Source organism: Streptomyces sp. NPDC051217 (assembly GCF_044455465.1).
Taxonomy (GTDB): domain Bacteria; phylum Actinomycetota; class Actinomycetes; order Streptomycetales; family Streptomycetaceae; genus Streptomyces.
Window position 1 is genome coordinate 203306 of sequence record NZ_JBITEV010000005.1, and the last position, 55213, is coordinate 258518.

A 55213-nucleotide genomic window follows, 5' to 3' on the forward strand; every position below is an offset into this window, starting at 1 on the left:
GTGCCCCGGCGGGCAACACCCGGCCGGGGCACAACATCAGGCTCTTTCCCGAGTCTTGGCTGTCAGCCGCAGCTGTCAGTCCTTGTTGAAGTCGGCGGCGGCCAGCAGACCCGTGTCGGGGTTGTCGGTGAAGATGCCGTCGATGCCCTGCTCGAAGTAGACCTTGAAGGCCCCGAAGGCGTCGCCGTACGCGTTCGGGTCCGTACCGACCCGGAAGTCGGCCGGCAGGAAGCTGTTCTCGTTGCGCATCGTGTACGGGTGCAGGATCAGGTCCTTGGCGTGCGCGTCACGCACCAGGGTGGTCGGCTCGCCCAGCTTGCCGTCCTTGTCCCTCGGGATGATCAGGTCCAGCCACGGGCCGATGCCCTGCGCGAACGACGCGATCCACTTCAGGCCCACCGGCGTGATGAGGTCGGCCACGAAGCGCGGGTCGCCCGCCTGCTTGAGATCCCACGGCTGGGTGTCCGCGGCGTCGAAGAGCACCACGCGCGGGGTCGAGACCAGCTTGGCCATGCGCTGCATGCTGGTGGGCTCGAAGGACTGGAGGAAGAGCGGGGAGTCGTGGCGGTCCCTGCCGTACCGGCGAAGCAGCTTCGCGAGCCGCTCCTCCAGTCCGAGGCCGATGCCCCGGAAGTAGGTGGGGTGCTTCGTCTCGACGTACAGCCACACCGGCTCGCCCCGGCGCCGGCCCTCCTCGTCGGCCCACCGCAGCACCTCTTCGAAGGTGGGGATCTCCCAGCGGCCGTTGTAGAGCGTGCCGTTCCGACGCGTCTGCGGGATGCGCTCCTCGGCGCGCAGCGTCTTCAGCTCGGCCAGCGTGAAGTCCTCGGTGAACCAGCCGGTGAGGCTGACCCCGTCGACGCTCTTGGTCGTCTTGCGCCCGGCGAACTCCGGGTGGTCGGCGACGTCCGTGGTCCCCGTGATGTCGTTCTCGTGACGGCAGACCAGGTGACCGTCCTTGGTGGGCACGAGGTCCTGCTCGATCACGTGCGCGCCGAGGTCGAGCGCGAGCTGGTACGAACCGAGGGTGTGCTCGGGCCGGTAGCCACTGGCGCCGCGGTGCCCGACGATCGTCGGCACGGGCAGTCTCTTCTGCGGCGGACGGTGCCCGCCGTGTCCGCCGGCCTCCGCGGCCTGCGCCGAGCCGGCCGTACCGGGGAGAAGACCGAGTGCGGCCGAGCCGAGCACCGCCGCTCCGAGCACGGTCCTACGACCCGGGATGTTCTGCGCACCCTGTGTCATGAACGCTCCTTCATGTGATGTCCATGTGCTGTCCCGCACCTGTCAAGCAAGGGCTTGATCGTAGGGAGTCGGCCCCTACGGCGGGCAGACCGTGCGCGAACACACCGGAAACTCGTGTCAACACCGCGCGTCCGGTCGACAAGCCCGATGTGCGCGGGGGGCCGACCCGCGAGTATCGTCCTCACCTGCGACGAGTTAGTCGGCTCGATACGACCGCTCACCAACCGGAGGACCCCGTTGTCCCGCTTTGCGCTCGTCAAGGCAGTGCTCGGACCGATCTTGCGTCTGATGTTCCGGCCACGGGTGGAGGGCGCCGAGAACATCCCGGGGACCGGTGCGGTGATCCTCGCCGGCAATCACCTGACCTTCATCGACTCGATGATCCTGCCGCTCGTCTGCGGCAGCCGTCAGGTCTTCTTCATCGGCAAGGACGAGTACGTCACCGGCAAGGGGATCAAGGGCCGGCTGATGGCCTGGTTCTTCACCGGCTGCGGCATGATCCCGGTGGACCGTGACGGCGGGCACGGCGGGGTCGCGGCGCTGATGACCGGCCGCCGGGTGCTGGAGGACGGTCATATGTTCGGCATCTATCCGGAGGGCACGCGCTCCCCCGACGGCCGGCTGTACCGGGGCCGTACGGGCATCGCGCGGCTCACCCTGATGACCGGCGCGCCCGTGGTTCCCTTCGCGATGATCGGCACGGACAAGATCCAGCCGAACGGGGCGGGCATGCCGAGGCCGAGCCGGGTGACGGTCCGCTTCGGCGCGCCGATGGAGTTCTCGCGGTACGACGGGATGGACCGCGACCGCTATGTGCTGCGGGCGGTGACCGACTCCGTGATGACGGAGGTCATGCGGCTCGGCGGGCAGGAGTACGTGGACATGTACGCCACCAAGGCGAAGGCCGCCTGACCCGCGGACTGAGCCGTTCAGCCGGACGGCCGTTCGTCGGGCGGGCCGTCGTCGGGCGGTGAGCCGCCCGGCTCCGTCTGCTCCCCACCCGTCCGCCCCGCGGCCGGCAGCCACAGCACGAAGGTGCTGCCCACTCCCTTGCGGGAAGTCAGCCTGACCTGTCCGGCGTGCGATTCGACTATCTGCCGGACGATCGCGAGGCCGAGGCCCGCGTGTCTGTCGCGGTCCGCGCCACCGCCGTTCCCCGCGCGCCAGAAGCGGTCGAAGACCCGGCCTTGGTCGTCGTCGTCGATGCCGGGTCCGGAGTCCTGTACCGAGACCCACAGCCAGCTGTCGCGCCGCCCGGTCGAGACCACGACGCGGGTGCCGGCCGGGGAGAGCCGTACCGCGTTGGAGAGCAGGTTGCCGACGGCCCTGCGCAGTGCGTCGTGGTCCCCGATCGTGGTGTCGCCCCGGGCCAGCCTGCGGTCGAACACGAGTCCCCGTCCGGCGGCCAGGACCGCGAACTCCTCGCAGGCCTCGTCGGCGACCACCGCGAGGTCGACGTCCGTGTCGGCGAGCGCCGGTGCGCTGCGGCGGGCGGTGGCCAGCAGGTCCTCGACGAGGCGGGTCATCCGGGTCGTCGCGCGGTCGACGATCCTGACCGCCTCGCGCCGTTCCCGCTCGTCGGACTCCTCGGCGGTCAGTACGGCGTCGAGATTGGCCCGGATGATGGTGAGCGGGCTGCGCAGTTCGTGCGAGGCGTCGTCGATGAGCTGGCGCTGGGCGCGGAAGCCGTCGTCCAGCCGGTCGAGCATGGAGTCCACGGTGTCGCCGAGCTCGCGCAGTTCGTCGCGCGGCCCGGTGAGCCGGATGCGCTGGGAGAGGTCGGTGGCCTGGATCTCGGCCGCCGTACGGGAGATGGCCCGGACGGGGCGCAGGGCGCGGCCGGAGAGCACCCAGCCGATGCCGAAGCTGGCGACGGCGATGCCGCCGAGCAGGAAGAAGGAGAAGCGGCGCAGGTTGTGCAGCGTCTGGTAGTTGACCGCGGCTTCCACGTCGCGGACCTTCACGACGTCGAAGTCGCCCACGTACTGGCCGCCGACGTACTTCTCCGCCGTGTACTCGTTGGTGACCGGGTGCGCGTCTCCGCCCTTCTCCACGACGACGTAGACGCCGCCGAGCACGAGAGCCGTGAGCACGAAGAGCAGCGCGGAGTACATGACGGTGAGCCGGAAGCGGACGGTGTGGACGAAGGCGGGCAGCGGGACACGGCCCAGCGCGCCGCCGGCCCTTCTGACGTACCCGAAGCCCCGGGTCATGGGGCGTCCATGAGCCGGTAGCCCTGGCGTATGACGGTCTCGATGAGCGGCGTGTCCTCGCCGGTGACCTTTCGGCGCAGCGAGCCGACGGTGACACGCACGGTGTTGGTGAACGGGTCGGCGTGTTCGTCCCAGACGTGTTCCAGCAGCTCCTCGGCGGGGACCACCCGGCCGGGACGGGTCATCAGATAGTGCAGGACGCTGAACTCCTTGGACGTCAGCCGGAGCGGGCGCTCGCCCCGGAAGGCCTCGAACCGGGCGGTGTCCAGGCGCAGTTCGCCGACCGTGACGACCGAGGTGCCGCTGTCCTCACGGCGCAGCAGGGCCCTGATGCGGGCCAGCAGCTCGGGCAGGGCGAAGGGTTTGACCAGGTAGTCGTCCGCGCCCTCGTCCAGGCCGCGTACCCGGTCGGCGAGCCGGTCGCGTGCGGTGAGCATCAGGATGCGGGGCCCGCCGGGTACGGCCCTGATGGCGCGGCAGACGGAGAAGCCGTCGCCGTCGGGGAGCATCAGGTCGAGCAGGACGAGGTCGTACTCGTTGACAGACAGCTTCTCCAGTGCGGAGTCGACGTCGCCGGCCCAGTCGACCGCGTAACCGGCGCGGACGAGACCGACCCGGAGCGCGGCGACCAGGTCGGCCTCGTCCTCGACCGCGAGGATTCTCATGGTGCGAACCTAACCTCCGTACGGCGGTGGCCGGGAGTGCCACCGGGGGCCGCCGAGCCGCATCCAGGCCCTGTCCGGGGGCAGGGTCTAGTCGCCGTCGATGATGGACTCGGCCGCCTGGAGTGCCTCGTCCACGGGGATCGCGAAGCCGATGCCGATGGAGCCGCCCCCGCCGCCGCGGTCGAGGGTCGCGATGGCGGTGTTGATGCCGATCACCCGGCCCCGGTCGTCCACCAGCGGGCCGCCGGAGTTGCCCGGGTTGATCGAGGCGTCGGTCTGGAGGGCGGTCCGGCCGCCGCCTCCGCTGCCGAGGCTGACCTCGCGGTCGAGCGCGCTGACGATCCCGGCGGTGACGGTGCCCGACAGGCCGAGCGGGGAGCCGATGGCCAGGACCGCGTCCCCCACGGCCGGTCCGGTGCCGGTGGCGACCTGGGCGGGCCGCAGGCCGCCGGTCGTTTCGGTCTGGAGGACGGCGATGTCGTGCGCGGGGTCCCGGCCGAGCACGTCGGCGGAGAGTCTGCGGCCGTTGTCGAGGACCACGGAGACCTCCGAACTGCCCGCGACCACATGGGCGTTGGTGAGAATGCGGCCCTGCCTGTCCAGTACGAAGCCGGACCCGCCGGAGCCGCCCGCGCCGACCGACACGACGCTGGGCAGGACGCGGGCGGCGACCCCTTCGAGCCCCGCGGGCGCGCCGCCCGCGGCTTCGGCGGCGGGCGGCGGGCCGTTGTCGTCGCCGGACGTGCCGCTCGCGTAACCCGCGACGGCCCCGGCGGCGGTTCCGGTGAGGAGCGCGGCCAGGACGGCGGCGAGGACAGGGCGGGGGCGGGCGGGGACTCGCGAGGCCGGCGGGGTGCCCCGGGTGGCGTACGGCGCTGGCGTGTTGGCGTACGGGAGCGGATCCCCGCCCGGCCGCGGGAGCGGCGGACGCCCGGGGACGAAGGACGGGCCGCGTGGTTCCCCCAGCCCGTGAACTCGGTTGTCGGACATGGTCGTTCCCTTCCTAAGGAAGCCGGGAGAACCAGAGCAGTGAGGTGGCGGCGGTCGCGAGGGCGGTGAGCAGTCCCGCGGCGACGAACCACTGCCAGATCTCGCGCTCCTCGGTGCGGTGTCCGACGGAGCTGCCGATGTCCTCGTAGACTTGCTGGAGTTCCTCTCCGGACGCGGCCTCGTGGTAGTCGCCCCCGGTGTCGGCGGCGAGCCCTTCCAGGGCGGGGCCGTCCGCGGGAACCTCCAGCGTGGTGCCGTTCGGGAGTTCGACGACGCCCTCCTCCGTGCCGTACGCGATGGTCGATACGGGGATGGCGTCACCGGCCACCTCCCGCGCGGCCTCGGCGACCGAGCGGCCCGCGGTGTTGGTGCCGTCGGAGAGGAGCACGATGTGGGCCGGCGGCGGGTCCTGCTCCGCCCGCTCGTCCAGGTCCCTGACCGCGTCGCGTGCCGCGACGACGGCCTCCCCGATCGCCGTGCCCTCGCCCGTGGTCAGTCTGTTGATGGCGGAGCGCAGCACTTCGCGGTCGGTGGTCGGCGGTACGGCCACGGTGGCGGAGCCGCTGAAGGGGACGAGGCCGGCGTTGAAGCGTGCGGGCAGCCGGTCGACGAAGTCGAGCGCGGCGCGCTGCGCGGCGGTGAAGCGGCTGGGGCTGACGTCGGTGGCTTCCATGGAGGCCGAGATGTCGAACGCGACGACGACGGTGGCCCGTTCGCGCGGCACCTGTACGTCGGTGGTGGGCCGGGCGAAGCCGACGACGAGCAGGGCCAGGGTGGCGCAGAAGGCGGCGGCGGGGATGTGCCTGCGACGTCCCGGCTGGTTGGGCGCGACCTTGTCCAGCAGGTCGAGGTTGGTGAAGCGCACGGCGTAGCGTCCGCGTCGGCGCTGTACGACGGCGTAGAGGACGGCCAGCCCCGCGAGCGGGACGAGCAGGAGCAGCCAGGCGGGCGAGAGCAGCGTCATGTGCCGGACCTCCCGCCCGGGTCTCCCGCCGCGCCGCCGCCCGCACCGCCGCCACCCCTCGCGCCGCCGGTCGCGCGGCGCCCCGCCTCGACATGCCGTGCGACGTCCTTGACCCAGTCGCGGTCGGTGCGCAGCCGCAGATGCGCGGCGCCGGAGCGGCGGATGGACCGGCTGATCAGGGTGCGCTGTTCCTGGGCGGCCTCGGCGTACCGCGCGCGCAACTTCCTTGAGTGGGTGGGCACTTCGCGGCTTCTCCCGGTCTCGGGATCGACGAGTGTCAGCATGCCGACGTCGGGCAGCTCCAGCTCGCGCGGGTCGACGATCTCCACGGCGAGCACCTGGTGGCGGTGGGCGAGCACGCGAAGCGGACGTTCCCAGCCGGTCTCCAGGAAGTCGGAGACGACCGCGACCAGGCCGCGCGGCGGCTGGAGGGTGTGCAGGGCGCGCAGCGCCGTGTCGAGGGTGTGCCCGTGGAGTTGTTCCGGCACGGCGGGCTCGCGCGGGCGCTCCAGGACGGCCCGCAGGAGGACGAGCATCTGGTGGCGTCCGCCGCGTGGCGGGATGCGCCGGATGCCGCCGGGGCCGGTGATCTGGGCGCCGATGCGGTTGCCTGTCCGTTCGGTGAGGAAGGCGACGGCCGCGGCGGCGCCGACGGCGAGGTCGCGCTTCTCCATCCGCGCGGTGCCGAAGTCCATGCTGGCGGTCGCGTCGAGCACGATCCAGGTGGTGAGTTCGCGGTCGGCGAGGGTGAGGCGGACATGGGGACGGGTCGTACGGGCGGTGGCGTTCCAGTCCATCCGGCGGACGTCGTCGACGCCCGGCTCGTACAGGCGGGTCTCGGCGGGTTCGCTGCCGGGGCCGCCGTGCCGGCCGGGGTGGTCGCCCTGGAGGAGTCCGTCGGGGCGCCGGGTGAAGAGGAGTTCGAGATGGCGCAGGGCCTGTTCGGGGGTGAGCTCGCGGAGTGTGGGTCCGGTCATGCCGCGTCCTCGCGGTGCTCGGTCCAGGGCTGCCCGGCCGGGCCGAGGTCGTCTGCGGCCGGCTCTCCCGCCCCCGGGTCCTGGCGCGGGGTGATCCGGGGCTGGTCGACGGCCGCGAGGACCTCGTCGACGATCTCGGCGGCGGTGACACCGTCGGCGAGCGCGTCGAAGGAGAGCACCAGGCGGTGGGCGACGACCTCGTGGGCCAGGTCCCGGACGTCCTGCGGCAGGACGTAGCGCCGGCCGCGCAGCAGGGCGATGGCGCGGGCCGCCGCGACGAGACCGAGCGTGGCGCGCGGGCCGGCGCCGTGCGCCAGCCGGCCGTCGGCGTGGGCGCGTTCGCGGGTGGCGCAGACGAGCCGTACCGCGTACTCGGCCACCGCGTGGTGGACGAAGACGTTGTCCGCGGCCCGCTGGAGGCCGATGACCAGGTCGGGGGTGAGGACGGGCCGGGGTTTCGGCGGGTCGACGCTCATCCGGTAGAGGATCGCCAGTTCCTCGGACTCGGAGGGGGTGGCGATGTCGACCTTGAGCAGGAACCGGTCGCGCTGGGCCTCGGGGAGTTGGTACACGCCCTCGGACTCGATGGGGTTCTGGGTGGCGAGTACGAGGAAGGGCCGGGGCACCTCGATGGTCGTGCCGCCGATGGAGACCTGGTGTTCGGCCATGACTTCGAGGAGGGCGGACTGGACCTTGGCGGGGGCGCGGTTGATCTCGTCGGCGAGGACGAAGTTGGCGACGACGGGGCCCGGTTCGACCGTGAACGTCTCGGTCGACTGCCGGTAGATCCGGGTGCCGGTGATGTCGGACGGCACCAGGTCGGGCGTGAACTGCAGCCGGGTGAACTCCCCTCCCACCACATGGGCCAGGGTCTTGGCCGCGAGCGTCTTGGCGACGCCGGGCACGCCCTGGAGCAGGCAGTGCCCCCGGGCAAGTACGGCGGTGAACATCCGCTCCACCATGCGGTCCTGGCCGACGATGACCCGCTTGACCTCGAACAGCGCCTCTTCGAGCAGCTTCTCCTCGACGGTGTGGGCGTCGGTCACAGCGCGTCCGCCGGATTCGCCGTGTCCTCCGCCTCGGCGGGCGCCGGCGGAGCCTGCTTCTCGGGGCAGTCCTCCTTGTCCGCGACGGCGGCGCCGGGAGCTTCCTCGTCGACGACGAGGCGCACCTCTTCGGGCGGTGTGCCGCCGCCGTCGGCGAGGGCGGCGCCGCCGGCGGCGGTGATCCCCGCCGCGGCCAGAACAGTGATCGCGGCGAGGGCGGTGCTACGCATACGACGTGTCATGGTCTGTCGCTCCTTCGGGCTGGGATAAGCCTGTGTCGGGGCACAGACCATCAGGCGAAGGCGAAAACGGACCTAAAGCGAGGGATGCTTGCTGGTCAGGGGCTCGGCGTCGGCCGGGGGCTCGACATGGTCCGCCAGCTTCTGGCCCCGCAGCAGGAACCACGCCGCCACCGATGTCGCGAGCAGGACCGCCGCACCCGCGCCCGCCGCGATGCTCAGGCCCTCGACGAACGCCTCCCGGGCCGCCGCGACCAGTTCGGCCGCCTGGTGGGCGGGGACACCGCCCGCCGCCCCGACCGCGCCGCCCAGGGACTCGTGCGCGGCGGCAGCCGTCCCGGCCGGTACGCCCTCCGGGGTGAGGAAGCCCCGGTAGACGCCCGTGACGATCGAGCCGAGGAGCGCGATGCCGAGCGCGGCGCCCAGTTCGTACGCGGTCTCCGACACCGCCGACGCCGCGCCCGCCTGCTCCTTGAGGACACTGGAGAGGATCACGTCGGCCGTCACCGTGAAAGAGAATCCCGCGCCGACGCCGACCACGAGCAGCACGGCGCCGAGCATCGGGTAGCCGGTGTTCTCGGTCAGTCCGACAAGTGCGGCGGTCGCGAGGCCCACACCTGCGAGACCGCCGGCCACCACGAACCGTACGGAGAACCGGCGGGCGGCCCGCCCCGCGAGCAGACCCGCCGTCACGGCACCGACGGCGGCGGGCAGTTCGGCCAAACCCGCCTCCAACGGCCCCCGTCCCTGGACGAGTTGCAGATACTGCGAGAGGAAGAAGACCAGCCCCGACAGACCGAAGATGGTCAGCAGGTCGGCCAGTACGGCTCCGGAGAAGCCGCGGTTCCTGAAAAGCCTCATGTCGAGGAGCGGGTGACGGATCCTCAGCTGTCTGCGGACGAAGCTGACGAGCGCCACGACGCCGATCACCGCCGCTGCGGCGACGTCCCGGCGGAGCCCGTACGCCGCCGCTTCCTTGATGGCGTACACGACACCGACGATCCCGACGAGGGACAGCACCACGCTCGCCAGGTCCCAGGGGCCGGGCGCGGGATTCTTCGACTCCGGGAGCAGTTTCACGCCGACGACGACGAGGACCGCCATGACGGGCAGGTTGATCAGAAAGACCGAGCCCCACCAGAAGTGCTCCAGCAGGAATCCGCCGACGACCGGACCCACGGCCGTGCCCGCCGACGCCGCGGCACCCCAGATGCCGATGGCGACGCTGCGTTCCCTCGGGTCGTGGAAGATGTTGCGGATCAGGGCGAGCGTGGCGGGCATCAGCGTCGCACCGGCGATGCCCAGCAGCGCCCGCGCGACGATCATCATCTCCGGGCTGCTCGCGTAGGCGTTGAGTACGGAGACGGCGCCGAAGGCCACCGCGCCCGTCAGCAGCAGCTTTTTCCGCCCGATCCGGTCGCCCAGGCCGCCCATGGAGACGAGCAGGCCGGCGATGACGAACGAGTAGACGTCGCCGATCCAGAGCAGTTGGGTGCCGGACGGCTTGAGGTCCTCGCTCAGGAACGGTGTGGCGAGGCCCAGCACCGTGGCGTCGACCGCCACCAGCAGCACGGCCAGGACGAGTACGGACAGGGCGAGCCAGCGCCCCGGGCGGTGCGTCGCGTCCGTCGCAGTCGCAGTCGCCGTCTCCGCCGCCTGGTCGGTGCCGGTCATCACTCCACGCTCCGTCGTGCTCCGCCGAGCAGCAGCTCGGCGATCATGTACTGGAAGTCCTTCGCGGCGACCCGCCCGTCCTGGACGGCCCACGCGGCGGTGCCGATGAGTCCGTAGAACGCCTCGGTGAGCCAGGCGGGAGGCAGGTCGATCCGGAACTCGCCCCCTTCCTGTCCGCGCCGGAAGAGCGCGGAGACCCGGGCGTCGAGCCGGTCCCAGCCCTCGTTCACTTCGCCCTCGAAGAGCTGGTTCTCGGTGACGAGGAAGGCCAGGAGCCCGGCGGCCGGCTCGACCTCGGCGATGAGCCTGCGGAGCGCGTCGCTCGCGGGTCCCTCGTCCGTCCGTGCCGCGTCGAGCGCCGCTTCGACCTCCCGGATGCCCAGCTCCTCCAGCGCCTTGACCAGGGCGTCACGCCCCGCGAAGTGCCGGTGCAGGGTGGCCCGGCCGATGCCGGAGGCCCGCGCGACCTCGTCCATGGTGGCGGTGGCCCTGCGGGTGAGGAGGGCGGCGGCGGTGCGCAGCACCTGGTCACGATCGACTGTCATGAGACAACCATAACCCAAATGAGACGTTGACGTCTCACTCCTCGCGGGCCACTGTCGAGCGGGACCCGGCCACGGGATATCTTGATGTCGAGCAATGTTGCAGACGTGGAGCGGAGCACCCGGTGACAGACTCGACCATCATTTACACGCACACCGACGAGGCCCCGGCCTTGGCCACCTACTCATTCCTGCCTGTGGTCGAGGCCTATGCCTCGACGGCCGGGGTCACGGTGGAGCGCCGTGACATCTCCCTGGCGGGGCGGATCATCGCCGGTTTCGCCGACCGTCTCGAACCGGGACAGCGGATCGATGACGCCCTCGCCGAGCTCGGCGCCCTGGCCAAGACCCCCGCGGCCAACATCATCAAGCTGCCGAACATCTCGGCCTCGATCCCGCAGCTGAAGGCGGCGATCGCCGAGCTCCAGCAGCAGGGCTACGCGCTCCCCGACTACCCGGACGACCCGAAGTCCGACGAGGACAAGGACGTACGGGCGCGCTACGACAAGGTCAAGGGCAGCGCCGTGAACCCGGTGCTGCGCGAGGGCAACTCGGACCGCCGCGCCCCCGCTTCGGTGAAGAACTACGCCAGGGCGCACCCGCACCGGATGGGCGCCTGGACGGCCGAGTCGAAGACGAACGTCGCGCACATGGACGCCGACGACTTCCGCTCCACCGAGAAGTCCGCCGTGATGACCGAGGACGGCTCACTGCGGATCGAGCTGGTGGGCGACGACGGGAACACCACCGTCCTGCGTGAGTCGGTGCCCGTACTGGCCGGCGAGGTCGTGGACGTGTCCGCGATGCGCGTCGCCGCGCTGCGTGAGTTCCTGACGGCGCAGATCGCCCGCGCCAAGGCCGAGGACGTGCTCTTCTCGGTGCACCTCAAGGCCACGATGATGAAGGTCTCCGACCCGATCATCTTCGGTCACACGGTGCGTGCCTTCTTCCCCAAGACGTTCGCCGAGCACGGTCACGCGCTCGCCGAGGCCGGTCTGAGCCCGAACGACGGTCTCGGCGGCATCCTCAAGGGTCTTGAGTCGCTGCCCGGCGGCTCGAAGATCGCCGAGTCCTTCGCCACCGAGCTGGCCGAGGGCCCGGCGCTCGCGATGGTCGACTCCGACAAGGGCATCACCAACCTGCACGTGCCGAGCGATGTCATCGTCGACGCCTCGATGCCGGCCATGATCCGCACCTCGGGCCATATGTGGGGCCCGGACGGCGCCGAGGCCGACACCCTCGCCGTCATCCCGGACAGCAGCTACGCGGGCATCTACCAGGTCGTCATCGACGACTGCCGCGCCAACGGCGCCTACGACCCGTCGACCATGGGCTCGGTGCCCAACGTCGGTCTGATGGCGCAGGCGGCCGAGGAGTACGGCAGCCACGACAAGACCTTCGAGATCCCGGCCACCGGCACGGTGCGCGTCGTGGACACCGCGGGCAACGCCGTACTGGAGCAGACCGTCAGCGCCGGCGACGTCTTCCGCATGTGCCAGACCAAGGACGTGCCGATCCAGGACTGGGTCAAGCTCGCCGTCAGCCGCGCCCGCGCCACCGGCGACCCGGCCGTGTTCTGGCTGGACGAGGGACGCGCGCACGACGCCAACCTGATCGCCAAGGTGAACACGTACCTGCCCGAGCACGACACCGAGGGCCTGCGCATCGAGATCATGAAGCCCGTCGAGGCGATCGCGTTCTCCCTGGAGCGCATCCGGCGCGGCGAGGACACCATCTCGGTCACCGGCAACGTCCTGCGTGACTACCTGACCGACCTCTTCCCGATCCTGGAGCTCGGTACGAGCGCCAAGATGCTCTCGGTCGTACCGCTCATCAACGGCGGCGGGCTCTTCGAGACGGGCGCGGGCGGCTCGGCGCCGAAGCACGTGCAGCAGCTCGTCAAGGAGAACTATCTGCGCTGGGACAGCCTGGGCGAGTTCCTCGCGCTGGCCGTCAGCTTCGAGCACCTCGCGACGACCACCGGCAACGCGCGCGCCCAGGTGCTGGCCGACACGCTCGACCGCGCCACCGGCACGTTCCTGAGCGAGAACAAGTCGCCCAGCCGCAAGGTCGGCGGGATCGACAACCGCGGCAGCCACTTCTTCCTCGCCCTCTACTGGGCGCAGGAGCTGGCCAGGCAGACCGAGGACGCGCAGCTCGCTACCGCGTTCGCGGCGCTCGCCAAGACGCTGGCCGAGCAGGAGCAGACGATCGTGGACGAACTGCTCGCCGTGCAGGGTTCGCCCGCCGACATCGGCGGCTACTACCAGCCGGACCCGGCCAAGGCCGAGGCCGTGATGCGGCCGTCGAAGACGTTCAACCAGGCGATCTCGACACTCGGCTGACCGGATCGGCGTACCGGGTCCGCCCGGTGGCCGGTACGTCCTCAATCGCCGGACGGGTTCGATTCGAGCCCGTCCGGCGTTGTCGTTCCGGCTACTTCTTGGCCGTCGCCCACGCGTGCTGGAGCGCCAGGTCGGTCTTCACCTCGGCGAGCTGGACCGCGACCGCCGAAGGCGCCGTACCGCCGCGCCCGTCCCGCGACGCCAGCGCGCCGGAGACGTCGAGGACCGTACGGACCTCCGGTGTCAGATGCTCCGAGATCCCGGCGAACTGCTCGTCGGTCAGCTCGTCCAGTTCGATCCCCTGCCGCTCGCACACCTTGACGCATTCACCCGCGACCTCGTGCGCGACCCGGAACGGCACGCCCTGCCGGACCAGCCACTCGGCGATGTCGGTGGCGAGCGAGAAACCGGCCGGGGCCAGCTCCGCCATCCGCTCCCGGTTGACCGTGAGCGTCGCCATCATCCCGGTGAACGCGGGGAGCAGGACCTCCAGTTGGTCGCAGGAGTCGAAGACCGGCTCCTTGTCCTCCTGAAGATCGCGGTTGTACGCGAGCGGCAGCGCCTTCAGTGTGGCCATCAGCCCGGTCAGATTGCCGATGAGCCGGCCCGACTTCCCGCGCGCCAACTCGGCGATGTCCGGGTTCTTCTTCTGCGGCATGATCGACGAGCCCGTGGAGAACGCGTCGTGCAGCGTGAGATAGGAGAACTCCTTCGTGTTCCAGATGATGACCTCTTCGGCGATCCGCGAGAGATTCACACCGATCATCGCCGTGATGAAGGCGAACTCCGCGACGAAGTCCCGCGAGGCCGTCCCGTCGATCGAGTTGGCGGCCGAGCCGTGCTCGAAGCCGAGATCCGCCGCGACCGCCTCGGGGTCGAGCCCCAGCGACGACCCGGCGAGCGCGCCGGAGCCGTACGGGGAGACAGCCGTCCGCTCGTCCCACTGCCGCAGCCGCTCCGCGTCCCGCGACAGGGACTGCACATGCGCCAGCACATGGTGGGCGAAGAGGACCGGCTGGGCGTGCTGGAGATGCGTACGGCCCGGCATGGCCACGTCCGGGTGCGCCTCGGCGAGGCCGACGAGCGCGTCCTGGAGCTCGGCGATCAGTCCCCCGATGATCCGGGCGTGGTCGCGCAGATACATCTTGAAGAGGGTGGCGACCTGGTCGTTGCGGGACCGGCCGGCGCGCAGCTTGCCGCCGAGGTCCGGGCCGAGCTGTTCGAGGAGCCCGCGTTCGAGGGCCGTGTGGACGTCCTCGTCGGCGATGGTCCCGGTGAAGGAGCCGTCGGCGACGGCCGCCTCCAGCCGGTCGAGCCCGGCGAGCATCCGGTCCAGTTCCTCCTCCGTAAGGAGGCCGGCCTTGCTGAGCACGCGCGCGTGGGCGCGGGAGCCCGCGATGTCGTACGGCGCGAGGCGCCAGTCGAAGTGCACGGACGCCGACAGCTTGGCCAGGGCCTCGGCGGGACCGTCGGCGAAACGGCCGCCCCAGAGCCGGACGTCACCGCTGTTGCTGCTCACTTCTGGGTTGCTCCTTGCGTGCGGTCACACTGATGGGCGGGGTGAGGGATTCTCCCCCTACCCCGCCCCTTCCCGAAACCGGACTCCGCCCCGGAGCCCGGTCCTCGATCGCCGGACGGGCTCAACGGGGGACTCGGACTACGCGAGGTCGCGCTTGGCCGCGATCTTCGCCGAGAGGCCGAACAGCTCGATGAAGCCCTGCGCCTTGGACTGGTCGAAGGTGTCGCCCGAGTCGTAGGTCGCCAGGTTGAAGTCGTACAGCGACTCCTCGGAGCGCCGGCCGGTGACGACGGCCCGGCCGCCGTGCAGGGTCATCCGGATATCGCCGGTGACGTGCTGGTTGGCCTCGTTGATGAACCCGTCCAGGGCCCGCTTCAGCGGGGAGAACCACAGGCCGTCGTAGACCATCTCGCCCCACCGCTGCTCGACCTGCCGCTTGTACCGGGCCAGTTCGCGCTCGACGGTGACGTTCTCCAGCTCCTGGTGGGCGGTGATCAGCGCGATCGCGCCCGGCGCCTCGTACACCTCACGGGACTTGATGCCCACGAGCCGGTCCTCGACCATGTCGATCCGGCCGATGCCCTGGCCGCCCGCCCGCTCGTTGAGCTGCTGGATCGCCTGGAGGACGGAGACGGGCTTGCCGTCGATGGCGACCGGGACGCCCTCCTTGAAGGAGATGACGACCTCGTCGGCCTCGCGGGGCTCCGCCGGGTTGGAGGTGTACTCGTAGATGTCCTCGATCGGACCGTTCCAGATGTCCTCCAGGAAGCCCGTCTCGACGGCCCGTCCGAAGACGTTCTGGTCGATGGAGTACGGGGACTTCTTGGTGGTCGCGATCGGGAGGTTCTTCTCCTCGCAGAAGGCGATCGCCTTGTCACGGGTCATCGCGTAGTCGCGGACCGGGGCGATGCACTTCAGCTCGGGGGCGAGGGCGACGATGCCGGCCTCGAAACGGACCTGGTCGTTGCCCTTGCCGGTGCAGCCGTGGGCGACGGTGTCGGCGCCGTGCTTCTTGGCGGCGGCCACGAGGTGCTTGACGATCGTCGGCCGGGAGAGCGCCGAGACCAGCGGGTACCGGTCCATGTACAGCGCGTTGGCCTTGATCGCCGGGAGGCAGTACTCCTCGGCGAACTCGTCCTTGGCGTCCGCGACCTCGGCCTCGACCGCACCGCAGGCGAGCGCGCGCTTGCGGATGACGTCCAGGTCCTCGCCGCCCTGACCGACGTCCACGGCGACGGCGATGACCTCGGCGCCCGTCTCCTCGGCGATCCAGCCGATGGCGACGGAGGTGTCCAGGCCGCCCGAGTAGGCGAGTACGACGCGCTCGGTCACGGGTTTCTCCTTACGGTGCATACGCTGATGGGTATAACTATGCAGTCCTCCGTATGTTTTGTCAATGCGGGCCCTGAGTGGTCCCCCCGGCGCTCTCCGTGACCTCCGCCGCCAGTACCAGGGGGTGGCTGTGTTCCAGATCCTTGGTGGCGGTGAGCAGGGTGAGGGTCCCGCCGGCCGCCACTTCCCGGAGCCGTTCCAGGGCGTCGGCGGCGGTCGATCCGGCTGCCGCCAGCTCCGCGCGGTAGCGGTCGGCGAACTCCTCGTACTTCCCGGGGTCGTGCCCGTACCACTTCCGCAGCTCGGCGGAGGGGGCCGCGTCCTTCAGCCAGTCGTCGAACGCGGCCCCGGTCCTGGCCAGCCCGCGCGGCCAGAGCCGGTCGACGAGCACCCGAGTCCCGTCGTCCGGCCCGGGAGCCTCGTAGACCCGCCGGACACGTACCGCGTGCGTGGTTTTCTTCTTCGTCATGCGTCCCGGCCCATCCCGTTCCTCGACAAACGTCTCGACGCGCGCGATCGCCGGCGCCGACAATAGATGCCATGGGAAAGCACTACGAACGAATCGACGGCCGGATACGCACGTTCATCGAGGAACAGCCCCTCTTCTTCACCGCAACGGCCCCGCGCGCCGATGACGGTCACGTCAACCTCTCCCCCAAGGGCCGCGCCGGCAGCCTCGTCGTACTGGACGAGTCGACGCTCGCCTACCTCGACTTCGGCGGCAGCGGCGCCGAGACCATCGCCCATCTGCGCGAGAACGGCCGCATCACCCTGATGTGGTGCGCGTTCGACGGGCCGCCGAAGATCCTTCGGGTGCACGGGCGCGGGGAACCGGTCTTCCGGGACGATCCGCGCTGGGCGCAGTACATCGGGCGGTTCGCGGACGCGGACGGGCCGAGCGCGCGGGCGATCATCCTGGTCGGCGCGGTACGGATCAGCGACTCGTGCGGATTCGCCGTCCCCTTCCTGGACTACCGGGAGGAGCGCACCCAGCACGCGGAGCACTTCGCCAGGAAGACGGACGAGGAGTTCGCGGCGTACTGCGAGAAGAAGGAGTACGTGGGCGTGAGCCTGGACGGGCTGCCCGCCCTGCCGCTGCCGCTGCCCGCGCGCACGGACGGGCCGGTCGAGGACGCGACGCGCCGTTCGGCGTAACGCGGCGGAGATCCTGAGAGGCCGTCACCCGGCCACCGGCGTACGGTCCGAGCATGCGCACCCTTCTCACGCTCGGGTCGGTCCTGCTCGCCGTCGTCGCCACGGTCGCGGCCGGCCCTGCCGCGCCCAGCCCTGTCGCACCCGCTCCTCTCGCGCCCGTCGGCACCTCCGTGCCGCTCCCCGAGCGGATGGCCGACACCGGGGGCGGCAGCCAGCTGATCACCGCCGAGGCCGCGAACACCGGCGCCACCACGGGCCGTGTCACCTGGTGGGACCGGCGCGGGGGCCGCTGGGTGGCGGCGGGATCGGCGGACGCGCGGTTCGGGGCCGGCGGGCTGGTCGGGGGCACCGAGCGCGTACAGGGCACCTCGACCACGCCGACGGGGCTGTACGACCTGCCGTACGCCTTCGGTATCCAGCCGGCTCCGGCGGGGACCCGTTTCGTGTACCGCCCGGTGACCGAAAGGTCCTGGTGGTGCCAGGACAACGACTCGCGCGCGTACAACCGCTGGGTCGAGGGGCTGCCGGCCGACTGCCGTGCGGCGGAGGCCGAGCGTCTGACCGCGTACGGCACCCAGTACGCCCATGCCCTGGTCATCGGCTTCAACTACGACCGGCCCGTGCGCGGCCGGGGCGCCGCGATCTTCCTGCATGTCAACGGCAAGGGCGCCACGGCCGGTTGTGTCTCCGTACCGGCCGGCGCGATGAGCCGCATCCTGGCATGGGCCGACCCCGCGCGCTCACCTCACATCGCGGTGGGCACGGCGTCGGGTCGTACGGCGATCACGAACTACTGATCCGGCGGCACCACTGCCGGCGCGCCCTCAGCCGTCCTTCTGGGCCAACCGCAGCAGATGGTCCGCGAGGGCCTGCCCGCCCGCCGGGTCGCGGCTGATCAGCAGCAGCGTGTCGTCGCCGGCGATGGTGCCGAGGATGGGCCGGAGCTCGGCCTGGTCGATGGCCGAGGCGAGGAACTGGGCGGCGCCCGGCGGCGTACGGAGCACCACGAGGTTGGCGGAGGCTTCGGCGGAGATGAGCAGTTCGCCGGAGAGCCGCCGCATCCGCTCCTCCTTCGCCGACTCGCCGAGCGGGGCGTGCGGGGTGCGGTAGCCGCCCTCGCTGGGAACCGCGTAGATCAGCTCACCACCGGTGTTGCGGATCTTCACGGCGCCCAGCTCGTCCAGGTCGCGCGAGAGCGTCGCCTGGGTGACGCTCAGACCGTCGTCGGCGAGGAGTTTGGCGAGCTGGCTCTGGCTGCGAACCGGCTGCCGGTTGAGGATGTCCACGATCCGGCGGTGGCGCGCCGTGCGGGTCTGCGGGACGGACGGGCCGATGTGCTGATCCGCCGCCTCGGCGCCGCCGTTGGTGCCGTCCGCTCCGCCCGCGCCGCCCGTGCCGATCCCGTTGTGCTCTGGTGGTGCCTGCGCCTCGGTCATCGTCGTCTCATTCCCCGGATCGTCCGTCCCCGTTGGTCCCGTGGGTGGTGTCGAGGATGCCGGGCAGGGCCCGGAGAAACGTTTCCACCTCGTCGTCGCCGATGATCAGCGGTGGCATGAGCCGTACGACATCGGGAGCTGGCGCGTTCACCAGAAGACCGGCATCCTGAGCCGCCTGCTGCACCTGTGGCGCGAGCGGCTCGGTGAGCACGATACCCAGCAGCAGCCCCGCGCCACGGACATGCGAGACCAGCGGGTGTCCGAGCGCCTCGATTCCGTCCCGCAGCTTCTCCCCCAGCCGCTTCACCGTGTCGAGCGCCCCGTCGGCGCCGAGCGTGTCCAGTACGGCGAGTCCGGCGGCGCAGGCGACGGGGTTGCCGCCGAAGGTCGTACCGTGCTGACCGGGCTTGAGCAGATCCGCCGCCGGGCCGAACGCGAGCGTCGCGCCGAGCGGCAGGCCGCCGCCGAGGCCCTTGGCGAGCGTGACGACATCGGGCTCGACACTCTGATGGGCCTGGTACTCGAACCAGTGCCCGGTCCGCCCCACACCCGTCTGGACCTCGTCGAGCACGAGCAGGGTGCCGGTGGCGCGGGTGATCTCCCTCGCCGCTTCGAGATAGCCCCGGGGCGGGACGATCACGCCGTTCTCCCCCTGGATCGGCTCGATGATCAGCAGCGCGGTCGTCTCGGTGACGGCCGCCCTGAGCGCGTCGACGTCTCCGTACGGGACATGCGTGACATCGCCGGGCAGCGGCAGGAACGGCTCCCGTTTGGGCGGCTGCCCGGTGAGCGCGAGCGCGCCCATCGTGCGGCCGTGGAAGCCGCCGTCGGTGGCGACCATGTGGCGGCGGCCGGTGAGCCGGCCGATCTTGAACGCGGCTTCGTTCGCCTCGGCGCCGGAGTTGCAGAAGTAGACACGGCCGGGGCGGTCGGCGAGATCGACGAGCCGTTCGGCGAGGGCGACGGGCGGGGCGGCGATGTACAGGTTCGACACATGGCCGAGGGACGAGATCTGCCGGGTGACCGCGTCGACGACGGCGGGGTGGGCGTGGCCGAGGGCGTTCACGGCGATGCCGCCGACGAAGTCGGTGTAGGCGTTGCCGTCGGCGTCCCAGACGGTGGCGCCCGCGCCGCGTACGAGGGAGAGCTTCGGGGTGCCGTAGTTGTCGGCCATCACATGCTGCCAGCGGCGCGTGAGTTCCTGGTTGCTGTCGTCGGTCATGACGCTCCCCCTGCCGTGGTCTCCGTTGTCGCCGTGCTCGTTTGCTCCTGGCCGTCGGGGACGACCATCGTGCCGATGCCCTCGTCGGTGAAGATCTCCAGCAGGATCGAGTGCTGTACGCGGCCGTCGAGCACGCGAGCGGTGTTGACCCCGTTGCGTACGGCGAACAGACAGCCCTCCATCTTCGGCACCATGCCGCTGGACAGCTCGGGCAGCAGCTTCTCCAGCTCGGTCGCCGTGAGCCTGCTGATCACGTCGTCGTTGTTCGGCCAGTCCTCGTACAGACCCTCGACGTCGGTGAGGACCATCAGCGTCTCGGCGCCGAGGGCGGCTGCGAGCGCGGCGGCGGCGGTGTCGGCGTTGACGTTGTAGACGTGGCCGTCGTCGGCGCTGCGCGCGATGGAGGAGATGACCGGGATACGGCCGTCGGCGAGCAGCGCCTCGATGGCGCCCGGGTCGATCTCGGTGATCTCGCCGACCCGGCCGATGTCGACCAGTTCGCCGTCGATACGGGGCCGGTGCCGGGTCGCCGAGATGGTGTGCGCGTCCTCGCCGGTCATCCCGACGGCGAGCGGGCCGTGCTGGTTGAGCAGCCCGACGAGCTCGCGCTGGACCTGGCCGGCGAGCACCATCCGTACGACGTCCATCGCTTCGGGGGTGGTGACCCGCAGCCCGGCCTTGAACTCGCTGACCAGCCCGTGCCGGTCGAGCTGCGCGCTGATCTGGGGGCCGCCGCCGTGCACGACGACCGGCTTGAGACCGGCCTGGCGCAGAAAGACGACGTCCTGGGCGAAGGCGGCCTTGAGGTCTTCGTCGACCATGGCGTTGCCGCCGAACTTGATGACGACGATCTTGCCGTTGTGACGGGTCAGCCAGGGCAGCGCCTCGATGAGGATCTGCGCCTTGGGCAGAGCGGTGTGCTTGCGCGCGGTCATGAGCTGTACGCGCTGTTCTCGTGGACGTAGTCGGCGGTGAGGTCGTTGGTCCAGATGACGGCCGACTCGGTACCGGCGGCGAGGTCGGCGGTGATCCGTACCTCCCGGAAGCGCATGTCGACGAGGTCGCGGTCCTCGCCGACGGAGCCGTTCTCGCAGACCCGGACGCCGTTGATGGCGACGCCCAGCCGGTCGGGGTCGAAGGCGGCTGAGGTGGTGCCGATCGCGGACAGCACCCGGCCCCAGTTGGGGTCCTCACCGTGCAGGGCGCACTTGAGGAGGTTGTTACGGGCGACGGAGCGGCCCACCTCTACGGCGTCGTCCTCGGTCGCCGCGTTGATCACCTCGATGCGGATGTCCTTGCTGGCGCCTTCGGCGTCGCCGATGAGCTGACGGCCGAGGTCGTCGCAGACCGTACGGACGGCCTCCGCGAACTCCTCGTATCCGGGCGTCACTTGGGAAGCGCCGGAGGCGAGCAGCAGCACCGTGTCGTTGGTGGACATGCAGCCGTCGGAGTCGACCCGGTCGAAGGTGGTACGGGTGGCGGCGCGCAGGGCCGAGTCGAGGGCGGGGCTGTCGACGTCGGCGTCGGTGGTGAGCACGACGAGCATGGTGGCGAGGCCGGGGGCGAGCATGCCGGCACCCTTGGCCATACCGCCGACGGTCCAGCCGTCGCCGCCCGCGACGGCCGTCTTGTGCACGCTGTCCGTGGTCTTGATGGCGATGGCGGCCTTCTCGCCGCCGTGCGGGGAGAGTTCGGCCGCCGCCTTCTCGATGCCGGGCAGGAGCTTGTCCATCGGGAGGTTGATACCGATGAGCCCGGTGGAGGCGACGGCGATCTCGCCGGAGCTGTGGGTGCCGGGGTCTGCCTCGTTCAGTACCTCGGCGACCTTCTCGGCGGTGGCGTGGGTGTCCTGGAACCCCTTGGGACCGGTACAGGCGTTGGCGCCACCGGAGTTGAGGACGACGGCGGAGATCCGGCCGCCCTTGACGACCTGCTCCGACCAGAGGACGGGGGCGGCCTTGACGCGGTTGGAGGTGAAGACGCCCGCGGCGGCGCGGCGCGGCCCGGTGTTGACCACGAGGGCCAGGTCCGGGGCGCCGCTGTCCTTGATCCCGGCGGTGATGCCCGCCGCTGTGAATCCGCCTGCTGCCGTGACGCTCACTGCATCTCCTTCTTCGGCCGGGTGGTGGTGTGGTGCCTGTACGGAGCCGGGCTCACGGCGCGACGCCGGTTGCGGGGAGCCCGGTCTCCTCGGGCAGCCCGAGGGCGATGTTCATGCTCTGGACCGCGCCGCCGGCCGTGCCCTTGGTGAGGTTGTCGATGGCGCTGATCGCGATGAGGCGCCGGGCGTTCTCGTCGAGGACGACCTGGACCTGTACGGCGTTGGAGCCGTACACGGACGCGGTCGCCGGCCACTGGCCCTCGGGCAGGAGCTGGAGATACGGCTCGTCGGCGAAGGCCTTCTCGTACGCGCCGCGTATGTCGGCCGCGGTGACGTCCGGCCGGGCTTTCGCGGAGCAGGTGGCGAGGATGCCGCGGGGCATGGGGGCGAGGGTGGGGGTGAAGGAGACGCCGACCCGCTCCCCCGCCACGGCGCTGAGGTTCTGGATCATCTCGGGGGTGTGCCGGTGGCCGCCGCCGACGCCGTACGGGCTCATCGAGCCCATGACCTCGGAGCCGAGCAGATGGGGCTTGACGGCCTTGCCCGCGCCGGAGGTGCCGGTGGCGGCGGTGATGACGGCCTCGGGCTCGACGAGGCCCGCGCCGTACGCGGGGAAGAGCGCGAGCGTGACGGCCGTCGGATAACAGCCGGGCACCGCGACGCGCCTGGACCCCTCCAACGCGGCGCGGCTGCCCGGCAGTTCGGGGAGGCCGTAGGGCCAGGTACCGGCATGGGCGGAGCCGTAGAACGTCTCCCAGTCGGCGGCGTCCTTCAGCCGGAAGTCCGCGCCCATGTCGACGATGAGCACGTCGTCGCCGAGCTGCTGGGCGACGGCGCCGGACTGCCCGTGCGGCAGGGCGAGAAAGACGACGTCGTGCCCGGCGAGCACGTCTGCCGTGGTCGGCTCCAGGACCCGCTCGGCCAGCGGCCCGAGGTGGGGCTGGAGCGCACCGAGGCGCTGACCGGCGTTAGAGTTCCCGGTGAGAGCGCCGATCTCGACGCCGGGGTGCCCCAGGAGCAGCCGGAGCACTTCCCCCCCGGCGTATCCACTGGCTCCCGCCACCGCTGCACGTACTGCCATCGAAGCCCTCCTCGTCGATGGCATGACTATACGTAACTACGCAGCTTTATGCAATGGTGCGCCGGGGGCCGGCCTGTCGGGGTGCGCGGCCCGCGGCCGCTTCCGCCGTCAGCTCCTTCGCGGGCGATGGGACTTTTGTCCCGTCACGTAGGATGCGCCCATGGGCCGATGGGAACCAGGCGCGCGCGAACGCCTCGTCGTGGCAGCGGTCGATCTCTTCACCGAGCAGGGGTACGACGCCACGACGGTCACGCAGATCGCCGAGCGTGCCGGAGTCACCAAAAGCACCTTCTTCCGGCACTTCCCCGACAAGCGCGAGCTGCTGGTGGCCGGTCAGGAGACGCTGAGCCGGCTGCTGGCCGAGGGGATCGCCGAGGCACCCGGTGACGCCGGCCCACTCCAGGCGGTCGCCGCCGGCCTTGAGCGCGCCTCCAGCGCGATGGGCCCCATGAACCGGGAACTCGCCCCTCGCCTGAAGGCGGCCGTCGCCGCCAGCGCCGAACTTCAGGAGCGTGACGCCCTCAAGAGCGTCAGCCTCGCGGCAGCGATGACATCCGCCCTGGTCGCCCGGGGCGTACCGGATCCGACCGCGGCTCTCGCGGGCGAGCTGGGCGTCCTCGCCTTCAAACGGGGGTACGCCGAATGGTCGGAGGGCGACCGTGGCGCGGAGGACGAACTCGCCGGGTACGTGCTGACGGCCTTGGAGGAGCTGCGTGCGGCGAGCGCGTCGCTGGGATAGGGCCTGTCAGTCACTCCAGCTCGGCAGAGAGCCGCGCCGACGCGCTACGCACGGTCGTTGAGGCGGCCCGCGTGGGCCAGGGCGCCGGGGGTGCGGCAGCCGACTATCGCCGGGGCTTCCCGGATCAGGGTGTCGTCGGTGAGTGCCACCACCATGAACAGGGCGTAGTCCACGCGGTGGGTCAGGTTGCCGGCCAGGATCGGGTCGCCCACGTGGCGGCTCCAGACGGGCAGGCCCTCGCTCTCGCCCTCCTTGAGGGTGCTGCCGCGCACCACGGTCCACGCCGTGTCGCTGGCGAACACGCGGCGGCACGCCTCCACCTGGTCGTCGATCTCCGCGAAGCGGACCAGTTTGCCCAGCACGGCGGCGGCACCGAGGGCCGCCCGGAACATCCGTGAGTACGTGTCCTTGCCGTCGCGGGTGATGTGCCAGCCGCACGAGAAGATCAGGCGTGCGCCCGGCCGTGCGTGGTCGAGCACCGCCTGCGCCGTACCGGACGCGTACTGCCGCACACCCCAGGGCACCAGCACCGTCAGCACTCCGTCGCATCCGGCGACCGCCCGCCGGATCACATCGGGGTCGTTCGTGGATCCGGGGACGATGGTCATCCGGCCTTCGAACGCGGCCAGTTTCGGCACGCTGCGCTCGCGGCAGACGCCGACCACCTCGTAGCCGCGTTCCAGCGCGTGGCGAACCATGTACTGCCCGAGCTTCCCCGAAGCCCCGACGATGCAGATCTTCTTCGCGTGGTCCGTGCCCATGACGCAGCCCCTCAGCCGGAATGGCGACCTTATGTTGTAAGGCAAGTTAGCCTTATGCCGTAAGGCAGTCAAGAGGAGTGAGAAGGAGGGCGGATGCCCGAGGGAACCAGGGGCGCGGGCAGGGGTACAGGCAGGCGCGGGCGCAAAGCGTCGGCGCGTGTGCCGCTCAGTCGCGAGCGCGTGATCCGCACGGCGGTGGCGGTGGCGGACGAGAAGGGATCGGCGGCGCTCACCATGCGGGCCATCGCCGAGCCGCTGGGCGTCGAGGCGATGTCGCTTTATCACCATGTCGCGGGCAGGGAGGACATCCTCGACGGCATGGTGGACACGGTGTTCGGCGAGATCGAGCTGCCGCCGCGCGACACGGACTGGAAGAGCGCCATGCGCCGCCGCGCGGACTCCGCCCGCGCGGTGCTCCGCCGCCATCCGTGGGCCGTGGGCCTGATGGACTCACGCACCCGGCCGGGCCCCGCGACGCTGGGCCACCACGACGCGGTCATCGGCGCGTTGCGGGCGGGAGGGTTCTCCGTCCCGATGGCCGCGCACGCCGTGTCGCTGATCGACAGCTACCTGTACGGCTTCGTGATCCAGGAACTGAGCCTGCCGTTCAGCAGTTCGGCCGAGCTGGACGAGGTCGCGGAGACCATCCTGAGCGACATGCCCGCCGACGCCTACCCCCACCTCACCGAACTCGCCGTGGAGCACGCCCTCAAGCCCGGCTACTCCTACGGCGACGAGTTCGCCTTCGGCCTCAGCCTCATCCTCGACGCCCTGCACCCGGACGAGGGCGCGACCGGCGGCGGGGGCGGGAGCGCCCTGCGCCGGTGATCTCGACGTGACCGAGTACGCCACTCACTCGTCCGGCTCGGACGAGATCTGCCGCATGAGGCTCATCATGTCCGGAGCGACCCACTCCTCGGCGATCCTGTCGCCCTCCATGCGGTAGATCTCGATGCTGCGGAAGCTCACAGGCCGCCGCGTCGCCTCGATCCCTTGGAAGGTGCCCTGGTGGGTGCCCCGGAACTGGACGCGCACCGTCACCTTGTCGTCGACGCCGAACATGTCCTCGACCTGGATCCGCAGGTCGGGGAAGCCCTCGAACATGGCCTGTGCCCCGAGCTTCCAGATCTCCCGCCCGTGCAACGGGTCCGGGAGTCCGGGGAGGTTGGCGATGAAGTTCTCGGTCACCAGCTCCGCGCAGGCGTCGAGGTCGCCGCTCTGGAGCGTTCTGTAGGCGGTGTGCATCAGGGCGAGGTTCTTCTCAGGGGTCACGGTCATCGTTCTCCTCCTCGGGCTTGGTTTCAGTAGAAACCCTGCCGTCGCGACAAGGTCAACAGCGGCAGCGGAGTACGCGGTGCCGTCGGCCCCCGCTCCCCGGTTGCACCACGAGCGTCTGTGTGCCGATCACCATGAGCAGCGCGAGGCGTTCGGCGTCCTCCGTGCCGGGCTCGCCCGTGCGGCTCACGATGCGCGGGTGGCTCCCGGCGACGGTGAGTACGTCGCAGTCCAGCCGGAGACGGTACGGATGGCTCAGATGTGCCCCGGCGGCCCGGCGGGCGGCTACTTCGACGTGACAGGTCCGCTGCCCTGGTAGGGGCCCGTGATCGCGGTGCGAACGGCGTCGTCCTTCGCGGGTGTCGTCGTGCGGAAGCGCGCCCGGTAGGCGGTGGGCGCGATGCCCAGCGTCTGCTGGAACACCCGCCGCATCGTCTCGGACGAGCCGAACCCGGCCGCCCCGGCGACCGTCTCCACGGAGTCGGCGCCCGATTCGAGGAGGCCCCGCGCGGCTTCCAGCCGTACGGATTCCAGGTACTGGCCGGGCGTCGTGCCCGTCTCGCCGCGGAAGAGCCTGCTGAGGTGGCGGGCGCTGATGCCGACGGTCTCCGCCAGGGACTCCAGACTGTGCGGGGCGGCCGGGTCGGCGCCGACCGCGTCCATCGCGCGCCGTACCGCCGGGTGCTTGGCCTCGCGCGGCGCCAGGCGCGCGCTGAACTGCGACTGTCCGCCGGGGCGGGCCATGAAGACCACCAGCTCGCGGGCGACATCGCGCGCCACCCCGGCGCCATGGTCGTCCTCGACCAGGGAGAGCGCGAGGTCGATTCCGGCGGTGACACCGGCGGACGTGACGATGTCGCCGTCCCGCACGAACACCGGGTCCGGCTCGACGCGCACCCGTGGGTACGCGGTGGCGAGCTGCGGCGCCAGTCTCCAGTGCGTCGCGGCGCGCCGCCCGTCCAGGGCGCCCGTCTCCGCAAGGACGAACGCGCCGGCGCACACCGAGGCGGTCCGGCGTGAGCGCCGGACCAGTTCCTCGACGAGGGCGATGAGCGGCCGGTCGGTGACGGCCCGCCGCCAGTCGCCCCGGCCGGGCACCACGAGGGTGTGCGGCCGGGCGGGCAGCGCCGCCGGTCCGCCGTCGACGCCGATGCGTACGCCCGCCGACGTACGTACGTCGGCCCCGTCCGGGGAGACGATCCGTACGTCGTAGTCGGCGCCGAACAGGTTGGCCGTGGTGAACACCTCGGCCGGGCCGGTGACGTCGAGGAGCTGCACCCCGTCGAACGCCACGACGGCCACGGTCACTCGGGCCACGGCGAGTCCAGGATCGTACGCACGAAGTCGCCGCGCTCGAAGCCGGGCACGTAGTGGGCGAGGACGTCGGCCTTGACGTTGCCGAAGGTGGTCTCCGGCTTGTGCCGGACGCCGTCGGTGAACGCGCCGAGGATGCGCTGTTTGAAGCCGGGACGCGGGTGCAGCGCGACGACGGCGGCCCGGTCGTCCTCGCCGATGTCGTGGTAGCCGATGCCGAGGACGTCGTACTCGACGCCCGCGGTCACCAGCGCCACCTCCGGCTCCATGAACTCGGGGACGCCCGGCGTCGTGTGCAGGGCGATCGCCGTCCATACGCGCCGGATGCTGTCCTCGGGCACCTGGTTGGCCTGGAGGAAGCGGCGTGCCTCGTCGGCGCTGTCGACCTCGAAGCGCCGCCCGCTTCCGTGGAAGGGCTCGCCGAGGCCCAGGTCGTGGAACAGGGCCCCTATGTAGAGGAGTTCGGGGTCGAAGCTGAGATCGCGGTTGCGCCCCTGGAGGCTGCCGAAGAAGTAGACGCGGCGTGAGTGGTCGTAGATCAGTTCGCTCACGGTGTCGCGTACGAGCTCGGTCGCCGCCCGTGCGAGCTTCGTGTCCGGTACGCTCACGCCCGCCGGTACGGAGGGGTTGTCGGCCATCGTCATCACCTGGTCCTTCTGCTCGCTGGTCCGTGCGTGGCCGGTGTCCCCCGGCCCACTCCTCCAGTCTCCTGAGCCGCCGACCGGTGTGCCATGACCACAGGGCCGTATGACCCACAGATACGGACATGACGCGCCGCCGTACTGTGTGACGGGAGCACGGGACGGGGGCGGGAGCCGGCGTGGGGAACACCCGGCACCGCTGGGACGAACTGGACTACGAGGCGCCGTACACCGAGAGCTGTCTGCGGCGGTTCAGGGCGATGGTCGAGGCGTACGACCCCGAACCGGCGGCAGGGCGCTCGCCCGACGGGCGCTTCCCGGGCCCGGACGAAGCGGCGGTGGCGTCCTGCGTACGGCATCGGATCCTCGGCGCGCTGCCGCACTGGGAAGGCTGTGTCCGCTGCTCGGCGGAGTGGGGCTGAGCGGGGTCCGGCCCCTACCCACCCGGGGCGGCGCACCCGCTCAGACGCGGGCGTCCAGGCGCAGGCTCCAGCGGCCGGGCGCGCCCATGAGGGTGATGGTGGAGAGCGGGCGGACATCCACGTTCCAGAAGGTCGGTGCGGGGGCGTGCAGGGCGTAGACGAGTGCTGCCCTGATGACCGCCGGTTCGGCGACGGCCACGATGGCGCCGATGTTGTCGGCGGGGCGCGTGTCCAGCCAGCCGCCTATGCGGGAGATGAACGCCAGCAGCGGTTCGCCGCCGTGCGGGGCCGAGCGGGGGTCGGCGAGCCAGGCGTCCACCGCGGCGGGTTCGCGCGCGGCGACGTCCGCGAAGGTGCAGCCGCGCCAGCGGCCCATGTCGCAGTCCCGCAGTGCCGGCTGGACCAGGGGCGCGTAACCGAGGGCTTCCCCGGTGGCGCGGCTGCGCGCGGTGGGCGAGCAGTAGCGCAGCTCGGCGGCGGCCAGCGGCACGAGCGAGTGCGCGACGAGCTGCACCTCGTGCCAACCGGCCTGGTCGAGGGGACGGTCGTCGTCGAAACGTTCGGCAAGTGGGGCTGAGCTGCGCGCGGCGGCGACCAACGTGACCCGAACACTCATGTCGGGATCGTGATCCCGAAAACGGCACAGGTCAAGAGGGAACCTGAAGGTCCAGAGTCATCCACATCAGGGGGTTTTCGAGCGACTTGAACCCCACCTTCTCGTAGACGCCGTGGGCGTCCTCCGTGGCCAGCATCACGCGGCGCGGCCCCAGCGGGGCGAGGTGGTCGCGCACGGCGGCGACGAGTTCGGTGCCGAGTCCCTTGCCGCGGGCGACGGGGTCGACGTACACGTCGCAGAGCCAGGCGAAGGTGGCGTGGTCGGTGACGACGCGGGCGTACGCGATCTGTTCACCCGAAGCGGTGTCGTAGACGCCGAAGTTGAGCGATCCGGCGATCGCCCTGTCCTGGACGTCGCGGTCGCGGCCGAGCGCCCAGTACGCGTCCGTCGACAGCCAGCGGTGGATCCGGTCCGCGTCGAGACGTGCGGGGTCGGTCGAGATCTCGTACGCGGCGGAGGTCGTCGTCTCACTCATGGCGGAAGGCTGCCAGGTGGTGGGCCTGTTGTCAGTGGCGGATGCCACGATCAAGGCATGTGGTCAGCTCAGCACCTCGTCGCAGGCGGTACGCAGCCGTCGTATGCCATCGGCGATCTCCTGCGGTCCAGCGACGGCCGCGAAGGCCAGCCGGAGGTGGCCCGCGGAGGGTTCGGCGCAGAAATAGGGGCGGCCGGCGGTGACGGAGACGCCCGCGCGCAGCGCCGCGGAGACGAGGGCCTGTTCGTCGGTGCCGTCGGGCAGGCGCAGCCACAGGTGATAGCCGCCGGGCGGGATGTGCGGGAGGGCCAGTTCGGGCAGGTGCTGTAGGACACCCGCGGTCATGGCATTCCTGCGGTTCTTCAACTCCCGTGCGAGGAACCGCAGATGGCGATTCCAGGCGGGTGAGCCGACCAGTTCGAGGGCGGCTTCCTGGAGGGGGCGGGCGACGAAGAAGCAGTCGACGACGTGGATGGACCGGAGCCGTTCGAGCACCGGGCCCCGGGCGGCGAGTACTCCGACCCGGAGGCTGGGCGAGGTCGGTTTGGTGAGGGAGCAGACGTGGACGACGACTCCGTCCCGGTCGTCGGCGGCGAGGGGGCGGGGCAGCGGGCCCGCGTCCTCGTGGATGAGACGGCGCAGGAAGTCGTCCTCCACGACGAAGGCGCCGGCCTCGCGGGCGATGCGCAGTATCTCGGGCCGGCGGGCCTCGGAGAGGACCGCTCCGGTGGGGTTCTGGATGAGGGGCTGGCAGACGAAAACCCTTGCGCCGGTGGCCCGGAAGGCGGCGGCGAGGAGTTCGGGGCGTACGCCGTCGGGGTCGACGGGTACGGGGACGGGCCGCAGTCCGGAGGCCCGTGCGATGGCGAGCATGCCGGGATAGGTGGGTGATTCGACAAGGACGGGCGCGCCGGGCGGGGCGAGTGCGCGCAGCGCGGTGGTGAGGGCGCTCTGGCCGCCGGAGGTGACGAGTACGTCGGCGGCGGTCCAGGTGTCGCCGATGTCGCGGGCGAACCACTCGCGGAGTTCGGGGAGTCCGTCGATGGGCGGGCGGCTCCAGGCGCCGGGGCGTCTGCCGGCACGGGCCAGGGCGGCGGCCATGGCCTGTTCGGGCTGGAGGGAGGAGTGCAGATAGCCGCCGCTGAACTCGATCACCCCGGGTGGGGGCACGGCGAGGGTGGTCAGTACGGCGGAGGAGTCGACGCTGCGCGGGACGAGTTCGGTGGCGGCGTCGGCGCTCAGCGCGACCTCCTGCCAGGAGGTATCCCCCGGCTGCGGTATGCCGGGCCGGGCGGGTGCCCGGAAGGCTCCGGCGCCGGGGCGGGTGACGACCAGGCCCTCGGCGGAGAGCTGGGCGAGCGCCCGGGAGACGGTCACCGGGGAGACCCGGTGGCGCTCGACCAGTTCCCTGCTGGACGGCAGCTTTCCACCCGGGGAGTAGCGGTCGAGCTCGGCTCGTAGAGATTTCGCCAACTCCGCCACGCTGCTACGCTCTTGCATGACAGCACAGGATAGCGCTACTCGTACGGCCCCGGTAGCGGTTACCGGCGGCACCCTCCTCGCCGCGGCGGGGGTCCTCGCCTTCTCGCTCACCTTCCCCGCGACCGTCTGGGGGCTGGAGAACTTCGGCCCCTGGTCCCTGGTCGCGATACGCGGCGTGCTGGCCGCGCTGATAGCGGGCGGCTTCCTGCTGGCGGTGCGAGTGCCGGTCCCGCCCCGTCGGCACTGGGGCGCGCTCGCCGTGGTGGCCTCGGGTGTGGTGCTGGGCTTCCCCATGCTGACGACGCTGGCCCTCCAGACCTCGACCACGGCACACGCGGCCGTTGTGGTGGGGCTCCTTCCGCTGAGCACCGCCGCGTTCTCGGCGCTGCGTACCGGCAGGCGCCCGTCGCGCACGTTCTGGGGCGCGGCCGTCGCGGGCGCGGGCGTGGTGATCGCCTTCACCCTCCAGCAGAGCGGCGGGGCCGTCTCGACCGGTGATCTGTATCTGTTCGGCGCGCTGCTGGTGTGCGCGGCCGGCTATACGGAGGGCGGCAGGCTGGCTCGCCTGATGCCGGGCTGGCAGGTGATCGGCTGGGCGCTGGTCGGGTGCCTGCCCCTCAATCTGGTGGTCTCGGCCGTCGCCCTGACCTTCGAGCCGGTACGGCTGACGGCTCAGGGGGTGACCGGCCTGGTGTGGGTGGCGGCGGGGTCGACCTTCTTCGGCCTCTACGTCTGGTACCGGGGCATGGCCACGATCGGGGTCGAGAAGGCCAGCCAGCTCCAGCTCGCCCAGCCGCTGCTGACCCTGGTCTGGTCGGTGCCGCTGCTCGGCGAGAAGCCGGCGACGGCCGCGCCGCTGGCGGCCGTCGCCGTACTGCTCTGCATCGCGGTCACCCAGCGCGCCCGCGCCTAGGGCCCGGGCGCGGCTCTTCGCGGATCAGCCCTGACGAGGCGGGCGTACCCGCGACTTGTAGTGGTCGGCCACCGCCTTCGCGAACGCGCCGTTCTTGTCGTTGACGCACTCCAGCGCGGAGAAGTAGCAGTGCCCGCGCACCTCCCGGTACCGCTTCGCGAAGGTCAGATGACGGGAGACCTCCGCCACGTCCTGCCACGGCGCGGGCTGTGCGGGGTCGCCCGCCTTGTAGAGGGCCTCGCCGATGTAGAGGTCGACGCCCGTGCCCTTCACCACCTCACTCCACCAGGGGACGAGCTTCGCGTAGTCGGCCGCGGCGAAGCCGATGTTCCAGTAGATCTGTGGGGTGATGTAGTCGATCCAGCCCTCCTTGACCCACTTCCGCGTGTCGGCGTACAGATCGTCGTAGGTCTGTACACCGGCCTTGGTGTCGGAGCCGGTCGGGTCGGTGGCGACGTTGCGCCACACCCCGAACGGGCTGATGCCGAAGGCGACACGCTTCTTGATCTTCTTGATCCGCGCGGCTGTCTCGCGCACCAGCCGGTCGGTGTTGTCGCGCCGCCAGGAAGCCTTGTCGGGGAAGCCCGCGCCGTACTTCGCGTACTGCGCGTCGTCGTCGAAGACCTGACCGGCGACCGGGTACGGATAGAAGTAGTCGTCCCAGTGCACCGCGTCGATGTCGTAGCGCCGTACGGCGTCGAGCATCGCGTCCTGGACGAACTTCCTGACCTCCGGGATGCCCGGGTTGTAGTACAGCTTCCCGCCGTACGGAAGGACCCACTCCGGGTGCTTGCGCGCAGGGTGGCTCGGGATCAGCCTGGACGGGTCCGTGTGATTGGCCACGCGGTACGGGTTGAACCAGGCGTGCAGTTCGAGCCCGCGCTTGTGGGCCTCCTTCACGGCCGTACCCAGCGGGTCCCAGCCCGGGTCCTTGCCCTGCACTCCGGTCAGACACTCGGCCCACGGCTCGAACGGTGAGGGCCACAGCGCGTCGGCGGTCGGCCGCACCTGGAAGACGACGGCGTTCAGCTTCCGGTCGACGGCGGTGTCCAGGAACTTCAGGAGTTCGGCGCGCTGTTCGGCCGCCGGCAGTCCGGGCTTCGACGGCCAGTCTCGGTTGACGACCGTGGCGAGCCACATCCCGCGCAGTTCGCTGCGCGCGCTGTGACGGCCACCGGACCCGGCGGCGCCCTCCGCGCCCGCCGCCGCTCCGGTGGCCGCGGTCGCGGCGACGGCGTCGCTCGTCACCGCCAGCGACGTGAGCGCACCTGCCGTTGCCGCCACGAACCCTCTTCTACCGATTTGTCGCATTTATTGACCCCTCGTCGGTTATCCCGGTCGGATGTTGCCGCACAGCATGCCCGCCCCGGCCCGCCGTGCACACACCTGCGCGGAGTAACGTCGGGGGCCGAGGCGGGCACCGGAATCACACGGGGCCCGGCAGGACCGGGACCAGCGAAAGGCACGATGTGACCGACATCGAACGCGTCGGAGTGGTGGGCTGCGGCCAGATGGGCGCAGGCATCGCGGAGGTGTGCGCCCGCAGCGGCCTCGCGGTGATGGTCGCCGAGACCACCGGTGAGGCCCTGGAGATAGGGCGCACCCGCCTCTTCAACTCCCTCTCGAAGGCCGCCGAACGCGGCAAGATCACCGAGGAGGAGCGCGACGCGACGCTCGGCAGGCTCAGTTTCACCACCGACCTCGGGGAGTTCGCCGACCGTGATCTGGTGATCGAGGCCGTCGTCGAGAACGAGCAGGTCAAGACGGAGATCTTCCAGGTCCTGGATCAGGTCGTGACCCGCGCCGACGCGATCCTGTCGTCCAACACCTCCTCCATTCCGCTGGTCAAGCTGGCCGTCGCGACGTCCCGTCCCGACCAGGTGATCGGCATCCACTTCTTCAACCCGGCACCGGTCCAGCAGCTGGTCGAGCTGATCCCGGCACTGACGACGTCCGACGACACGGTCAAGCGCGCCGAGGCCGTCGTCCAGGACGTGCTGGGCAAGCACGCGATCCGCGCCCAGGACCGGTCCGGTTTCGTGGTGAACGCCCTTCTCATTCCCTATCTGCTCTCGGCGATCCGGATGTTCGAGTCCGGTATCGCGAGCCGCGAGGACATCGACAACGGCATGGAGATGGGCTGCGCCCACCCGATGGGCCCGCTCAAGCTCGCCGATCTGATCGGCCTGGACACGGTCGCGTCGGTCGCCGATTCGATGTACGCGGAGTACAAGGAGCCGCTGTACGCCGCTCCCCCGCTGCTTCAGCGCATGGTGGACGCGGGGCGCCTCGGCCGTAAGTCGGGCTCGGGCTTCTACCCGTACGGCTGAGTCCCCCGGCCGTCGGACACGGAAGCCCGGTCAGCCTCCCAGGCGCAGGTGATGGAGCATCAGCAGTCCGGCCGCCATATTGGCGGCCGGCACCTCACCCCGCGCGATCATGTCGGGAACGAGCCTCAGCGGTACCCACTCCCGGCGCGAGGACTCGAAGTCGTCCTGCGGGTATCCGGTGTAGGTCGCCGCGTCCGACCAGTAGAGATGGTGCCTGGCGTCGGTCAGTCCGTTGGACGGCTCGACGGTGAGCAGATGCCGGAGGCGGCCGGGCCGCCACCCGGTCTCCTCCTCCATCTCCCGCGCCGCCGCCCTCTCGACACTCTCGCCGTCCTCGACGACGCCGGCGGCGAGTTCCCAGCCCCAGCTGTCGGTGATGAAGCGGTGCCTCCAGAGCATCAGCACCTCGTTGGCCTCGTTGACCGCCGTCGCCACGGCCACCGGGCGGAGCCGGATGAGGAAGTGGTCCAGGTGCCGGCCGTCGGGGAGTTTGACGTCCGCCAGATTGACCTGGAACCAGCGATTTTCATACACAGTCTGTTCGCTTAAGTTCGCCCACTGCACGGTTTTGCCACCTTCCGGTTGGGAGTTGGCAATATGGCAGCAGTCACGTCCTCACAGGGGAACGCGCAAGGCCCGTGCGATGAATCCGGCCGCTTCCGTCGCCTCCGCCGAACCGCTCTCCATCAACCCCAGCCGCACCACGCCCATCCGGTCCCTGAGCCGCAGCGACTCCATACCCCGGGCGCGCTCGGCCATCTCCCGCGCCGTACAGGCCGCCCGGTCCGGTTCGCCCTGCCGCAGCTCGATCTGGCTGAGCATCGCGAGCCGGTGCACCCGCCCCCGGTCGTGCGCCGGCGTGCCCACCGCCTCGGCGGCGTGCGTCCGCGCGGCCGTCAACTCGCCGAGGCTCAGCAGCGCCTCCGCGACCTGCACATTGACCAGGCCCGGTTCGACATAGCCGGTCTCGTCCGGCTCCTGCCCCGGTCTGATCCGCCCCGCCTCGGCCTCCGCCCGCCTGATGCACGCCCGCGCCCCGCTCCCGTCGCCGAGCAGGGCGTACGACTTGGCCTGCATCGCGTACAGATCGGCGGCCAGCGCCGGTGTGATCGCCCGGCCCGCCGTACGCAGCGCCGCCTCGGCGAAGGCCACCGCCTGCCGGTACTCCCCCATGAACAGCGACTGGTTGACGAGCAGCGCGACGGCGTACGCGCCGAGTCCGGCGTCCCCGCTGGCCTTCGCCAGCCGCAGCGCCTGGTGGAAGTAGCGCTGAGCGAGCCCCTGCGCGTCGGAGTCGTACGCGCAGATACCGGCCACCGCCACCAACCCGCCGGTGGCACGGTGCAGTTGGCGGCCCGTCGCATCGCTGTAGCCGCCGCGCAGCAGGGGCGCCGTCTCGGCGTTGAGGAAGCCCACGATCCGCGTGTGGGTGGCGAGCCCGCCCGCCCTGCGGTACATCAGCTCGTAGTGCGCCCTGGCCGTCCGCAGCAGTTCGATGTCGGCCGGGCCGACGCGACCCGGGCCGCTGCGCGAGACGTCCGCGTCCCTCGGCGGGTTCTCCCACTCCCAGACCGGCATCACGGCGTGCGTACCGGTGACGGCCGGCGCGGCCACGACGTGACCGCGCTGCTGGTGGTCGGAGCGCCACAGCGCGGTGGCCCGCTCCACGAAGACCGAGAGGGTGGCGTCGCGGCCCGGCGTCCCGGGGCTCACGCCCAGGCCGATGTCGTCGAGCGTGAGGGTGCGTCCCAGGCGTTCGCCCAGCACCTGACAGATCAGCTCGGGCACCTGGCCACGCGGCCGCTGGCCCCTCAACCACCGCAGCACAGACGTGTGTTCGTAACGGAGGCCGAGCCCGCGCGTCTGTCCGGCCCGGTTGACCCGGGCGGCGAACCCGGCGTGGGACATGCCCGCCTCGTCGATCAGGGAATCCAGCAGGGTGTTGGGCTGCATATGGCCCCTCCGCAGGCTCGGAGGCCACAGCGTAATGGAGCGGGACATCGCACGGGGTGTGAACGTAATGCCCGGATCTGGCCATTGTGCGCCCTGCCGCGCCCGGCGCCGCCGCTGTTGACTGGTCGCCTCGCAAAGAGCGGCCGGGGCCGCCGCACTCCCCCTCGTGCGGTACGGCGGCCCACCCCGCGTCGTCCGTCCCGCCACCTGCCCGACTCCGCGGCGGGGCGGGCGGCGCATCGGCCGCGCCAGCGGTTGCGAGGCGGATACGGCGCAGTGTTCGTCCCCCCGGCCTGCGCCGGTATCCGTGAGAGTCCCACCTCACCGAAAGAAAGAACGGCCGAGGGGCGCGTCCGGACCTGAATCCGGTCGCGCCCCTCAGTCGTTCGGTCGTTCGGTCGTTCAGCCGTCTGCGAGCCGGCCGTACGGGCTCACGCCCCCCGCAGCACCGCACCCGTACGCTCGGCGGCCAGTGCCACCGCGGCGTCGCGCGCGGCGGACGCCTCGTCCACGGTCAGCGTCCGGTCCGCGGCGCGGAACCGGAGCGCGTACGCCAGGGACTTGCGTCCCTCGCCCAATTGCTCACCGGTGAACACGTCGAACAGCCGGAGCGATTCGAGCAGTTCACCCGCGCCCTCGCGAAGCGCCCGCTCCACATGGGCGGCCGGCACGTCCTCGGCCACGACCAGTGCCACGTCCTGGGTGGCGACCGGGAAGGTCGAGATCCGCGGCGCCCGCAGCGGGCCCGTGCCCGCCCGCTCCACGAGGTCCAGTTCGAGCTCCATGGCGCAGGTGCGCTCCGGCAGGCCGTAAGCCTTGATGACGCGCGGGTGCACCTCGCCGGCGTGGCCGACCAGGGTCCGCTCGCCGTCCACCGTGACGTACAGCACCGCGCAGCGGCCCGGGTGCCACGGCGCGTACTGCCCGGACTCCACCGTCAGCTCGGCGCCCGCCTCGGCGGCGACCGTACGGGCCGCCTCGACGGCGTCCGCCCATTCGGCGGGGCGGCCCGCGCCCCACCAGCCGCTCTGCTCACGCGCACCGGCGAGGACCACGGCTGCGTGGCGCGGCTGCCGGGGCAGCGCGGCGTCGAGCGACGCGAGCTGCTCCGGAGTGGGGCGCCGGTCGACGGGCAGCCTGGCCGGTACCTTCTCCTCACCCGTGGGGCGGAAGACCAGGCCCGACTCGTACAGCGCCAGATCGTGCGAGCCACGGCCGTCGTTACGGCGCAGCGCGCCGAAGAGACCCGGCAGCAGGGTCGTGCGCATCGCGGGCTCGGTGTCGACGAGCGGGTTGACGAGGTCGACGGTACGGCGACGGTCGTCGTCGGCGTCCAGTCCGAGCTGGTCGAGCTGCGCCGTACCGATGAACGGGTAGTTCAGCACCTCGACATAGCCCGCGCCCGCCAGCGCGCGGCCGACCCTGCGGTACAGCCGCTGCCGCTCGGTGAGCCCGCGCCCGGCCGGCGGCCTGGGCAGCGTGGAGGGCAGATTCTCGTACCCCTCCAGCCGGATGACCTCTTCGGCGAGGTCGTTGATCTCGCGCAGGTCTGGACGCCAGCTCGGGACGGTGACGATCAGCTCGTCCTGTCCCTGGACGTCGCAGCCGACCTGCTGGAGCCTGCGGACGACGGTCTCCCTGCCGTACGCGAGGCCGGCCACCCTGTCCGGGTGGTCGGCGGCCATCGTGATGGTGTGCGGCCCGGACGGCGCGACGACCTCCGTGACACCGGCCTCCGCCGAGCCGCCCGCGAGCAGCACCAGCAGATCGACGGTCCGCTGCGCCGCCGCCGAGGCGGCGTGCGGGTCGACGCCGCGCTCGAAGCGCTTGGACGCCTCGGAGGCCAGCTTGTGCCGCCGCGCGGTACGGGCGATGGAGATCGGGTCGAAGTGCGCCGCCTCGATGACGACTTCGGTGGTGCCGCGCGCCGCGCGTTCGGCGGCGGACGAGGAGAGCGGACTCGGCGCGATCTCGCCGTCGGCGATCTCGGTGTCGGCGCCGCCCATCACACCGGCGAGGCCGATCGGACCGCGGTCGTCGGTGATCACGAGGTCGGCCGCGTCCAGGACGCGCTTGGCGCCGTCGAGCGTGGTCAGCTCTTCGCCCTGCTCGGCACGCCGGACGCCGATCGCGCCCTCGACCCGCTTGCGGTCGTAGGCGTGCAGCGGCTGGCCGATCTCCAGCATCACGTAGTTGGTGATGTCGACGGCCAGCGAGATCGGCCGCATCCCGGCCTTCTGGAGCCTGCGCTTGAGCCAGATCGGCGAGCGCGCCTCGGGGTCGAGGCCGGTGACCGTACGGGCGGTGAAGTGGTCGCAGCCGACGGGGTCGGCGATCTCCACGCGGTGGCCGTACGAGTTCGGCGCGGGCACGTCGAGCAGCGCCGGGTCGCGCAGCGGGAGCCCGTACGCGATGGCGGTCTCGCGGGCGATGCCACGCATCGACAGGCAGTACCCGCGGTCGGGTGTGACGGCGATGTCGAGAACCTCGTCGACGAGCTGGAGCAGCTCGATCGCGTCGGTGCCGACCTCGTACTCCGGCGGCAGGACGATGATGCCGCCGCTGCCGTCGTCGCCCATGCCGAGCTCGCCGCTGGAGCAGATCATGCCGTGCGAGGTCCGGCCGTACGTCTCGCGGGCGGAGATCTCGAACCCGCCGGCCAGCACGGCGCCGGGCAGGACCACCACGACCTTGTCGCCGACGGCGAAGTTCCGCGCGCCGCAGATGACTTCCTGCGGCTCGCCGGTGCCGTTGGCGTCGCCGACGTCGAGGGTGCAGAAGCGGATGGGCTTCTTGAACTCCGTCAGCTCATCGATGGTGAGGACCTTGCCGACGACGAGCGGGCCCTTGAGGCCGGCGCCGAGCTGCTCGACCGTCTCGACCTCAAGACCGGCGGGGACGAGCTTGGCCTGCACGTCGCGGCCGGTCTCGGTGGCCGGCAGGTCGACGTACTCCCGCAGCCAGGAAAGCGGGACGCGCATCAGATCTCCATCCCGAACGGCCGGGTGAACCGGACGTCACCCTCGACCATGTCTCGCATGTCTTCGACGTTGTGGCGGAACATCAGCATCCGCTCGATGCCGAACCCGAAGGCGAATCCGCTGTACTTCTCGGGGTCCACACCACAGGCGACGAGCACCTTCGGGTTGACCATGCCGCAGCCTCCCAGCTCGATCCAGCCCTCGCTGCCGCAGGTGCGGCAGGGCCGGTCCGGGTTGCCGACGGACTCGCCGCGGCAGACGTAACAGACCATGTCCATCTCGGCGGACGGCTCGGTGAAGGGGAAGAAGTTCGGCCGCAGCCGGGTCTTCATGCCCTCGCCGCCGAAGAGCTCCTGGACCATGTGGTCGAGGGTGCCCTTGAGGTCGGCCATGGTGAGGCCCTCGTCCACGGCGAGCAGCTCCACCTGGTGGAAGACCGGGGTGTGGGTGGCGTCCAGCTCGTCGGTGCGGTAGACGCGTCCCGGGCAGATCACATAGACGGGCGGCTCACGGTCGAGCATCGCGCGCGCCTGGACCGGGGACGTGTGCGTACGCAGCACCACTCCGGACTCGTCGCCGGCCTTGCCGTCCCGGTCCTGGACGAAGAACGTGTCCTGCATCTGGCGGGCCGGGTGGTCGGGCACGAAGTTCAGGGCGTCGAAGTTGAACCACTCCGCCTCGACCTCGGGACCGTCCGCCACCGCGTAGCCCATGGCCGTGAAGATGTCGGCGATGCGCTCCATCAGCGTGGTGAGAGGGTGCCGGGCGCCTGCCGGGACGCGGTCGTACGGCAGTGTGACGTCCACCGCCTCCTCGACCAGCACCCGTGCGTCACGCTCGGCCTCCAGCTCCACCTGCCGGGCGGCGAGCGCCTTGTTCACGGCGGCGCGCGCCTGGCCGACGCGCTTGCCCGCCTCGGCCTTGGCCTGCGGGGGCAGCGCGCCGATCTCACGGTTGGCGAGCGACAGGGGCGAGGTGCCGCCGGCGTGCGCCGTCTTCGCGTGAGCGAGCGCGTCGAGGTCGCCTGCGGCGGCGAAGGCGGCGAGCGCCTCGTCCCGCATGCGCTCGATCTCTTCCGGTTTCAGCGCCTCGACCTCGACTGGGTCGTACGACTTGTTGGGTGCCGACATCTCTTCCCGTACTTCCGATTGGTTGGGTCCTGTCCGGTGGAAATTCGTGGATCAGCCCGCGTGGCCTGGTGCCGTGCATCGCAAGGCGAAGAACGACCGGACGGGACCCAGGCGAAACGACCCCGCTCGATTGCCCGAGGACGCAAAGGTGCCAAGGGTCGAGTCTAAAGGCCGTACGGAGTGAAGAAGCCCGTGGGCCGCTAAGGGCTGTCCCGTAATCCCCGGCGGGCGCACGACGACAGCTACGGCACCTCGCCGTGTTGTCGGATCGCCCGAATACGCCCGGTATGAGGACGACCCTCCGCCTTGCGATGTACCGCATCTGACGCCGCGCGCTGATCCACCGGGGATTACGGGACAGCCCTTAGGCCAGGTAGGCCGGGGCGCCGACGGGCAGGATAAATCGGAACTGGGCACCGCCGCCGGGTCCGCGGCCGACGGTGATCGTCCCGCCGTGCGCCTCGACGATGCCCTTGACGATATACAGGCCCAGGCCCGTGCCACCGCGCTTGCTCCCCCGCCAGAAGCGGGTGAAGACACGGCCCATCGACTCCTCGGGGATGCCGGGGCCTTCGTCGCTCACGGTGACCGCTGTTCCTTTCGCGCCGCCGTCGGCGTGGGTGTGCTCCGCGTTCGCGTGTTCCGCGTGCGCGTACTCGACATGTTTGACCTGCGCGGGTGCCACCTCGATGGTGACGGTTCCCGCGCCGTGGCGCACCGCGTTTTCCAGCAGGTTGCCGAGTATCTGGTCGATCTTGTCGGGATCCGCCCAGAGCGCGGGCAGCGGCTGCTGGATCCGTACGAGGAAACGGTCCGGGGCCTGTCCGGACGCGGTGATGGACTGGATGTGGCGGCCGACGGCGGTGCCGATGTCGACCGGCTGGCGGCGCACCTCCAGGCGTCCGGAGTCGATCCGGGAGATGTCGAGCAGCTCGGCGATGAGTCTGGTGACACGGTTCGCGTCGGCGTCGACGGTCTCCAGCATCAGCCGCTTCTGGTCGTCGGTGAACCGTTCCCACTTGGCGAGCAGCGTCGCGGTGAAGCCCTTCACCGAGGTGAGCGGGGAGCGCAGCTCGTGCGCGACGGTCGCGATCAACTCGGCATGGCTGCGTTCGGTGCGACGCCGGGCCTCGGTGCCGCGGATACTGACGACGAGCCTGCGTACGGGCCCCTGGGGGTGCGCGCGGACGTAGCGCGCGGAGACCAGGACCTCACGGCCGCCGGGCAGCAGCAGATTGCGTTCGGGCTGGCCGTAGCGGGTGAGGAGACCGCCGTACGGATCGGTGAGTGCCCACCAGCGGCGGCCTTCGAGGTCTTCGAGGGGCAGCGCGCGCTCCAAGGGGCTGCCGACGGCCTCGGCGGCGACGACGGCCGTGATCCGGGCGGCGGCGGCGTTGAAGCAGATCACGCGGCCCGTCTCGTCGGCGACGACGAGACCGTCGGGGAGGTCGTCGGGATCGATCCCGAAATCCTGGCCGAAGTCCTGGCCGGGGTCCTGGCCGAGGTTGCCCACGTTCGGTGCGGGGCCCGGGGGGCCGGTGCCGCCGGGACCAGGCCTGACGGGTCCCCGTGTGATGGCCGACCCGCTCGCCCCGACCGTCATGCCCGCATCCCACCTCTTCCGAAGAGCACAGTGGGCCCCCGAGTTTCCGGTCACCCTACTCGCTCTCATCGCTCAAGGTGACTGCGCGGACCCCCTCAGCTCACAGTGCGGACACGCTGTGCCCGAGCCGAGGCGTAGAGACATACGGCGGCGGCGGTCGCCAGGTTCAGACTCTCGGCCCTGCCGTGGATCGGAACGCGTACGACGGCGTCCGCCAGCGCCCGCGTCTCGGCCGGCAGCCCCCACGCCTCGTTGCCGAAGATCCAGGCGGTCGGACCGCCCATGGTCCCCGCGTCGAGTTCGTCGTCGAGGTCGTCGTCGCCCGCCCCGTCCGCGGCCAGGACACGGACTCCCGCCCCCCGCAGGCCCGCCACGGCCTCTTCGACGGGGACCCCGACGGCGACCGGCAGATGGAAGAGCGAACCGACCGACGCCCGGACCGACTTGGGGTTGTAGAGGTCGACGGACGCGTCGGTGAGGACGACGGCGTCGGCGCCCGCCGCGTCGGCGCAGCGCAGCACGGTGCCCGCGTTGCCGGGGTCCCGTACGTGCGCGAGGACGGCGACGAGGCGGGGCCGCGCCCGCAGGACCGACTCGAACGGCGAGTCCAGGAAGCGGCAGACGCCGAGCAGCCCCTGCGGGGTGACGGTCTGGGAAACGTCGGCGACGACGTCGGGGTCCGCGTAGTGCACCTGCGCCCCGGCGGCGTGGGCGGCCTCGACGATGGCGCCGTACCGCTCGGCGGCCTCGACGGTGGTGAAAAGCTCGATCAGCGTCGGGACACCGTCCGCCCCCCGGTGCTCGGCCGCTTCCCGTACGGCCTGCGGGCCCTCGGCGATGAACCGGCGTTCCTTGCCGCGGAAGGCCCGTCTGGCCAGGCGCCGGGCGGCGGTGACGCGCGGGGAACGCGGAGAGATCAGCTCGGGGGTGCCCATGGGCGGCGGCTCGCTTCAGTTACGGACGTACGCGCGCGTGGCTGGGGAGGGGCGTACGTGCTCCGGGTACGGGTGGAACGCGCCGGACCCGCAGGCGGTGTGCCTGCGGGTCCGGCGGGAAGTGCTCTGCTCCGTGATCCGGCAGGGGATCAGGCGGCGGCCTTCGGGGCGTTGACGTCGCTCGGGAGCGCCTTCTGGGCGACCTCGACGAGCGCGGCGAACGCGTTGGCGTCGTTGACCGCGAGCTCGGCCAGGATCTTGCGGTCCACCTCGATGTTGGCGGCGTTGAGACCCTGGATGAGGCGGTTGTACGTCATCCCGTTCTGGCGGGCCGCGGCGTTGATCCGCTGGATCCACAGCCGACGGAAGTCGCCCTTGCGCTTCTTGCGGTCGTTGTAGTTGTAGACCAGGGAGTGGGTTACCTGCTCCTTGGCCTTGCGGTACAGGCGCGAACGCTGGCCGCGGTAACCCTTGGCCTGCTCGAGAATCGCCCGGCGCTTCTTGTGGGCATTGACTGCCCGCTTGACGCGTGCCACTTGTTAACTCCTTGTAGCTGGGTCACAGGCGTTGACGTGACCCGAGAACGGCGTGGTCGGTATGCGGCCGGGCCCCGCCCTGCGGCGGAGCTCGCGCCTACAGGCCGAGAAGCTTCTTGGCCTTCGCGGCGTCACCCGGCGCCAGCTCCACCGTGCCGGCGAGACGGCGCGTCAGGGTGGACGGCTTGTGCTCCAGGTAGTGGCGACGGCCCGCACGCTGGCGAAGGATCTTGCCGGAGCCGGTCACGCGAAAGCGCTTCTTCGCACCGCTGTGCGTCTTGTTCTTCGGCATAGCGCCGTTCTCCTCATCAGTGGCACTCCCCGCCGGTCGGTCGGACCGGCGGGCGGGAGCGTCAGATTGCTGTCCATGAAATCCGGGCGGGACTCGGGGGGCGCCTGGCCGGCGGCCCCCTGTGTCACGCCTCGGAGGGCGATTCGGCCGGAGCCTCGGCGTTGGCCTCCGCACGAGCCTTCGCGGCGTCCGGAGACTCGTCCACGTGGTCGTCGGTCGCGTAACCCTGGCGCTCCGCCTTGCGGGCCGCCTGGGCCTCGCGGGCCTCGGCCATGGCTTCGGTCTTCTTCTTGTGCGGGCCCAGAACCATGATCATGTTCCGGCCGTCCTGCTTCGGGTTCGACTCGATGAAGCCGAGCTCCTCGACGTCCGAAGCGAGACGCTGGAGCAGCCTGAAGCCCAGTTCGGGGCGGGACTGCTCGCGACCACGGAACATGATCGTGATCTTGACCTTGTCACCCTGCTTGAGGAACCGGACGACGTGACCCTTTTTGGTGTCGTAGTCGTGCGGGTCGATCTTCGGCCGGAGCTTCATCTCCTTGATGACCGTGTGCGCCTGGTTCTTGCGCGCCTCACGGGCCTTCATGGCCGACTCGTACTTGAACTTCCCGTAATCCATGAGCTTGCACACGGGCGGACGGGCGGTCGCCGCGACCTCGACCAGGTCCAGGTCGTACTCCTGCGCGAGCTCCAGGGCCTTCGCAAGCGGCACGATGCCGACCTGCTCGCCGCTGGGGCCGACAAGGCGGACCTCGGGAACACGAATCCGGTCGTTAATGCGGGGCTCAGCGCTGATGGATCCTCCTCGGTAGCACCACGCGACTGCCTGGCAGACAGCCACGTAACGTCTGTTTCGTCAGACCAACCGCGGGGGGAAACGAAAAATGCCCCGGACGGGACACAGGCGGGAGCTCCATGAATACCGGAACACCGCCGCGTCGAAACCGCGGGGCGTATCGGGCGGTTCCATCGTCCGTACGGAACGATGGTGACCACCTGACCGGTGACCCGCCACCCGTGAGGGCGGCCAGGTGGGAGAACGGAGCCTCCACTTGTGGGTCGGGCACACACATGTCCGACCGGTCGTTACACAAGGTTAGCAGCTCCCGGCCGAGTGAGCTAACCGGCTGTCCCCACCTCCGGCGCGGGGGGCCTATCGTGTGCGGAATGAGCGACACGACCCCCCGCCGGGAACCAGCCGACTTCGACGCCATGACCCGCGACATCGCGGAGGTACCCGCCGTCGAGGTGATCGTGACCGTCGCCGTCAATCTGATGAGCGCCGCGGCGGTGAAGCTCGGTCTCACGGAGGACGGCGGCGAGCACAAGGACCTGGACGAGGCCCGCAAGCTGGTGCACGCGCTGGCGGGGCTGATGGACGCGAGCGCGACGGAGATCAGCTCCTTCCACGCGGCGCCGCTGCGGGACGGGCTGAAGTCGCTCCAGCTGGCCTTCCGCGAGGCGTCGCTGGTCCCGGACGAACCGGGCCAGGGTCCGGGCGAGAAGTACACGGGTCCGGTCTACGGCTGATCGCGCGGGAACTCGCGTACGAACAGGGGCTCGCCCGGGGGTGAGGCTCCGGCCGGCAGCAGTGCCAGGTCGAGGCCGCGCACCAGGCGGGCCCTCAGTACGTCGTGCGCCGCCAGCGCGGACGCGATCCGCCGGACCGCGTCCCCCGGGGCGGCGTCCGGCAGCAGGACGAGCGCGAGGGTGCCGTCGGCCTCGCCGGGGCCGAGATGCGCCCTCAGTACGGAGGGCTCGGCGGCGGCCACCTCTTCGACCGCGGCGACGACGGCGGGATCGTCGAGCGGGTCGGTGCTCGTACGGCCCTCGGCGAGCGCGAACAGGGCCGGTCCGGCGAGTTCGTAAGGCACGGGCCCCGCCAGGTCGATGACGAGCGTGTCGGCCTTCTCGTGCGCCGCCGCGCTCAGTGCCTGGTGCAGCGGTACGGCGACGGGGCGTGCCCCCGGGTCCCAGCGGGCCAGTGCGGCGGTCGAGGTGAAGGCGGGCAGTGCGCGCCGGCCGCCGGCCCGGAGCGTGGGGACGGCCATGTCGCTGTTCTTCTCGCGGCGCAGCCCCTGCTCGTCCGTCTCGGTCTCGCCGAGGACGGCGACGACGGGGACGAGCAGCCGGGCGCCCTTGAGGGCGGCGAGAACGCGCGGCTCGGCCGTGCGGTCGCCGGACCAGGCGGCGAGGGCTTCGGTGAGGGCGGGGTCGGCGGTGCCGTCGTCGTCGGAGAAACCGGGGTCGGGGATGTTCTTGAGAGCCACGGGCCGAGCCTAGTGGGCGCGTTCTCGACGCCCGGCGCGGGCACCGGGCAGAATCAACGCCGGACCGAGGGGGACCCATGCGCGCTTCCGGCGAACCGCTCGTCGTCACCACCGACGCGAACGTCACGTACGACGTCGCCGTCCGCGACACGGCCACCGGGCGCACCACGGCGTACCGCCACGCCCCCGGCCCCACCCATCCCACCGCCAGCGTCGTCAAGCTCGGCATCCTCGCCGCGCTCCTGCTGCACATTCAGGACACGGACCGCGAGCCGACCCCCCAGGAGCACGCGTCGGCCGCCGGCATGATCGAGCACAGTGACAACGACGCCGCCACCGAGCTGTTGAAGGTGGCCGGCGGCACCGAAGGACTGGACGCGGCCCACCGGCGCCTCGGTCTGCGCGAGTCGGAGGCGGAGGAGTCCTGGGGCCTCACGCGTACCACCGCGTCGGATCAACTGGCCCTGCTGGAGGCCGTGTTCGGCGGTGGGACGACACCGCTCGGCGAGCGCTCGCGCGCCTTCGTGGCGGACCTGATGACCCATGTGGTGCCGGACCAGGCGTGGGGTGTCTCGGCGGCGGGCAGCGCACCGGCGCTGAAGAACGGCTGGATGCCGTTGAGCGCCACCGGGCTGTGGATCGTCAACTCGGTCGGCCGTGTCACCGCCGGGGACCGCGACGTCCTCGTGGCCGTCCTGTCGGGTGGTCATCCTACGAAGGACGCGGGCATCGCCCTGGTCGAGGCGGCGGCGCGGGCCGCCGTCAGCGAGGCCGTCAGCGCGTCCGGCGGCGTCCGCTGATCGGTCCGCCGCGCCAGAGCACCACGGCGCCGGCCAGCAGCAGCGCGCCGAGGCCGCCCGCGAGCGGGGCGAGCCAGGCGGCGGGCTCGGACTCCCCCGAGGCGTTGTCGGGGCCCCGGCCGAAGTACTGCTTCGTGTAGCCGGTCGCCCTGTCCTTCGAGTCGGCCGTCGTGGTGGTCAGCTTCACGCCCGCCTCGATCGCCGCGGCCGGATCGACGATGCCGTAGCCGGTCGAGTCGTCGCGGCCGCTGTCCGGGGCGTCGCGCGCGGTGTCGGCGAGCAGCTTCTTGATCTGGGCGGGCCGGAGCTCGGGATGGGCCGCGCGTACGAGGGCGACGGCGCCGGAGACGAAGGCGGCGGCGGCGCTGGTGCCCCAGCCTTCGTAGTAGCGCCGGTCGGGGTCCGCTATGACGACGTCGACACCGGGCGCGCTGACGGTGGCGTACCAGCGGCGGGTGGAGAACGCGGCGTGGGTGCCGTAGCGGTCGACCGCCGTCACGGCGATCACGCCGGGGTACGCGGCCGGGTAGGAGATACGGTCGCCCTTCTCGCCGCCGTTGCCCGCCGAGGCGACCACGGCCGCGCCCTTGGACAGCGCGTACTGGACGGCGGCGTCCTCGCCCGGCTCCGGGTGGGCCGACTCGCTGTCGTCGCCGAGGGACAGGTTGATGACGTCGGCGCCGTTGTCGGCGGCCCAGCGGATGCCGTCGGCGAGTGAACCGCCGCGCGACTTGCGGGCCTTGGCCCGGTCCGGGTCGGTGCCTTCGAGGATCACGCGCACCGGCAGGATCTTCGCCCCGGGGGCGATCCCGAGGACGCCGTCCTCGCGGCCCGGTCCGTGTCCCCGGCCCGCGATGATGCCCGCCATGGCCGTGCCGTGCCTGGCCCAGGCCCGGTCGCCGCTCTCGGCGCCGAAGCCGATGAGGTCCTTGCCGGTCAGGACCTGCCCGGCGAGGTCGGGGTGGGTGGGGTCGACGCCGGTGTCGAGCACGGCGACGGTGATGCCGTCGCCCTTGGTGGTGCGCCAGGCGTCGTCGGTGTGCATCGCTTCGAGGGCCCACTGCTGGGCGCGTATGACGTCCGCGTGGGCGGGCGTCGCCGGGACGGCGAGCAGGAAGGAGGCGGCGGCCAGGGTGGCGGCGAGACGGTGTCGCCGGTGCCGGGCCGGTCGCGTCGCGGGTGCCGCGAGAGCCGTGGGCGTCGTGGGCGTCGTGGGGGGCGGGGACGTGGTCATTCGGGCTTCTCCGTCGCCTTGCTCGCTGTCGTACGCAGACCGCGCTCGACCCGGTCGGCCACGCCCTTCGCGTCATGGCCGAGCCCGGACTGGGCGGCCGCCGTCTTCGCGCCGTCGGCGGTGGCCTTGACGACCGGCTGCGGGTCGCGGACCTGACGTCCGTCGGCGAAGCCGGAGACGGCGTACACGACGACGGGTGCCTCGGTGAGGACGTTCACCGTCCAGCTCGCGCGCTGCCCGTCGCCGAAGCCCGCGGCCAGGGTGCCCTTCACCGGATAGGTGCGGGGCATCAGGTCGCTGCGTTCGTTGAGTTTCTCGTCGGTGAACCGGGCGTCCAGCGCCTCCATGCCCGCCGGTTCGGCCTCTGTGAAGACCATGCCGACGGTGGTGAGAGTGCTGCTGGTCGCGTCCACGTAGGTCGCCCGTAGGACCCGCTCGCAGCCGACCGGGCGCAGCGTCTTCAGGAGGAGCGGATCGAGGGCTCCGGTACAGCCGCTGTCGGGTGCCACGGCGAGCCTGGTCCAGGTCCGGTCGGCGCCGCCGGGGCCCGCGCCGTCGCCCTTGAGGGTGCGCGGGAAGAAGGTGTCGACGGGGGTGCTGTGCCAGAGCGTACGGAGCGGTGCGTAGCCGGCGCCCGGGGCGGGGTCGGCGGACGAGTCTCCCGTCAGCCAGGTGCCGGTGACGGCGCCGCCGATCAGACCGAGGCCGAGGACCACACAGGCGATCGCCGCGGCCGTCCTGCCGGGGTGGCGGGCGGGCACGGGACGCAGCCGGGTGGTCGTCTCGGCGGGGGTTACGGAAGGCTGCTCCACCGGCCAGCGGTAGGGCGGCGGCGGGAGCGGCCGACCGCCGGCCGGGGGCCGGGTGAGGTCGACGGGGCCGACGTGCCCGCGGTGCGGCGGGGCGGGCGGCTCGGCCGGGCGCTGCGCGGGCTCAGGGGAGAACGTGTAACCGGGTGGCGGCGGCGGGAGCGGGGTGGACCTGCCCGTGGACCTCCCCGTGGACGCGGACGGCGGGGCCGGCTGTGGCGGTGTCGCGAGCGGCCGGGCGGGCCGGGGCGGTACGGCGCCGACGGGCGGGGCCGGGGGAACGACGCGTAGGCGGGCCGTGTCCTCGTCGGGCGGCACGGCGGATCGCGGGGCCGTTCGCTGTGCGGGCGGTCCGGCGGGGCGCGGGGGTATGCCTGGCTCCCCGCCGGAGGACCGGCCGGATGTCCCGGTGGGCGTTGCGCCCGGCGCTTCCGCGGGCCGCTCGGGCGGCCTGGTGCCAGAGCTCCCGGCGGTCGGATCGGGCCGCGCGGTTTCGGTACGGGGCTTCTCCGTGCGGCGCTTCTCGGTGCGGGGCTTCTCGGTGCGGTCGGATCCGGGCGCTTCGTCGCGGCCGTGAGCGGGCTGCGCGAGCGGGGGTCCCGACGGTGGCGGTGGGCCGGCGGGGCGGGGCGGCAAGGGCGCGCGTCGCGCTTCGGTACTCATCCGCCCCCCTGTGATCACGGCCTTGTCCACGGCGGATCACCGGACGGGGCAGGCCCGTTCGTCGCCGCGTGGGCGTCACTCTACGGGCTGGAGAGCATGGCGCGGGAACAGGTCCGCAGGTCGGGGCGGATCTGACCAGAACATCCCCCTACCGTCGGGTAAGCCCGTCTGGCAAGCTCGGAAGATGACTCCCCGCGCCGCCGACCGGGCCCGGTACGACCGGGCCACCGCACATCTGGACGCCCCGCTCGCCGTGGTCGATCTCGAAGCCTTCGACGCCAACGCGGACGATCTCGTCCGCCGGGCGGCGGGCAAACCGATCAGGGTCGCCAGCAAATCGGTGCGCTGCCGGGCGCTGTTGGAGCGGGTCCTGGCGCGTGACGGCTTCGCGGGCATCATGTCGTTCACGCTGGCCGAGTCGCTGTGGCTGGCGCGTGCCGGTTTCGAGGACGTGCTGCTCGCCTATCCGTCGGTCGACCGGGGCGCGTTCGCGGAGCTCGCCGCCGATCCGAAGCTGGCCGCGGCCGTGACGGTGATGATCGACGATCCGGCCCAGCTGGACCTCGTGGACCTCTCGCGGGCGGGCGGCACGGAGGAGATCCGGGTCTGTCTGGAGCTGGACACGGCGCTCCGGATGTTCGGCGGGCGGGTCCGGATCGGGGCCAGGCGCTCACCGCTGCGGGAGCCGGCGCAACTGGCCGAGCTGGCCAGGTCGGTCGTCCGCAGGCCCGGTTTCCGGCTGGTGGGGCTGATGGCGTACGAGGGTCATGTCGCCGGTGTCGGTGACTCGGTCGCGGGCCGGCCGCTGCGCTCGCGCGCGGTGCGGCTGATGCAGTCCGCCGCGCGCAAGGAGCTGGCCGAGCGGCGCAGGGCGGTGGTGCGCGCGGTGCGGCTGGTGGCGCCGGAGCTGGAGTTCGTCAACGGCGGGGGCACGGGCAGTGTGCAGCACACGGCGGCCGAGGACTCGGTGACGGAGATCGCCGCCGGGTCGGGGCTGTACGTGCCGCGGCTGTTCGACAACTACACGTCGTTCAGGGGCCGTCCGGCCGCGCTCTTCGCCCAGCCGGTGGTGCGCAGGCCGGGTGTCGGCGTGGTCACCGTGCTCGGCGGCGGCTATCCGGCGTCGGGAGCGGCCGGCCGGGACCGGCTGCCGGAGCCGTATCTGCCGGAGGGTCTGCGGTACGACCCCCAGGAGGGGGCCGGCGAGGTGCAGACCCCGCTGCTGGGGTCGGCCGCCGACGATCTGCTGATCGGCGACCGGGTGTGGTTCCGGCACGCGAAGGCCGGCGAGCTGTGCGAGCGCTTCGACGAGCTGCTGCTGATCGAGGGCGACCGGGTGACGGCGACGGTGCCGACGTACCGGGGCGAGGGCCGTACGTACCTCTGAGGCGCCCCCCGTACGCGAGGTGGGAGTCGGGCAGGGCTCAGGAGGGGGCGATGGAGCTGCCGACGCCGCCCGTGCTGTCGCCGATCGTCCGGATGCCCTTGGTGATCGTGTCCATCCCGCCGAGGGGCGGGCCCTCGGGCCCCGCGTCGAAGGCGAACCGGACGATCACGAGCGATCCCGCGCCGATGGCGGAGGGAAAGGCCAACGACTGGACGTAACCGCCCGGTCCCTTGCCCGTCGTGACCTTCCAGCGCACCAGATACCCGGTGCGTCCGGTGACGGAGACGGCCTCGGACTTGACGACGGTGTGCGAGGTGACGTTCCCGTAGAGGGGGTTGCCGATGGAGTCCTCGTCGTACAGGGCGTCGGACGCCTCCTGGATGTCCTCCTTGGCGAGGGCTTCGGGAGAGTCCGCGTCGGTCTGGGTGGCGGTGAAGGACATGACCCGGCCGTACCGGCAGTACCGGTTCGTCTGTCCGGGGCACTCGTAGTCGTCCACGGTCGTCATGGTCACCGAGCGGTCCACGAAGCTGTCCGACTTCTCCCAGTCGTCGGGGATGGGCAGCGTGATGCCGTTGAGCTGATCGACCAGGACGTCGGGGTCGGGGCTCGGCTCGGCCGTGGGGCTCTCGCCGGTGCCGGCCGTCGGACCGGCCGCGGTCTCGCCGGTGGTCGGGGCGGACCGGGGCGCGGCCTTCGTCCCGTCGTCGCCGAGCAGCGTGGCGCCGGCGAGGATCGCGGCCACGACGAGCCCGGCGGCCACGGCGACGGCGACCCGGGCACGACCGCCCCGACCGCCGCCCGTGCCGCCGTTCGGCGCGAGGGGCGCCATCTGCGGTTGCTGGTAAGCCTGTTGGTAACCCTGCTGGTACGACAGCGGCTGCTGGTAGGGGGCGGGAGGGATCGTCCCGCCGAGCGGCCGGGTATGCGCGGTCCAGGCGGTCCCGTCCCACCAGCGCTCGGTGCCGGGCACGCCTTGGTCCGCGTACCAGCCTGGTGGCGTCGTCATGCTCATCCCGCCACCCTAAGGGCCCTGGGTCGGCTCTAGAGCGGCGTCACGTACGCCCCGCCGATACCGCCGTCGACCATGAAATCCGTCGCGTTGACGAACGACGCGTCGTCGCTGGCGAGGAACGCCACCGCCGCGGCGATCTCCTCCGCCTCCGCGAACCGCCCGCCCGGAATGTGCACCAGCCGGCGTGCGGCCCGCTCGGGGTCGCTCGCGAACAGCTCGCGCAGCAGAGGGGTGTTGACCGGTCCCGGGCAGAGCGCGTTGACCCGGATCCCTTCGCGGGCGAACTGCACGCCCAGCTCGCGTGACATGGCGAGCACGCCTCCTTTGGAGGCGGTGTACGAGATCTGGCTGGTGGCCGCGCCCATGGTCGCCACGAACGACGCGGTGTTGATGATCGAGCCGCGCCGCTGCTGCCGCATGTAAGGGAGGACCGCCTTGCAGCACAGGTACACGGAGGTGAGGTTGACCTCTTGGACCCGGCGCCAGGCGTCGATGCCGGTGGTGAGGATCGAGTCGTCCTCCGGCGGCGAGATGCCCGCGTTGTTGAAGGCGATGTCGACGCTGCCGTAGGTGTCGAACGCCTTCTTGAAGAGGGCCTCGACCTGTTCCGCGTCGGTGACGTCGACCTGTACGAAGATGCCGCCCACCTCGTCGGCCACCGCCTTGCCCGCCGTCCCGTCGATGTCGCCGCAGACGACGTGCGCGCCTTCGGAGGCGAGCCGGCGCGCGGTGGCGAGACCGATGCCGCTGCCGGCGCCGGTGATGACGGCGGTACGGCCGACCAGCCGGCGGCAGACGGGCGCCTCGGCGCTCTGGTTGATCTCGTCGGGCATGGGTCAGGCCTCCGTACTGATGAAGATGTTCTTGGTCTCGGTGAACGCGGTGAGGGCGTCGGGGCCCAGCTCACGGCCGACGCCGGACTGCTTGTAACCCCCGAAGGGGGTCGAGTAGCGCACGCTGCTGTGGGAGTTGACGGACAGGTTGCCGGCGGCGACGGCGCGCGAGACGCGCAGCGCGCGGCCGAGGTCGCGGGTCCAGAGCGAGCCGGAGAGCCCGTACTCGGTGTCGTTGGCGAGGCGGATCGCGTCCTCCTCGTCGTCGAACGGGATCACGACGGCGACGGGGCCGAAGATCTCCTCGGTCAGAGCGGGGTCGTCGGCCGGGACGTCGGTGAGGACGGTCGGCGGGAACCAGAATCCCGGCCCGTCGGGGGCGCTGCCCCGGATGGCCTCCCGGCCCTCGGGGACGTACCCGCGCACGCGCTCCAGTTGGGTGCGCGAGATCAGCGGGCCCATCTGGGTCTTCTCGTCCGACGGGTCGCCGACGACGACCGACCGCACGGCGGGGGCGAGGAGTTCGAGGAACCGGTCGTACGCGGTGCGCTGGACGAGGATGCGCGTACGGGCGCAGCAGTCCTGTCCGGCGTTGTCGAGGAAGGCCATGGGTGCCTCTGCCGCCGCCCGCTCCACGTCGGCGTCGGCGAAGACGATGTTGGGGCTCTTGCCGCCGAGTTCGAGCGTCACGCGCTTCACGAGGCGCGCGCCGCCGGCCATGATCTCCTTGCCGACCCGGGTGGAGCCGGTGAAGACGATCTTCGCCACGCCCGGGTGCTCGACCAGTGCCCGGCCCGCGACTTCCCCGGCGCCCGGCAGGACGTGGAACAGATGCTCCGGCAGGCCCGCTTCCAGGGCGAGTTCGGCCAGGCGCAGCGCGGTCAGCGGGGTGGTCTCGGCCGGCTTGAGGAGTACGGCGTTGCCTGCCGCCAGGGCCGGTGCGGTACCCCAGGCGGCGATGGGCATGGGGAAGTTCCAGGGGGCGATGACGCCGACGACACCGAGCGGTTCGAGGAGGGTGATGTCGAGCCCGCCGGCGACCGGGATCTGACGACCCGTCAGGCGTTCCACTCCCCCGGCGGCGTAGTCGAGGAGGTCGCGGACGTTGCCGGCCTCCCAGCGTGCGTTGCCGAGGGTGTGACCTGCCTCCTTGACCTCCAGCCGGGCGAGTTCTTCGAGGTGGTCGTCGACCACGGCGGCGAATCGGCGCAGCAGGCGCGCGCGGTCGGCGGGGGCGGCGCCCGCCCATCGGTGCTGGGCGGCGGCGGCCCGTACGACGGCCGCGTCGACCTCGGCGGTGCCGGTCGCGGGGACGGTGGCGACGACCTCCTCGGTCGCCGGGTCGAGGATCTGGTGTGCGTGGGGCGGCTGGTCGGGCACGGCTCTTTTCCTCACATGCGTTCGAAGGAGCGGCGGAGCTCCCAGTCGGTCACAGCGGCGTCGAAAGCGGCCAGTTCGACACGCGCCAGGTTGAGGTAGTGGGCGACGACCTCGTCCCCGAAGGCGGCCCTGGCGATGGGGCTGTGCTCCCAGAGTTCGGCGGCCTCACGCAGGGTGGTGGGGACCTGCTCGTACGCGGAGGTGTAGGCGTTCCCCGTGCAGGGCTCGGGGAGTTCGAGCTCGTGCTCGATCCCGTAGAGGCCCGCGGCGACCAGGCCGGCGACCGCCAGGTGGGGGTTGACGTCGCCGCCGGGCAGCCGGTTCTCGAAGCGCATGGAGCGGCCGTGGCCGACGACCCGCAGCGCGCAGGTGCGGTTGTCGTTGCCCCACGCGACGGCCGTCGGGGCGAAGGAGCCGGGCGCGAAGCGTTTGTACGAGTTGATGTTCGGCGCGTAGAGCAAGGAGAAGTCACGCAGCGCGGCGAGCTGGCCGGCCAGGAAGTGGCGCATCACGGGTGACATGCCGTGGGCGTCGTCGCCGGCCATGGCGTTCGTGCCGGGCTCGTCGGCGGACTGGAGCGAGAGATGGATGTGGCAGGAGTTGCCCTCGCGCTCGTTGTACTTGGCCATGAAGGTGAGTGAGACGCCCTCCTGCGAGGCGATCTCCTTGGCACCGGTCTTGTAGATGGCGTGCTGGTCGCAGGTGAGCAGGGCCTCGTCGAAACGGAAGACGATCTCGTGCTGGCCCGGATTGCACTCGCCCTTGGCGGATTCGACGATCAGACCGGCGGCGGTCATGTCGTTGCGGATCCGGCGCAGCAGCGGCTCGATACGGCCGGTGCCGAGGACGGAGTAGTCGATGTTGTACTGGTTCGCGGGGGTGAGGCCGCGGTAGCCGCTGTCCCAGGCCTGCTCGAAGGTGTCCTTGAAGACGATGAATTCGAGCTCGGTGCCGACGTGCGCGGTGTAGCCGTGCCCGGCGAGGCGCTCCAGCTGGCGGCGCAGGATCTGGCGGGGCGCGGCGACGACCGGGGAGCCGTCGTTCCAGGCGAGGTCGGCGATGAGCATCGCCGTGCCCTCGTTCCAGGGGACGCGGCGCAGCGTCGCGAGGTCGGGGTGCATGGCGAAGTCGCCGTAGCCACGGTCCCAGGAGGACATCGCGTAGCCGTCGACGGTGTTCAGCTCGACGTCGACGGCGAGCAGATAGTTGCAGCCCTCGGTGCCGTGTTCCAGTACGTCTTCGAGGAAGAACGGGGCGGCGAACCGCTTGCCCTGGAGTCTGCCCTGCATGTCGGGGAAGGCCAGGACAACGGTGTCGATCTCGCCGCTCGCCACCAGGGCGCGGAGCTCCTCGACGGAGAGCGGGGGGGTGCGGTCTGCCACGGGACAATCCTCCATCGGCCAGCCGGGGACCTTAAGGTATTCCGCGAGACCATTGGTTGGGAAGGGGAAACGGCGACGTGGCGAAGAAGGACGCGGTGAGGAAGAGTGAGCCGGCCGACCGGCTGACGCCCGTCCTGCGCCCCGTACGGGCGGGCAACGGATTCGAGGAGGCGCTGGAGCAGATCATGCAGGTGCTGCGCCTCGGCCTGGTCGCCGGCGGCGAACGGCTTCCCGCGGAGCGGAACCTGGCGGAGCGGCTGCGGATCAGCCGGGTCACGCTGCGCGAGGTGCTGAAGGTG

At 71.4% G+C, this 55213-nt stretch carries 56 protein-coding genes (1 of these 56 only partly in view); 13 read left to right on the top strand and 43 right to left on the bottom strand.

The genetic code is table 11. The features are described from left to right. Nucleotides 1–75: 75 nt before the first annotated feature. Nucleotides 76–1242, bottom strand: a complete 1167-nt coding sequence (locus ACIBBB_RS14375; RefSeq protein ID WP_398981650.1) for a glycerophosphodiester phosphodiesterase — start codon at nucleotides 1240–1242, stop codon at nucleotides 76–78. Nucleotides 1243–1389: 147 nt separating this feature from the next. Here ACIBBB_RS14375 and ACIBBB_RS14380 point away from each other — a divergent pair, with 147 nt between their 5' ends. Then, entirely contained in the window at nucleotides 1390–2154 is a 765-nt protein-coding gene (locus tag ACIBBB_RS14380; RefSeq protein ID WP_398981652.1) for a lysophospholipid acyltransferase family protein, read from the top strand. A 17-nt stretch (nucleotides 2155–2171) separates the two neighbouring features. Here the strand turns inward: ACIBBB_RS14380 and ACIBBB_RS14385 are convergent, their stop codons facing one another. The 9 genes from ACIBBB_RS14385 to ACIBBB_RS14425 form a co-directional block, all read right to left on the bottom strand. After that, nucleotides 2172–3455, bottom strand: coding sequence for a sensor histidine kinase (locus tag ACIBBB_RS14385; RefSeq protein WP_398981654.1), 1284 nt, complete (start codon nucleotides 3453–3455; stop codon nucleotides 2172–2174). Further along, a complete protein-coding gene (locus ACIBBB_RS14390) occupies nucleotides 3452–4120 on the bottom strand; it encodes a response regulator transcription factor (RefSeq protein WP_398981656.1) in 669 nt (222 codons plus the stop codon). The genes ACIBBB_RS14385 and ACIBBB_RS14390 overlap by 4 nt, the downstream gene beginning before the upstream one ends. A gap of 87 nt (nucleotides 4121–4207) precedes the next feature. Further along, on the bottom strand, nucleotides 4208–5110 hold the full coding sequence (locus ACIBBB_RS14395) for a S1C family serine protease (RefSeq protein WP_398981658.1): 903 nt from the start codon (nucleotides 5108–5110) through the stop codon (nucleotides 4208–4210). Nucleotides 5111–5123: 13 nt separating this feature from the next. After that, entirely contained in the window at nucleotides 5124–6074 is a 951-nt protein-coding gene (locus ACIBBB_RS14400) for a VWA domain-containing protein (protein ID WP_398981660.1), read from the bottom strand. Further along, nucleotides 6071–7051, bottom strand: coding sequence for a DUF58 domain-containing protein (locus ACIBBB_RS14405; RefSeq protein WP_398981662.1), 981 nt, complete (start codon nucleotides 7049–7051; stop codon nucleotides 6071–6073). Before ACIBBB_RS14405 ends, ACIBBB_RS14400 begins: the two co-directional genes overlap by 4 nt. Then, nucleotides 7048–8097, bottom strand: a complete 1050-nt coding sequence (locus ACIBBB_RS14410) for an AAA family ATPase (RefSeq protein WP_398981664.1) — start codon at nucleotides 8095–8097, stop codon at nucleotides 7048–7050. Before ACIBBB_RS14410 ends, ACIBBB_RS14405 begins: the two co-directional genes overlap by 4 nt. Further along, a complete protein-coding gene (locus tag ACIBBB_RS14415; protein WP_398981666.1) occupies nucleotides 8094–8339 on the bottom strand; it encodes a hypothetical protein in 246 nt (81 codons plus the stop codon). The genes ACIBBB_RS14410 and ACIBBB_RS14415 overlap by 4 nt, the downstream gene beginning before the upstream one ends. A 72-nt stretch (nucleotides 8340–8411) precedes the next feature. Then, on the bottom strand, nucleotides 8412–10010 hold the full coding sequence (locus ACIBBB_RS14420; RefSeq protein WP_398981668.1) for an MFS transporter: 1599 nt from the start codon (nucleotides 10008–10010) through the stop codon (nucleotides 8412–8414). Beyond that, nucleotides 10010–10555, bottom strand: a complete 546-nt coding sequence (locus tag ACIBBB_RS14425; RefSeq protein ID WP_398981670.1) for a TetR/AcrR family transcriptional regulator — start codon at nucleotides 10553–10555, stop codon at nucleotides 10010–10012. The genes ACIBBB_RS14420 and ACIBBB_RS14425 overlap by 1 nt, the downstream gene beginning before the upstream one ends. A gap of 122 nt (nucleotides 10556–10677) precedes the next feature. Here ACIBBB_RS14425 and ACIBBB_RS14430 point away from each other — a divergent pair, with 122 nt between their 5' ends. Next, nucleotides 10678–12897 (top strand): NADP-dependent isocitrate dehydrogenase, encoded by a 2220-nt coding sequence (locus ACIBBB_RS14430; protein WP_398981672.1) that lies wholly within the window; start codon nucleotides 10678–10680, stop codon nucleotides 12895–12897. Nucleotides 12898–12988: 91 nt separating this feature from the next. Here the strand turns inward: ACIBBB_RS14430 and argH are convergent, their stop codons facing one another. The 3 genes from argH to ACIBBB_RS14445 form a co-directional block, all read right to left on the bottom strand. Further along, nucleotides 12989–14416 carry an argininosuccinate lyase gene (gene argH, locus ACIBBB_RS14435; protein ID WP_398981674.1) on the bottom strand — a complete coding sequence of 476 codons (1428 nt, stop codon included), beginning with the start codon at nucleotides 14414–14416 and terminating at the stop codon, nucleotides 12989–12991. 138 nt (nucleotides 14417–14554) lie between these two features. After that, nucleotides 14555–15748 (bottom strand): argininosuccinate synthase, encoded by a 1194-nt coding sequence (locus tag ACIBBB_RS14440; RefSeq protein WP_398981676.1) that lies wholly within the window; start codon nucleotides 15746–15748, stop codon nucleotides 14555–14557. 61 nt (nucleotides 15749–15809) lie between these two features. Beyond that, on the bottom strand, nucleotides 15810–16217 hold the full coding sequence (locus ACIBBB_RS14445) for a DUF488 domain-containing protein (RefSeq protein WP_398981678.1): 408 nt from the start codon (nucleotides 16215–16217) through the stop codon (nucleotides 15810–15812). A 71-nt stretch (nucleotides 16218–16288) separates the two neighbouring features. Between ACIBBB_RS14445 and ACIBBB_RS14450 the strand changes: the two genes are divergently transcribed. After that, nucleotides 16289–16903, top strand: coding sequence for a pyridoxamine 5'-phosphate oxidase family protein (locus ACIBBB_RS14450; RefSeq protein ID WP_398981680.1), 615 nt, complete (start codon nucleotides 16289–16291; stop codon nucleotides 16901–16903). 53 nt (nucleotides 16904–16956) lie between these two features. Continuing rightward, complete coding sequence (locus tag ACIBBB_RS14455) at nucleotides 16957–17700, top strand: L,D-transpeptidase (protein WP_398981682.1); 744 nt, start codon at nucleotides 16957–16959, stop codon at nucleotides 17698–17700. A gap of 27 nt (nucleotides 17701–17727) precedes the next feature. Here the strand turns inward: ACIBBB_RS14455 and ACIBBB_RS14460 are convergent, their stop codons facing one another. The 5 genes from ACIBBB_RS14460 to argC are packed head-to-tail and all read right to left on the bottom strand — an operon-like array spanning nucleotide 17728 to nucleotide 22743. Then, a complete protein-coding gene (locus ACIBBB_RS14460) occupies nucleotides 17728–18339 on the bottom strand; it encodes an arginine repressor (protein WP_398981684.1) in 612 nt (203 codons plus the stop codon). Between the two features lie 7 nt (nucleotides 18340–18346). Beyond that, complete coding sequence (locus ACIBBB_RS14465; RefSeq protein ID WP_398981686.1) at nucleotides 18347–19561, bottom strand: acetylornithine transaminase; 1215 nt, start codon at nucleotides 19559–19561, stop codon at nucleotides 18347–18349. Further along, complete coding sequence (argB, locus tag ACIBBB_RS14470) at nucleotides 19558–20496, bottom strand: acetylglutamate kinase (RefSeq protein WP_398981688.1); 939 nt, start codon at nucleotides 20494–20496, stop codon at nucleotides 19558–19560. The genes ACIBBB_RS14465 and argB overlap by 4 nt, the downstream gene beginning before the upstream one ends. Further along, nucleotides 20493–21662 carry a bifunctional glutamate N-acetyltransferase/amino-acid acetyltransferase ArgJ gene (argJ, locus tag ACIBBB_RS14475; RefSeq protein WP_398981690.1) on the bottom strand — a complete coding sequence of 390 codons (1170 nt, stop codon included), beginning with the start codon at nucleotides 21660–21662 and terminating at the stop codon, nucleotides 20493–20495. The genes argB and argJ overlap by 4 nt, the downstream gene beginning before the upstream one ends. 52 nt (nucleotides 21663–21714) lie before the next feature. Further along, on the bottom strand, nucleotides 21715–22743 hold the full coding sequence (argC, locus tag ACIBBB_RS14480; protein ID WP_398981692.1) for an N-acetyl-gamma-glutamyl-phosphate reductase: 1029 nt from the start codon (nucleotides 22741–22743) through the stop codon (nucleotides 21715–21717). Between the two features lie 160 nt (nucleotides 22744–22903). Between argC and ACIBBB_RS14485 the strand changes: the two genes are divergently transcribed. Then, the gene (locus ACIBBB_RS14485) at nucleotides 22904–23482 is read left to right on the top strand and encodes a TetR/AcrR family transcriptional regulator (protein WP_398981694.1); all 579 of its coding nucleotides are present in this window, start codon (nucleotides 22904–22906) and stop codon (nucleotides 23480–23482) included. Between the two features lie 44 nt (nucleotides 23483–23526). Here ACIBBB_RS14485 and ACIBBB_RS14490 read toward each other — a convergent pair whose 3' ends face one another. After that, nucleotides 23527–24243, bottom strand: a complete 717-nt coding sequence (locus ACIBBB_RS14490; RefSeq protein ID WP_398981696.1) for an NAD(P)-dependent oxidoreductase — start codon at nucleotides 24241–24243, stop codon at nucleotides 23527–23529. A gap of 195 nt (nucleotides 24244–24438) precedes the next feature. On the opposite strand from ACIBBB_RS14490, the gene ACIBBB_RS14495 reads away from it, so the two are divergent. Further along, nucleotides 24439–25071 carry a TetR/AcrR family transcriptional regulator C-terminal domain-containing protein gene (locus ACIBBB_RS14495; protein ID WP_398982056.1) on the top strand — a complete coding sequence of 211 codons (633 nt, stop codon included), beginning with the start codon at nucleotides 24439–24441 and terminating at the stop codon, nucleotides 25069–25071. A 24-nt stretch (nucleotides 25072–25095) separates the two neighbouring features. Here the strand turns inward: ACIBBB_RS14495 and ACIBBB_RS14500 are convergent, their stop codons facing one another. From ACIBBB_RS14500 to ACIBBB_RS14515, 4 genes are all read right to left on the bottom strand, one after another. Beyond that, nucleotides 25096–25521, bottom strand: a complete 426-nt coding sequence (locus ACIBBB_RS14500) for an ester cyclase (protein ID WP_398981698.1) — start codon at nucleotides 25519–25521, stop codon at nucleotides 25096–25098. Between the two features lie 52 nt (nucleotides 25522–25573). Further along, complete coding sequence (locus ACIBBB_RS14505) at nucleotides 25574–25708, bottom strand: hypothetical protein (protein WP_398981700.1); 135 nt, start codon at nucleotides 25706–25708, stop codon at nucleotides 25574–25576. A 95-nt stretch (nucleotides 25709–25803) separates the two neighbouring features. Next, nucleotides 25804–26835 (bottom strand): GlxA family transcriptional regulator, encoded by a 1032-nt coding sequence (locus ACIBBB_RS14510; RefSeq protein WP_398981702.1) that lies wholly within the window; start codon nucleotides 26833–26835, stop codon nucleotides 25804–25806. Continuing rightward, complete coding sequence (locus ACIBBB_RS14515; protein WP_398982058.1) at nucleotides 26823–27470, bottom strand: HD domain-containing protein; 648 nt, start codon at nucleotides 27468–27470, stop codon at nucleotides 26823–26825. The genes ACIBBB_RS14510 and ACIBBB_RS14515 overlap by 13 nt, the downstream gene beginning before the upstream one ends. Nucleotides 27471–27652: 182 nt before the next feature. Here ACIBBB_RS14515 and ACIBBB_RS14520 point away from each other — a divergent pair, with 182 nt between their 5' ends. After that, nucleotides 27653–27895 (top strand): hypothetical protein, encoded by a 243-nt coding sequence (locus ACIBBB_RS14520; RefSeq protein ID WP_398981704.1) that lies wholly within the window; start codon nucleotides 27653–27655, stop codon nucleotides 27893–27895. Between the two features lie 40 nt (nucleotides 27896–27935). Here ACIBBB_RS14520 and ACIBBB_RS14525 read toward each other — a convergent pair whose 3' ends face one another. The 3 genes from ACIBBB_RS14525 to ACIBBB_RS14535 all read right to left on the bottom strand — a co-directional run bounded on the left by ACIBBB_RS14525 (nucleotide 27936) and on the right by ACIBBB_RS14535 (nucleotide 30486). Beyond that, entirely contained in the window at nucleotides 27936–28511 is a 576-nt protein-coding gene (locus ACIBBB_RS14525) for a histidine phosphatase family protein (RefSeq protein ID WP_398981706.1), read from the bottom strand. Nucleotides 28512–28542: 31 nt separating this feature from the next. Then, on the bottom strand, nucleotides 28543–28986 hold the full coding sequence (locus ACIBBB_RS14530; RefSeq protein WP_398981708.1) for a GNAT family N-acetyltransferase: 444 nt from the start codon (nucleotides 28984–28986) through the stop codon (nucleotides 28543–28545). A gap of 63 nt (nucleotides 28987–29049) precedes the next feature. Then, entirely contained in the window at nucleotides 29050–30486 is a 1437-nt protein-coding gene (locus ACIBBB_RS14535) for a PLP-dependent aminotransferase family protein (RefSeq protein WP_398981710.1), read from the bottom strand. Between ACIBBB_RS14535 and ACIBBB_RS14540 the strand changes: the two genes are divergently transcribed. Then, entirely contained in the window at nucleotides 30485–31381 is an 897-nt protein-coding gene (locus ACIBBB_RS14540) for a DMT family transporter (protein WP_398981712.1), read from the top strand. The genes ACIBBB_RS14535 and ACIBBB_RS14540 overlap by 2 nt on opposite strands. A gap of 24 nt (nucleotides 31382–31405) precedes the next feature. Here the strand turns inward: ACIBBB_RS14540 and ACIBBB_RS14545 are convergent, their stop codons facing one another. After that, entirely contained in the window at nucleotides 31406–32692 is a 1287-nt protein-coding gene (locus ACIBBB_RS14545; RefSeq protein ID WP_398981714.1) for a glycoside hydrolase family 10 protein, read from the bottom strand. 158 nt (nucleotides 32693–32850) lie between these two features. On the opposite strand from ACIBBB_RS14545, the gene ACIBBB_RS14550 reads away from it, so the two are divergent. Further along, the gene (locus ACIBBB_RS14550; protein ID WP_189110362.1) at nucleotides 32851–33711 is read left to right on the top strand and encodes a 3-hydroxybutyryl-CoA dehydrogenase; all 861 of its coding nucleotides are present in this window, start codon (nucleotides 32851–32853) and stop codon (nucleotides 33709–33711) included. Between the two features lie 30 nt (nucleotides 33712–33741). On the opposite strand, the gene ACIBBB_RS14555 is transcribed toward ACIBBB_RS14550, so the two are convergent. The 9 genes from ACIBBB_RS14555 to infC form a co-directional block, all read right to left on the bottom strand. Further along, on the bottom strand, nucleotides 33742–34275 hold the full coding sequence (locus ACIBBB_RS14555) for an NUDIX hydrolase (RefSeq protein WP_398981716.1): 534 nt from the start codon (nucleotides 34273–34275) through the stop codon (nucleotides 33742–33744). A gap of 51 nt (nucleotides 34276–34326) precedes the next feature. Then, nucleotides 34327–35664 (bottom strand): tetratricopeptide repeat protein, encoded by a 1338-nt coding sequence (locus ACIBBB_RS14560; protein WP_398981718.1) that lies wholly within the window; start codon nucleotides 35662–35664, stop codon nucleotides 34327–34329. A gap of 431 nt (nucleotides 35665–36095) precedes the next feature. After that, on the bottom strand, nucleotides 36096–38645 hold the full coding sequence (pheT, locus tag ACIBBB_RS14565) for a phenylalanine--tRNA ligase subunit beta (protein ID WP_398981720.1): 2550 nt from the start codon (nucleotides 38643–38645) through the stop codon (nucleotides 36096–36098). Beyond that, nucleotides 38645–39775, bottom strand: coding sequence for a phenylalanine--tRNA ligase subunit alpha (gene pheS / locus ACIBBB_RS14570; RefSeq protein WP_189110366.1), 1131 nt, complete (start codon nucleotides 39773–39775; stop codon nucleotides 38645–38647). Before pheS ends, pheT begins: the two co-directional genes overlap by 1 nt. 364 nt (nucleotides 39776–40139) lie before the next feature. Next, complete coding sequence (locus ACIBBB_RS14575) at nucleotides 40140–41378, bottom strand: ATP-binding protein (RefSeq protein ID WP_398981722.1); 1239 nt, start codon at nucleotides 41376–41378, stop codon at nucleotides 40140–40142. A 95-nt stretch (nucleotides 41379–41473) separates the two neighbouring features. After that, nucleotides 41474–42313 carry a TrmH family RNA methyltransferase gene (locus tag ACIBBB_RS14580; RefSeq protein WP_398981724.1) on the bottom strand — a complete coding sequence of 280 codons (840 nt, stop codon included), beginning with the start codon at nucleotides 42311–42313 and terminating at the stop codon, nucleotides 41474–41476. Nucleotides 42314–42462: 149 nt separating this feature from the next. Beyond that, nucleotides 42463–42849, bottom strand: a complete 387-nt coding sequence (gene rplT, locus ACIBBB_RS14585) for a 50S ribosomal protein L20 (RefSeq protein ID WP_023542860.1) — start codon at nucleotides 42847–42849, stop codon at nucleotides 42463–42465. Nucleotides 42850–42946: 97 nt separating this feature from the next. Further along, nucleotides 42947–43141 (bottom strand): 50S ribosomal protein L35, encoded by a 195-nt coding sequence (gene rpmI, locus ACIBBB_RS14590; protein WP_078078233.1) that lies wholly within the window; start codon nucleotides 43139–43141, stop codon nucleotides 42947–42949. 124 nt (nucleotides 43142–43265) lie between these two features. Next, nucleotides 43266–43982: a translation initiation factor IF-3 gene (infC, locus tag ACIBBB_RS14595; protein ID WP_189110369.1), complete on the bottom strand. Its 717-nt coding sequence runs from the start codon at nucleotides 43980–43982 to the stop codon at nucleotides 43266–43268. A 326-nt stretch (nucleotides 43983–44308) separates the two neighbouring features. Between infC and ACIBBB_RS14600 the strand changes: the two genes are divergently transcribed. Further along, on the top strand, nucleotides 44309–44671 hold the full coding sequence (locus tag ACIBBB_RS14600; RefSeq protein WP_398981727.1) for a DUF1844 domain-containing protein: 363 nt from the start codon (nucleotides 44309–44311) through the stop codon (nucleotides 44669–44671). On the opposite strand, the gene ACIBBB_RS14605 is transcribed toward ACIBBB_RS14600, so the two are convergent. After that, nucleotides 44662–45411, bottom strand: coding sequence for an SseB family protein (locus ACIBBB_RS14605; protein WP_398981729.1), 750 nt, complete (start codon nucleotides 45409–45411; stop codon nucleotides 44662–44664). The genes ACIBBB_RS14600 and ACIBBB_RS14605 overlap by 10 nt on opposite strands. 77 nt (nucleotides 45412–45488) lie before the next feature. Between ACIBBB_RS14605 and ACIBBB_RS14610 the strand changes: the two genes are divergently transcribed. Then, a complete protein-coding gene (locus tag ACIBBB_RS14610) occupies nucleotides 45489–46211 on the top strand; it encodes a serine hydrolase (protein ID WP_398981731.1) in 723 nt (240 codons plus the stop codon). Here the strand turns inward: ACIBBB_RS14610 and mycP are convergent. Both mycP and ACIBBB_RS14620 read right to left on the bottom strand, forming a co-directional pair. Further along, nucleotides 46186–47445 (bottom strand): type VII secretion-associated serine protease mycosin, encoded by a 1260-nt coding sequence (mycP, locus tag ACIBBB_RS14615; RefSeq protein WP_398981733.1) that lies wholly within the window; start codon nucleotides 47443–47445, stop codon nucleotides 46186–46188. The genes ACIBBB_RS14610 and mycP overlap by 26 nt on opposite strands. After that, nucleotides 47442–48257: a hypothetical protein gene (locus ACIBBB_RS14620; RefSeq protein ID WP_398981735.1), complete on the bottom strand. Its 816-nt coding sequence runs from the start codon at nucleotides 48255–48257 to the stop codon at nucleotides 47442–47444. Before ACIBBB_RS14620 ends, mycP begins: the two co-directional genes overlap by 4 nt. Nucleotides 48258–49101: 844 nt before the next feature. Here ACIBBB_RS14620 and ACIBBB_RS14625 point away from each other — a divergent pair. Beyond that, nucleotides 49102–50304: an amino acid deaminase/aldolase gene (locus ACIBBB_RS14625; protein ID WP_398981737.1), complete on the top strand. Its 1203-nt coding sequence runs from the start codon at nucleotides 49102–49104 to the stop codon at nucleotides 50302–50304. Nucleotides 50305–50341: 37 nt separating this feature from the next. Here ACIBBB_RS14625 and ACIBBB_RS14630 read toward each other — a convergent pair whose 3' ends face one another. The 4 genes from ACIBBB_RS14630 to ACIBBB_RS14645 are packed head-to-tail and all read right to left on the bottom strand — an operon-like array spanning nucleotide 50342 to nucleotide 54914. Next, nucleotides 50342–51319 (bottom strand): DUF2510 domain-containing protein, encoded by a 978-nt coding sequence (locus ACIBBB_RS14630; RefSeq protein WP_398981739.1) that lies wholly within the window; start codon nucleotides 51317–51319, stop codon nucleotides 50342–50344. A 29-nt stretch (nucleotides 51320–51348) separates the two neighbouring features. After that, on the bottom strand, nucleotides 51349–52152 hold the full coding sequence (locus ACIBBB_RS14635) for a 3-oxoacyl-ACP reductase (protein WP_398981741.1): 804 nt from the start codon (nucleotides 52150–52152) through the stop codon (nucleotides 51349–51351). A gap of 3 nt (nucleotides 52153–52155) precedes the next feature. Continuing rightward, a complete protein-coding gene (locus tag ACIBBB_RS14640) occupies nucleotides 52156–53532 on the bottom strand; it encodes an aldehyde dehydrogenase family protein (protein ID WP_398981743.1) in 1377 nt (458 codons plus the stop codon). Between the two features lie 11 nt (nucleotides 53533–53543). Continuing rightward, nucleotides 53544–54914: a glutamine synthetase family protein gene (locus ACIBBB_RS14645; protein ID WP_398981745.1), complete on the bottom strand. Its 1371-nt coding sequence runs from the start codon at nucleotides 54912–54914 to the stop codon at nucleotides 53544–53546. Nucleotides 54915–55009: 95 nt separating this feature from the next. Here ACIBBB_RS14645 and ACIBBB_RS14650 point away from each other — a divergent pair, with 95 nt between their 5' ends. Then, nucleotides 55010–55213, top strand: the beginning of a protein-coding gene (locus ACIBBB_RS14650) for a FadR/GntR family transcriptional regulator (RefSeq protein ID WP_398981747.1). The gene runs 531 nt beyond the window's last position; 204 of the gene's 735 nt are visible here — the first part of the coding sequence; the start codon lies at nucleotides 55010–55012; the stop codon falls past the right edge of the window.

Coding starts and splice junctions, on each gene's coding strand:
- ACIBBB_RS14375 (WP_398981650.1), bottom strand. CDS start 1,242: ATGACACAGGGTGCGCAGAACATCCCGGGTCGTAGGACCGTGCTCGGA.
- ACIBBB_RS14380 (WP_398981652.1), top strand. CDS start 1,390: ATGTGCGCGGGGGGCCGACCCGCGAGTATCGTCCTCACCTGCGACGAG.
- ACIBBB_RS14385 (WP_398981654.1), bottom strand. CDS start 3,455: ATGACCCGGGGCTTCGGGTACGTCAGAAGGGCCGGCGGCGCGCTGGGC.
- ACIBBB_RS14390 (WP_398981656.1), bottom strand. CDS start 4,120: ATGAGAATCCTCGCGGTCGAGGACGAGGCCGACCTGGTCGCCGCGCTC.
- ACIBBB_RS14395 (WP_398981658.1), bottom strand. CDS start 5,110: ATGTCCGACAACCGAGTTCACGGGCTGGGGGAACCACGCGGCCCGTCC.
- ACIBBB_RS14400 (WP_398981660.1), bottom strand. CDS start 6,074: ATGACGCTGCTCTCGCCCGCCTGGCTGCTCCTGCTCGTCCCGCTCGCG.
- ACIBBB_RS14405 (WP_398981662.1), bottom strand. CDS start 7,051: ATGACCGGACCCACACTCCGCGAGCTCACCCCCGAACAGGCCCTGCGC.
- ACIBBB_RS14415 (WP_398981666.1), bottom strand. CDS start 8,339: ATGACACGTCGTATGCGTAGCACCGCCCTCGCCGCGATCACTGTTCTG.
- ACIBBB_RS14420 (WP_398981668.1), bottom strand. CDS start 10,010: ATGACCGGCACCGACCAGGCGGCGGAGACGGCGACTGCGACTGCGACG.
- ACIBBB_RS14425 (WP_398981670.1), bottom strand. CDS start 10,555: ATGACAGTCGATCGTGACCAGGTGCTGCGCACCGCCGCCGCCCTCCTC.
- ACIBBB_RS14445 (WP_398981678.1), bottom strand. CDS start 16,217: ATGACGAAGAAGAAAACCACGCACGCGGTACGTGTCCGGCGGGTCTAC.
- ACIBBB_RS14450 (WP_398981680.1), top strand. CDS start 16,289: ATGGGAAAGCACTACGAACGAATCGACGGCCGGATACGCACGTTCATC.
- ACIBBB_RS14455 (WP_398981682.1), top strand. CDS start 16,957: ATGCGCACCCTTCTCACGCTCGGGTCGGTCCTGCTCGCCGTCGTCGCC.
- ACIBBB_RS14460 (WP_398981684.1), bottom strand. CDS start 18,339: ATGACCGAGGCGCAGGCACCACCAGAGCACAACGGGATCGGCACGGGC.
- ACIBBB_RS14465 (WP_398981686.1), bottom strand. CDS start 19,561: ATGACCGACGACAGCAACCAGGAACTCACGCGCCGCTGGCAGCATGTG.
- argB (WP_398981688.1), bottom strand. CDS start 20,496: ATGACCGCGCGCAAGCACACCGCTCTGCCCAAGGCGCAGATCCTCATC.
- argC (WP_398981692.1), bottom strand. CDS start 22,743: ATGGCAGTACGTGCAGCGGTGGCGGGAGCCAGTGGATACGCCGGGGGG.
- ACIBBB_RS14485 (WP_398981694.1), top strand. CDS start 22,904: ATGGGCCGATGGGAACCAGGCGCGCGCGAACGCCTCGTCGTGGCAGCG.
- ACIBBB_RS14490 (WP_398981696.1), bottom strand. CDS start 24,243: ATGGGCACGGACCACGCGAAGAAGATCTGCATCGTCGGGGCTTCGGGG.
- ACIBBB_RS14500 (WP_398981698.1), bottom strand. CDS start 25,521: ATGACCGTGACCCCTGAGAAGAACCTCGCCCTGATGCACACCGCCTAC.
- ACIBBB_RS14515 (WP_398982058.1), bottom strand. CDS start 27,470: ATGGCCGACAACCCCTCCGTACCGGCGGGCGTGAGCGTACCGGACACG.
- ACIBBB_RS14525 (WP_398981706.1), bottom strand. CDS start 28,511: ATGAGTGTTCGGGTCACGTTGGTCGCCGCCGCGCGCAGCTCAGCCCCA.
- ACIBBB_RS14530 (WP_398981708.1), bottom strand. CDS start 28,986: ATGAGTGAGACGACGACCTCCGCCGCGTACGAGATCTCGACCGACCCC.
- ACIBBB_RS14540 (WP_398981712.1), top strand. CDS start 30,485: ATGACAGCACAGGATAGCGCTACTCGTACGGCCCCGGTAGCGGTTACC.
- ACIBBB_RS14535 (WP_398981710.1), bottom strand. CDS start 30,486: ATGCAAGAGCGTAGCAGCGTGGCGGAGTTGGCGAAATCTCTACGAGCC.
- ACIBBB_RS14545 (WP_398981714.1), bottom strand. CDS start 32,692: ATGCGACAAATCGGTAGAAGAGGGTTCGTGGCGGCAACGGCAGGTGCG.
- ACIBBB_RS14560 (WP_398981718.1), bottom strand. CDS start 35,664: ATGCAGCCCAACACCCTGCTGGATTCCCTGATCGACGAGGCGGGCATG.
- pheT (WP_398981720.1), bottom strand. CDS start 38,645: ATGCGCGTCCCGCTTTCCTGGCTGCGGGAGTACGTCGACCTGCCGGCC.
- pheS (WP_189110366.1), bottom strand. CDS start 39,775: ATGTCGGCACCCAACAAGTCGTACGACCCAGTCGAGGTCGAGGCGCTG.
- ACIBBB_RS14575 (WP_398981722.1), bottom strand. CDS start 41,378: ATGACGGTCGGGGCGAGCGGGTCGGCCATCACACGGGGACCCGTCAGG.
- ACIBBB_RS14580 (WP_398981724.1), bottom strand. CDS start 42,313: ATGGGCACCCCCGAGCTGATCTCTCCGCGTTCCCCGCGCGTCACCGCC.
- rpmI (WP_078078233.1), bottom strand. CDS start 43,141: ATGCCGAAGAACAAGACGCACAGCGGTGCGAAGAAGCGCTTTCGCGTG.
- ACIBBB_RS14600 (WP_398981727.1), top strand. CDS start 44,309: ATGAGCGACACGACCCCCCGCCGGGAACCAGCCGACTTCGACGCCATG.
- ACIBBB_RS14610 (WP_398981731.1), top strand. CDS start 45,489: ATGCGCGCTTCCGGCGAACCGCTCGTCGTCACCACCGACGCGAACGTC.
- mycP (WP_398981733.1), bottom strand. CDS start 47,445: ATGACCACGTCCCCGCCCCCCACGACGCCCACGACGCCCACGGCTCTC.
- ACIBBB_RS14625 (WP_398981737.1), top strand. CDS start 49,102: ATGACTCCCCGCGCCGCCGACCGGGCCCGGTACGACCGGGCCACCGCA.
- ACIBBB_RS14630 (WP_398981739.1), bottom strand. CDS start 51,319: ATGAGCATGACGACGCCACCAGGCTGGTACGCGGACCAAGGCGTGCCC.
- ACIBBB_RS14635 (WP_398981741.1), bottom strand. CDS start 52,152: ATGCCCGACGAGATCAACCAGAGCGCCGAGGCGCCCGTCTGCCGCCGG.